Below are 57,671 nucleotides of genomic sequence, written 5' to 3'. Positions count from 1 at the left end.
CAAGATATTTTCAAATTATATCAAGAAAAGCGAAACATCCTTGTCTTGGTCAATCGACTGGAACATATAAAACTATTGGAAAAGCTACTTATTGAAAAAGAAATGACTAATATTTTTTGTCTGAGTGGAGCGAGTAAAAGAAGAGATACGAAAGAACTCCTGAAAAGAATCAGTGAGCTAGATGAGAATAGTCCCTTTGTCCTCATTTCAACAGGAAAGTATATTGGTGAGGGTTTTGATATGCCAAAGTTGGATACATTAATCTTGGCAGCTCCTTTGTCTTGGAAAAATAACCTCATACAGTATGCAGGGCGGCTTCACCGTCCCTATCAAGGCAAAACTGAGGTGAGAATAGTCGATTATCTAGATATACACGTTCCTTATCTCGAAAAAATGTACCAGAAACGTCAGATAGCCTATCGAAAAATGGCTTACCAAGTTGGAGAAAAGAAGCAAACCCAAGTATTTTATAGTGGTAGGAATTACGAGGAGAAATTTAGAGAGGATTTGCGGAACACACGTTCAACAGTCCATTTACAATTGCATTCATTCACTTCTAGTAGGATTCAGGAGTTATTGGGACTACTTCTAGGAAAACAAGTCGTTATTCAAGTTTCTAAAAGCCATAAGTTAAGCGAGTGGCTAACGGGAGTAAACAGTGACAATGTAAAGGTGAAGCTTGTACCAGAAAGGATTGGTACGACCACAGTTATCTTAGATAGTAATCTCGTTTGGTATGGCAATTTATCCCCCTTTACATATCATTCGGATGACCAAGCTAGTTTGTTGAGATTGGAAAGTCAATCGATTGCAACTGAGCTGCTTGAAAAATTTGAGAATTCAAATATTAAATAAAAAAAGTCCGAATTGTACTTGTTTAGATTTTTCTTTAAAAAAAGAATCATATTTGTAGTAAAATTTAATATTTTATATAGAAATATGATAAAATAATTAAAAATGGAGGTGCATATGGAAAAAGAAGTGTTTACTCCCGATCAAAGTCAATCTATTGTAGATGCTATATTGAAGGGATACAAGTCCTATCTTGATGAGCGAATTGAAAAGAGAAGAACAATGCATGTTTCTGCTGGTTATGCTTGGACTAAAGCTAATCATATAGATGATGCTCTTGCAACTGCAAACCTAAATTTTATTGATAAATTTGAGTTGAAACATGCGGGTCAATCTTGGGAATTTTTAGAATTTAACTCAGAAAATCAACTATTAGGACGTGTATGTTTTGTTTTAAAAGGTCTTACTCGCTTGCGACAGGTTTTTCCAACAGCAGTAAAAAGTGGAAAGGGCTATTTATTTGACTATGCTCAAATTAATACAAGTTACCTAGAAAATCTTTCAAGGAATACAGATGAAAGTACGCTTTTCCCTGTTCAAATGGAATTGTTTGATGACAATTTATTTGAACTTTTGAATCGGTCTGAACAATCTATCAATAACTTTTTCTTTATCACATATCAGGCTGATGAATTACATCACTTGACGAATATTCAGGTTATCATGCCTGATTCAAGAACTGGGAAATTGATTGAAATTCAAAATTTATCAACATTTATTTCTACAAGTAATGTCGATTTTAACGATGAAAAATATCAAGAGTTACAAGGCTTATCAGAGATTGATGATGTAGCTGATTTTGAGATTATACCACGTCTCGCTTCAGAAAAAGAAGCTTAGAAAGGCAAAAAAATGTTCAATGGTTCAAGACTGGAAGAATTACGACTTCTGAATGGCCTTACACGTGCAGATTTGGCAAGAGAGCTTGAGGTGTCCGAACAGGCTATTTGGCAATTTGAAACAGGAGTTACTCTTCCAAAAATGAAAAATAAGATAGCAATGGCTCGTTTTTTTCAGGTTGAAGTTGATTATTTTGATGTTGTTGATAAGAATGGTTCATTCTCACTAAGTCGCATTGCCTTTCGGAATGCAGACCTTGAGGCCAAAAAAACTATCCATATCCAAATGGTATATTTGGAAAAAATGAATCAAATGATAGATTATTTGGAGAACTTTGTATCCATTCCTAATCAAATAATTTACCAGTTAGTTGATAGTATTGAGCAAAAACTTCAGCAACATGAATCACTTGAATTTATTGCTGATCATGCTAGAGAGGTATTGGCAGTATCAGTTGATAATGCCAATCTCCTCTATAGTTTAGAAAAATCTGGGATATACATTTCAGAGAGATTAATCAATGGAAATGCGGATGCCTATAGTGCTTGGTCACGTAATGGTCGACCTTTTATCGTTTTGGGGCTAGGAAAATCAGCGGTGCGACGTAATTTTGATTTAGCACATGAACTAGGGCATCTACTCTTGCACAACCAAGTGGATTTTGAGGAACTGTCAAAAGAAGAATTAGAGGAAAAAGAGAAAGAAGCCAATCAATTTGCCTCCTATTTCCTGTTACCTAGGAAACAATTTTTAATGGATTTTGTGAATATTGTAGGTAAGCGTGTCAGCAATCCTGATCAATATATCTTGTTAAAAAAACGTTTTGGTGTCTCAATTCAAGCGCTTGAATATAGAGCCTACAAGCTTGGCTTACTGACTCCACAGCAAAATTCTTATTTCTATCGGCAGATTTCAAAAAAAGGATATAAAGTAGTTGAGCCACTAGATTTGGAAATTCCCTTAAAGAAACCAAGTAAAATCAGAAGTATCTTAGATGTCATCCTTTCAAACAATCTTTTAACTCTGTCAGATATTGAACGAAATCAGAGGGTATCAAAGAATTTCATCAGTCAATTATTTTCATTTGATGTGAAATTTTTTGATAAGTATTTGCTTCAATTAGATACGTTTGATAATGTAATTCCATTGTTTTCTAGAAAACAATGATGGGGAGTAGAGTAATGAACAAAACCAATTCTTACCAAATCCACCTCCCCTCCCTCATCCCTTTCGGGTTTCATTTCGCCGACAATCGTTACACCTACCGTGAGGTGTTCATGGAGGGGCAGTTTGAGGCGGTGGTGGAGGTTGATAAGGCTGGTCAGCTGTCGTCCTTTGTCTGGGATTGTGAGATGGAGGAGGTCTATACCGCCCATCTGGTGACTGCGCCAGCTGGGGCATTTGTGGAGCAGGTGAGAGAAAGCTATCAGTCCATTTTGGCTCGAGTAGAGGAGGCTTGTTGTATCGCTCTGCCATTTTCCAAGGACCAAAGCAACCGCATAGCCCAGCTCATCAAGGAGAAGTGGGGTGACCTACCTGATTATCCCTTTGCCAAGTCGCCAGAGACGGGGGCTTTTCGTCATCCTGCCAATAATAAGTGGTACGCTTTGGTAACTCAGGTCAAGCGGGGACAGCTGGATGGGAGCACTGACCAAGAGTTGGTGGAGATTGTCAATCTCAAGGTCGATGGTCGGGAAATAGCAGAGCTGCTAAGCCAGTCGGGCATCTATCCTGCCTACCATATGTCAAAGAAGACCTGGGGGTCGGTCTTGCTGGATGATACTGTGGAGGATCAGGCGATTTTGGCCCTCCTTGAGAAGAGCCGCTATCTGGTAGGACCAAAATCCTATAAGGCGGATCAAGGGCCTGATTACTGGGTTATTCCTGCCAATCCAAAGGTCTATGATATTGATACCGAGTTTGCGGAAAATAAGATAGTCTATTGGCCACAAAAATCAATCATTCAAGCTGGAGATATTGTAGCTATCTATGTGACGGCGCCTGTACAGGCCATCCGCTATGTCTGCCGTGTCTTGGGGGCGAACTTGGAAAATCGCGGGGAATCAGACATTCCAACAGAGAAGAAAGTCATGCAAGTGGAATTGATTGCCCAGCTATCTGATGCAGTCTTGCCGAGGGAGCGTATGTTGGACTTAGGTGTCAAGGCGGTACGTGGTCCTAGACGTCTCACAAAGGAGTTGATAGACGTTCTGACATCGGAAGTGATAAATATTTATTAAATTATCAGAATATTTAATAAAAATCTTTACATCTGCAAAAAAAGCGGTATAATAAGACTATTAAAATTTAAGGAGGAGTAGGTATGAAGAAAAGCTTCATTCATCAGCAAGAGGAGATTTCTTTTGTCAAAAATACATTTACACAGTATTTAAAAGATAAGTTAGAAATCGTAGAAGTGCAAGGACCGATCTTGAGTCGTGTCGGGGATGGTATGCAGGATAATTTGTCCGGTGTGGAGAATGCAGTTACCGTTAATGTGAAGCTGATACCAGATGCTACTTATGAAGTGGTTCATTCGCTTGCAAAATGGAAGCGTCATACCTTGGCTCGCTTTGGATTTCACGAAGGAGAAGGTCTTTTTGTACATATGAAAGCCTTGCGTCCAGATGAGGATTCCTTGGATCCGATTCACTCGGTGTATGTGGATCAGTGGGACTGGGAAAAGGTCATCCCTGATGGCCGTCGCAACTTGGCTTATCTGAAGGAAACGGTCGAACAAATCTATAAGGCCATTCGATTGACTGAGCTTGCAGTTGAAGCACGCTACGATATCGAATCTGTCTTACCGAAGAAGATTACCTTTATTCACACAGAAGACTTGGTGAAAAATTTCCCAGACTTGACACCAAAAGAGCGTGAAAATGTGGTTGCCAAGGAATACGGTGCGGTCTTCCTAATCGGTATCGGTGGTGAATTGGCAGATGGTAAACCACATGATGGCCGTGCCCCTGACTATGATGACTGGACAAGCCCATCTGAAGCAGGCTATAAAGGCCTTAACGGGGATATTTTGGTATGGAACGAAGCACTTGGGTCAGCTTTTGAAATCTCGTCAATGGGAATTCGTGTTGACGAGGAAGCACTCAAACGCCAAGTTGCCATTACAGGTGATGAAGACCGTTTAGAATATGACTGGCACCGTGCACTCTTGAATGGCTTGTTCCCATTGACAATCGGTGGAGGGATTGGTCAATCACGTCTGGCTATGTTCTTGCTTCGTAAGAAACATATCGGTGAAGTGCAATCTAGCGTTTGGCCACAAGATGTTCGTGACACCTTTGAAAATATTCTTTAAAAACAGGATAAAGAATCATGCAAAATGGCCTTGCCAGCGATAGGAAAATGATAAAAATGTTTGGACTTATTTTAGAAGTTCCAAACTTTTTTGTTTTCATTCTCTTTTTGAATACTTGCAATTCATTGTTGAAAACATTTACAACATGATTATCTGTGATTTTTACGCCAATCTATGATATACTTTTTTAGTTAAATTAAAATATACAGAGGATATTATGACAAAACTTAGAGAAGACATCCGTAACGTTGCTATTATTGCCCACGTTGACCACGGAAAAACAACCCTCGTTGATGAACTATTAAAACAATCCCAAACATTGGATGAGCGTACGCAATTGGATGAGCGTGCCATGGACTCAAATGATATTGAGAAAGAGCGTGGTATCACCATCCTTGCAAAAAATACTGCCGTAGCTTATAACGGTACTCGTATCAACATCATGGACACACCAGGACACGCGGACTTTGGTGGTGAGGTTGAGCGGATCATGAAAATGGTTGATGGTGTAGTCCTTGTCGTGGATGCTTATGAAGGAACCATGCCACAGACTCGTTTCGTATTGAAAAAAGCGCTTGAACAAAACTTGACACCTATCGTGGTTGTGAATAAGATTGACAAACCATCTGCTCGTCCTGAAGAAGTAGTGGATGAAGTGCTTGAACTCTTCATCGAACTTGGGGCAGACGACGATCAATTGGAATTCCCAGTTGTCTACGCGTCAGCGATTAATGGTACTTCTTCATTGTCTGACAATCCAGATGACCAAGAAGAAACAATGGCACCAATCTTTGATACCATCATCGAGCATATCCCAGCTCCAGTGGACAACTCAGATGAGCCATTGCAGTTCCAAGTTTCACTTTTGGACTACAATGAATTCGTAGGTCGTATCGGTATCGGTCGTGTCTTCCGTGGTACTGTTAAAGTTGGTGACCAAGTTACCCTTTCTAAACTAGATGGCACAACGAAAAACTTCCGCGTTACAAAACTCTTTGGTTTCTTCGGCCTTGAGCGTAAAGAAATCCAAGAAGCTAAAGCGGGTGACTTGATTGCCGTTTCTGGTATGGAAGACATCTTCGTTGGTGAAACAGTAACACCGACAGATGCAGTTGAGGCACTTCCAGTTCTTCGTATCGATGAGCCTACTCTTCAAATGACTTTCTTGGTGAACAACTCACCATTTGCGGGTCGTGAAGGGAAATGGGTAACTTCACGTAAGATTGAAGAGCGTCTCTTGGCTGAATTGCAGACAGACGTATCTCTTCGTGTAGATCCAACCAATTCACCAGATAAATGGACTGTTTCAGGTCGTGGTGAATTGCACTTGTCTATCTTGATTGAAACCATGCGTCGTGAAGGCTATGAGCTTCAAGTATCACGTCCAGAAGTTATCATCAAAGAAATCGACGGCGTGAAAATGGAGCCATTTGAGCGCGTGCAAATCGATACTCCTGAAGAATACCAAGGTTCTGTTATCCAATCCCTTTCTGAGCGTAAGGGTGATATGTTGGATATGGTTTCAACAGGTAATGGCCAAACTCGTCTTGTTTTCCTTGTACCTGCGCGTGGTTTGATTGGTTATTCTACAGAATTCCTTTCAATGACTCGTGGTTATGGTATCATGAACCATACTTTCGATCAGTATCTACCAGTTGTTCCTGGTGAAATTGGTGGTCGTCACCGTGGCGCCCTTGTCTCTATCGACCAAGGTAAGGCAACGACTTACTCTATCATGCGTATCGAAGAACGTGGTACCATCTTTGTCAACCCAGGTACTGAAGTATACGAGGGAATGATCATCGGTGAAAACTCTCGTGAAAATGATTTGACTGTGAATATCACGACTGCTAAACAAATGACCAACGTTCGTTCAGCGACGAAAGACCAAACAGCGGTTATTAAGACACCACGTATCTTGACTCTTGAAGAATCACTTGAATTCTTGAATGATGACGAGTACATGGAAGTCACACCAGAATCCATTCGTCTTCGTAAGCAAGTCTTGAACAAGGCAGAGCGTGATAAGGCTGCTAAAAAGAAAAAATTAGCGACTGAAGAAGGATAAGAAAAAGGAGAGGCATGTTTTATCTAATCTTAGCCATGTTGCTGGTGCTATTCTACATCTTTGCAGCACCAAATAGTATTCGAGGAACCATTAATCTCATGGTTGCAGTATTTGTTTTGGTAGCACTTTTTATAGCCCTCTTATTAGCTTTTTTAAAGGTTTTAGAATTCTCTTCTCATGTCTGGGTTGCCATTATCATGCTCATGATTGCATTCTGGGCTATGTGGGATATTCATCATTTAGATAAACCAAATACCAAACGTTCATCAAGAACGAAGAGAGATATCTACTAAAATTTGTGAAAACGTGAATGCCTCCTTTCGGCCACCAGCTTAATTTGCTGGTGGTTTTTTTTGCGCTATCTTGAAAAACATCAGGAACTCGTTGTATATTTTGCATTCCCCAATTTGTTCAAATCACTTAAATATATGAGTATTCTAGTGGTGGATTTCAGTCAAATGCTTATTATTAGAGCACTATTAGAACCGTCTTTGTGAAGATTGTTCGAGTAAACTCGTTTCAAAAACTCGACAAGATATTGATGTATGAGTCCCGTCTCATTTATAAACAAAATAAGACTCCGTAGTTGATTGAAGAGTCAATGATAAATAGAATGTTATACAACAATTCATTTTGAGTAATAATGCACACAAATACACATAGCTATGCGCTGATTTAGCTCAAATTAATATGAAAACGCATTCACGATTTTGTTACCGGTAACAATTTTGCTTGTAAAAAGTTTGTAAGTAAAAAGAAAACAGCGGGAAAACATGTACGCAAAAGGCGTATGAATGAAAACAGGTAATTTTTTACAAGTTTGAATTTGTTGTAAAAACATGATACAATTAAGCAAACGATTGCATTTGATATATAAATGTATGCAAAATCATTAATATTATATGTGAGAGAGATTATTTATGAAAATTATAAAAAAAATTATCACGGGGCTTATGGTTTTTCTCGTAGCTCTTGGGAGCAGCCCTTTGGAGGTGTTTGCGCTACCGAATAATGGTCTTAATGAGTGGCCAACGGGTGGTGGTAACGATGTTACAAGCACCTTGCCCCAACCACCTGCTGTGAAAAATATCGTAGACCTCAGTTCAATGTTTAACTATCCAAAGTTGGATTACGGCGGAATTCCGCGTGATTCTGGTACTGTTGTTAGTGGCTATACCGAACTTAAATCTTATGTTACTGCAACTGATTCTTCTGTTGCAGTATTGACAAGGGACTCGACTTGGCAGTCTGGGGTCATGTGGAGTTTGGACGACTACAAAGTTAGGCTGAATGAGCCGTTTCACATGGTTTCCTATGTCTATTTAGGGAACAAGGGCGATAATGATAGTGGTGCTGATGGTATTACCTTTACCATGCACAACGACAAGAAGGATGAAACATTATCAGCTTATGATAGAAAAGTTCTATCTGGTAATGAAAATAACTTTGGGATCAATGCATATGGTGCCCTGGGTAATGGCTTGGGTATTTATGGTAACAACTTTAGTGCAGCAGCGGGTCAAAATAGATATGTGTACATGCAAAAAGGAGTGACAAATGGTATTGCGCTAGAGTTTGATACATTTCTAAATGATGAGTATTTACTAAACGGTAAGCAATTTTCGGATAATGACTTATGGGACTTTGTAAACAGAACGAACCGCGATGGAGGGATTCGTCAAGGTACACTGAATTCAAGTTATGGGCATATCGCTATAAACTATCTAAATAAAATTCAGGATAACTTGGCAAATAATACAGGATTAACCTTTGATCAGGTAACCAAACATGAACAGATGCTTTCAGTTGGTTGGGATGGTGCGATCTCTCACCTAGATTATCAAAAAGGTTGGCAAGTTAGTTCAAATCCAACAAAAAAATTGGCAGATAATCAGTGGCACCGTTTGGAAGTAATATGGACGCCAAAAACAGATACAACGGGTGACTTAACCTATAAGATCTATAGAAATGGACACCAAGGGTATCAAAATATTTCTACGATTGAAAATACCTATTATGATGGTTCTGATATTCTTAGTTACACTATCTCAGACTTAAATGTAGTAAACGTATTCGCAGTAAATAGCACGGCTGACTCGGTCTATTGGGGATTCTCAGGTTCAACAGGTGGTTTCCAAAACAACCAAGCAGTACAGATGTTGCAACTGCCAGTGAATTACTATACTGCAGAGTTGAGCAAAGTGGATCAGGATAATAATCCAGTTTCTGATGCAGTTTTCCACCTTGAAAAAAAGAATGAGACAACTGGTGATTGGGAAGTCCAAGAGTTCTATAATCCGAAAAACGGTCAATATGTGAAACAACTAATGACTGGAACACAACAAGACATGGAAATTGGAGTTTATAGCGGTGTATTCCAAAGTCTTGGAAAGATTAAGTTGACTCAATTGACCTCTGGTACTTACCGTTGGAGAGAGATTGCACCACCAGCAGGGTATCAACTGGAACAAGAATATTATCCAAATGAGAATGGTTTCTTAGTTAATTATTCTGAGTCTCTAAAAGAAAATGCTTTCAACTTTACCGCGACCAATAAAAAACTGTATCAGCTGGAACTGACCAAAATAGATAGTGATACGGAGCAGCCTTTGAATGATGTGCCGTTTATTATTTCGAAAACAGAAAATGATAAGCAGTATTATTTGAAATTAAATGCTGGAGCTACAGGTTTTGAGTGGACTGAAACTGAAACAGAAGCTAAACAATTCTTGTCAGGGAAGTCCTACGTGCCAGTTGAGAATGGCCAAATAAGTGAGCAATCTGGGGATGCTGGAAAATTGATTGTTAAATATTTCCCAGATGCACCAAATCTTTCATGGAAAGAGGTTTCAGTACCAGCGGGATATGATTCTTCAGGTACGTTGACAGGAGTTTTCACAGCAAGCACAGATAATAAATATGTCTACTCGGCAAACCAGACTAACTCACGACTCTATCAAGTGAGTCTAGAGAAAAAAGCAAGCGATACCAATGCGGCATTGCCTGGAGCAGTTTTCTCCTTGGAACAAAAAGTCGGTTCAGAATGGAAGGCGGTAGGTGATAACAAAACTACAGGTGAAGATGGAAAAATCACCATTTCAAATTTAAAGGCTGGTACCTATCGTTGGAAGGAAGTTACCGCGCCTGCTGGATATAAAATCAAACAACAATATTACCCAGATGAAAATGGATTTGAGGTGAATTATCGTGAAGGTCTAGAAATTGACGGTGTAAGTCAAAATTATAAATACGATCCGACCCAGGTAACCAACGAACCTCAAGACTTTGAATTAATTCTGGAGAAACAAAGTTCCACCTTCCAACGACCACTTGAAAATGTATCGTTCACATTATATAGAAATCGTGAAGGAAATACATTCTCAAATGAGATTACCACTCTGAAAACGAACCTAGAGGGTAAAATTGTTTTTGGTAGTGATTTGATTAAAGCTGACCAAACCTACTATCTTGTAGAAAGTCAGACAGTTGATGGCTTTATTCAATTAAAGGGTTACTTTACAATCACGACTTCTAAAGCTGATGGAATCAATGTGACCTACGATAAAGCTGATACTGAAACTGATGCAAATCCATTTGAATTTACGAAAAAAGATGGTGACATCTACTCAGGACAATTGAAAATATACAACAAAAGGAAATCAATTCTTCCAACAACTGGTGGAAATGGAATTTTACAGTATATCACAATCGGTTTGAGTATGATTGCCGTAGCATTCTTATTCTTGCTTGCAAGAAAAAGAATATTGAAATGGTTTATCGTACTGTTGGTTTCAACTGCTGGTCTAATGGGGTTGAATAGTGGTACTCAGAAAGTATTGGCACAAGAAAACAATCAGGTTACTTTTGAAGTACATCGGCTTGTGTATCAACCGAGCGATACCCAATACAAATCAGGAGTAGCTGTTCCAGGTGCAGAGTTAGAGATTCTGGATGTTACGGATACATTTTATGATTTAGTCAGTAACCAACAGCTAACACCCAAAAATGCACAGGAACGATTGAGAGACAGTAGTGATGTGAAAGGAAAATCTGTAACTACTGCCGTAACGGATCAATCAGGGATTGTCAATTTTACAGTTGCAAAGATTAATAACCAGCGACCTGCGGTTTATCTCATACGAGAAACGGTAACTCCTGTTGCTGTAACAAAAATGGAATCACTAGTCGTGGTTTTGCCAATACTGGATGATGAAGGGAATGAAAAATCAGTGATTCCGCTCTATCCAAAGTCACATGGGACGTTTACTTTTGATAAAACGATTGATGAGAAACAGTCAAGTTATAGTTTCGGTGAACCGATAGATTATCGTTTATCGACGATTATTCCACAAGATATTGCAAATTTATCGTCATATGAGATCGAAGACATTTACGATAAAGGATTACAATTTATTCCTGATAGTTTAGTGATTTTTGTAGACGGGCAAGAGCAACAAGATATTACCAAGGCTGTAAACCTGTCAGAAAATCAATTTAGAGTAGTGTTTGATGTAGCCAAATTGGCGCAATTTGGTGGGAAGAAAATCGAAATAACCTACAATATGGTTATCAAGGATACGGCAGCTATTGATCAAGATTTGGTCAATACAGCAACACTGTATCCAGGAGATTTAACTCCATTGGTTGATAGAGAAAATGTCCAAACAGGAGGTTTTCGATTCATCAAACGAGCAGCTGAAGGAAAACAAAATCCTTTGGCCGAGGCAACTTTTGTTATCAAAAATCCTACTAACGATGCAGTCCTCACCTATAAGGAAGGAAAGTATCAATTCGAAAAAGTAGCTACAAATGCATCTGGAGTTGTTCGATTAACCTCAGATGATGAAGGTTATTTTGAAATAAAAGGATTGAGATATGGCGAGTACCTTGTTAGTGAGGTGCGAGCACCTTCTGGTTATGTCTTAAATGACAAACCTACCACATTTACTGTCGATGTTTCGACATACACAGACGGTCCAGTGTTATCGATAATTAACGTTAAAAAACCAAAAATTCGATTACCTGAGACTGGGGTAGTAGTGACATCAACGGCCTTTGTGGGATTGTTCATTATGGCATCATCACTTGTGATGATTAGGAGAAAAAACGACAAATAAAACGAGGAGAAATCAAATGAAGAAGTTCAAAATTTTTGCTTTGCTAGCGACACTTTTTGTAGGTGTTTTCAGCAATTTGTTTACCCCGGTCGTATCGGCTGAGGATACAAGTGGATCTGCAACCGTAACAATTCATAAAGTTAAAAACTACAACGGTACTATCACCAATACTGGTAGTGAGTTAACTTTGTCAGGTGTAGAATTCCTAGATGGTATTACTTATGATGTATATGATGTAACTGCTGCATACTATACTAAGTATAACGAAGTTTATAACTCAACAAATGCGCAAGCAGCTGATGATGCAGCTCGTGCTCATGTGCAAGGAACCGCGGGTCACAAACCTTCAGTTGTTTCAAGTGCAAAACCTTTGGCTACTAAAGTAACTGCAAATGGCGGAGCCGCAACTTTCGAGTTACCTAAAAAATCTGGTGATAGCAATGCTGTCTATGTCTTTGTTGAAAAGCCAAAAACTGGTATTACTGCTGCTGAAAAGAACTTGGTACTTAGCTTCCCAGTATATCAATTGAATGGTGATGGAACATACACTGATATTGAATTACCAACTATTCATTTGTATCCTAAAAACACTACGGAAGAGATTACTCCAGTAAAAGATATCACAAACCCTAACCCTGATGCAGCTGGACGCAACAACTATAATATCGGTCAAGATATTGAATTCAAATTGTCAACAAAAATCCCTGCTAACATTGGTGTAAAAGAAGTTGATGGTGTAACTCCACACTACAATACTTTTGGTTTAGTCGATATTCATGATACAACATTAGCTTTCGATAAAGCCGGTGTACATGAATTGAAAGTTGCTGGCACTGATATTATTCTAGAAGAAAATACAGATTATACAATTGTTGTGGGTGAACCAGTTGTAGAAGGTAAAGAAACCTTCAAAGTGAAATTGACTCAAGATGGTATTAACAAACTTGCTGAACAAGGTGGTAAGACTCTTGAATTCACTTATACAATGAAATTGAATGCTACTGCAAAAATAGACGAAAAAAATGTCAACAAAGTAACTGTTGAATATGGTCGTAAGACAGATGATTTCAATGACGTTGTGACAACACCAGGTAACGAAAAAGAAGTGTACACTGGTGGCTACCGTTTCATCAAGACTGATGTGAATAGCAAACAACCACTTGCTGGTGCTGAATTCGTTGTACGTGATGCAGATGCTACTACTGCAAAATACTTGTATATTAATGATAAAACAAAAGAAATTTCATGGGTTGATAACTATGATGATGCAACTAAATTCACAACTGGAGCTGAAGGTATTGTTGACATCAAAGGTTTGACTTATGGTACTTACTATCTTGAAGAAACGAAAGCACCAACAGACTACGTGAAATTGTCTAAACGTATTGCGTTCACTGTTGCATTTGATTCATATAAGACTACAACTACAACTCCACATAACGTTGCTAATACACCTAAAGGTTTCCTTCCTTCAACTGGTGGTACAGGTATCATTCTCTTTGTAGCTTTTGGTGCTGCAATGGTTGGGCTTGCTGGCGTATACTTTGTAGCTCGTCGTAAAGCAGCCTAGTAAAAATAGATTGGAGGTGAGAACATGGCTAGAACCAGAAAGAATATCAAGAGAAGACTAATTGATACAATCATGGTATTGATTTTGGTCTCTGGTATTGGTGTTCTCTCCTATCCATTTATTCGAAACTCATTAAATGATCTAATCAATCAGCAATTGATTCGACATTATCAGGAAGAAGCAAATCAGAAAAGCAAGGAAGAATATCAACAACAACTTTCGAAAATGGAAGAGATGAATAAGCAGTTTGCTTATCAAAATATCTCTCCAGGATTTGATCCATTTTCTGACGAAGCTAAGGAAATTGAAGAAACCAAAGTAATCTATGAAGACCATATCATAGGAGTGATTTCAATTCCTAAGATTTCTGTTAGGTTACCGGTTTTTGACCAGACGACTGAAGCTTTTTTGTCAAAGGGAGCTACTTATCTCGAGGGGACTTCTTATCCGATTGGGGGAGAGTCTACTCACTCTGTTATTTCTGGTCACCGTGGTTTGACCGAGGCTAAACTATTTACCGATTTACCAGATTTGGTAAAAGGGGATCGTTTTTATATAGAACTTGGTGAAGGTGAGATACATGCCTATCAAGTGGATGATATAAAAGTTGTAGAGCCGACCGATGTAAGTAGTTTACAAATTGTTAAGGGACAAGATTATATTACACTAGTGACTTGTACACCATATATGGTCAATAGTCATCGCTTACTGGTTAGAGGGTATCGTATTCCATATGTTCCTGAACAGATGGAAAGCGATGAGAAGGAAGCAAAAGTTGACTATTATGCTTTGATGCCGGTTCTTGTTGCAAGTATTGCACTCTTCCTTATCTTATTATTGCTATTTGGAAAATATAGAAGAAACCGTAAACATTCTCCTAAACGTTAACTGCCATAGCGGTTGAAAGCTCTATTTTCTTTAAAATATGGATAATAAAAATGATAATGTTGTAACTGATAATTGTTAATACACTATATAAACTCCTAAAAAATGTAAATAAAGTAAAGTGATCAATATCTTAGTAAAAATACTGATCACTTTATTTTTGGTAGTTTATGAAAACGATTTCACAAACTATTGCTAATATTAGGTCATTCAGTGTGAAAGGAGTGGTAACAGAAATAGTGCTAGGTGAAATGCTTATAAATTTGTGATGAAAACGTGTTAGGTAATTTGCAGTGTTTGATACGACTCTTAGGTGTTTCTAACAGGAAAATGGCCATCAAGTGCGGAACCTGTTGAAAGATAGATCTGAGATGATAATACCGATCTAGTGGTATTTTATTTCTGAACCTATCGAAAACGATTTCACAGCTTGTTTAGTTCAGATCTTCTGTAGAATCTTATTAGTAAAATGTGTGTTAATTTACTTATGAATCAAATCAGGGTTTGGTTCACTTTTCAAAGAAGCTGTACCGATAATGACAAATCGGTCCACTTTATTTTTTGAGTTCAAATGAAAACGGTTGCACAATTTCGTTTGGTTTTAGGAAGATTGTAAAGTGCTTCCTAATTGTTGGAGATAAAAGAATGTTTAAAAAGGTGACGAATGAATAAGAAACAGTTTGCTAGTAAAGTTACAAGGCTAACCATGTCAATGGTGCTTGGGGCGAGTACTATCGTTCCAAACATGCTTCCCCTGTATTCACAGACCGTCTCTGCAAATACTCAAAATACAGGTATTTTGTCAGCGAAAGATCGGGGGATTCTCTATGCCAATTCACGGACGGATTTTCGGGATGAAACCATCTATTTTTTGATTACAACTCGTTTTTATGATGGTGATTCAAGCAATAATGCCCGCACGTCTGAAGATAAGAAGGCCAATAATCCTGAAAGTGACCCATCCTGGCGTGGGGACTTTGCGGGCTTAATTGAACAGTTAGACTACATTAAAGCATTGGGATTCACGGCTATTTGGATTACCCCTGTTGTCCAAAATAATTCTGGTTATGATTATCATGGCTACCATGCTTCAAATTTTAATGCTGTGGACTATCGGTACGAATCCAATGGGGTTGATTATCAAACTCTGATTGATGCCGTGCATGCCAAGGGGATGAAAATTATTCAGGACGTTGTTTTCAACCATACTTCCAATTTTGGTGAAGAAGGCCTGAACGAACTGGGTGGAGAAAGTCTGAAAAACCAAATTTCAAGCAATGATTATCCAACTCGCAACAAAGTGGTTATGAATGGTACAGGAGATCCGCTGAATATTTACCACCATAATGGGTTTGCGGGAGGTGGTGACTGGGATAATTATGAGGCCCAGCGGAAAACGATTGCGGATGACTGTTTTGATTTGGAAACGGAAAATCCGCTGGTTTACAATTACCTCATTGATGCCTATAAGAAATACATCAATATGGGTGTGGATGGCTTCCGTGTAGATACGGTGAAACATTTATCTCGTTTGACCTTAAATACGACTTTCCTTCCTCAGTTACAAGGGGCAGCTGAAGCGAATGGGAACAATGATTTTTATATGTTCGGGGAGATTTGTACAAAAGGTCACGATGTCTGGTACCGTGATGCTCCGCCAATTTCAACCTCATTCTACACTTGGGATACGGATGCAAGTTATAAGGCAAGATGGAGCGATACCGATTTGGCGACCAACGAAAAGCTAGTCGAATCTCACTATCTTGATCATATGAATACAGGGAATCAACCGACTTCTTCCAATGCGTTTTTGAATGGTAATGATTACCATGCAACAGATTACTCTCAAAAATCAGATCTTGGTGCGATTGATTTCCAAATGCACTGGTCCTTTAACAACGCCAACCAAGCCTTCAATACGGCAAAATCGCAGGATCGTTATTTCAACGATGCGACCTGGAATGTGGTTTACGTTGATTCACATGATTATGGACCAGATAATTCTCAAACAGTTCGTTACAATGGTGGTACGGATGCTTGGGCAGAAAATCTCTCATTAATGTTTACATTCCGTGGGATTCCGACGCTTTACTATGGTAGTGAAGTAGAGTTTCAAGCTGGAAAACCAATAGATGTTGGGCCGAATGCGCCTTTGAGTGCAACAGGTCGTGCTTATTACGGAGATTACCTTGAAGGAAATGTCGATACGACTGACTTTACAGAGTTTGGAAATCTGAGTGGAAAAGTTGCTGAGACTTTACAAGCTCCTCTTTCTCAACATATCATTCGTCTCAATCGTCTCCGCCAAGCTATTCCTGCTCTTAGAAAAGGGCAATATTCTACTGATGGTATCTCAGGAAATATGGCTTTCAAGAGGCGGTATACAGATGATAAGACAGATAGTTTCGCCTTGGTAGCTATCTCAGGAAATGCAACCTTCTCAGGAATCCCAAATGGTACCTATGTAGATGCTGTGACAGGCGATACAAAAGTAGTGTCAAATGGCACTTTGACAGCTCAAGTTTCTGGTAAAGGAAACATGAAGGTCTATGTGTTGAATACAATCAAGACACCTGCCCCAGGCCGTGTCATTCCGAATGGTCAATATTTGACTGATGGTGGCGCAGTTGCACCGATTGATAATGGCCAAATTTCAGTTGTAGAACCTACAAACTTGGAAGTGAGCACATCATCCGTTACCATCAAGGAAGCAACTTCTACAAAAGTAACGGCTAAAGTAAGTCCTGTGGGTGCCTCTCCTATTGTAAAATGGACTTCAAAAAATCCAGATATTGCGACGGTTTCAAATGGTGAAATTACCGGTGTATCTGTAGGGAAAACGACAGTAACTGTAAAAACCACAAATGGCATTGAGAAAACGATTCAAGTGACGGTTGAAGAAAATCCAGACATTATCAAGCCAACCTCTATCACATTAAATAAGAAGAGTCTGACTCTATTGACCAAGGAATCGGAACAATTACAGGCTAAGGTTGAACCAGAAAACACCACTTATCCGGAGGTAGTTTGGGAAAGTTCAGATCCAACAGTGGCTAAGGTGGATGAGTCTGGAAAAGTGACTGCTCTGAAACCTGGTACAGCAATCATTACGGTAATAAGTCGGTATGGCAATCATAAGGCTCAATGTGAAGTATGTGTTGAGAAGAATACGAATGCAACAACTATTTACTTCAAAAATACGGCTAATTGGGCGACAGTAAATGCCTATGCATGGGTTTCAACCAGCAATCCAATTCAGAAAAATGCAGCTTGGCCAGGTGAATCCATGGTTGCTTTAGGAGATGGAATCTATAGTATTGAATTGTCTCCTGAGACTAATTACGACAAGATTATTTTTAATAACGGTAGCCAACAAACCAAAGATTTGACAATTGATGTGGCAAAGACTCTCTATGAGTTTGGTTCATCTTCATGGTCAAACTATGAGTCTGCTGACGTGAAGGCGGTAGAGGGTGTGACCTTGAATCAAGCAAGTTTAGAGCTTGATATTGATCAATCGAAACAATTAACAGCAACAGTTACACCAAGTGATGCGACCAATAAACGATTGACATGGACTTCTAGTCAGTCAGATATTGCGACAGTGTCATCGGATGGTCTTGTAAAAGCAATCAAGGCTGGAAAAACGGAAATAACTGTTACAACAGTGGATGGTTCACATGTGGCGACTTGTCAAGTGACGGTGAAGGAAGCGCCAGTGAAACCTGTTGTTCTTGGAGTGAAAGATCAATCTACGGATACAATTGACATCTCTGATACTGCAACATTGACATTGGAAGTAGCCAATGCGAAGACGGCTTCTTACAAGCTAGGAAATGGTTCTGCTGTCACATTCAGCAACGGACAAACCATTACAGTTGGTCAAAATTTGGCAGCAGGTAGTAGTGTAACATTGACATTGACTGCGACATCATTGGATAACCAGTCCGTTACAAAAACCTATACCATCACGAAAAAAGCGGTGGAGCTTCCAGAAGAGCCGAAAGAGGAGCCAATTGCTCAAACGACTATCTATTTCGATAATCCAGACAATTGGACAGATGTCTATGCCTATATGTATGATGCTAAAGGCAACCACCTTCTTGGAGCATGGCCGGGTACTAAGATGACGAAAGAGGCATCAGGTGCGTATGCTCTAAATGTACCTTCAACATACAGCACATTGGGTGTGAAAGTTTTATTCAGTAATAACAAGGGGGCTCAATACCCTCAATCTGTTGGTTTTGATTTTGTTGCAAAAGGAACCTATTCTAAGACTGGTTTGAAAGTGGCAGAAGAAGTTACGGTAAAAGAGGAGGTTGTTACAGAATCCATTCCATTTGAAACGAAAACGGTGGAAAACCCTGAAGTGGACAAGGGTGTGAGCAATACCCTTTCTGAAGGAAAAGCTGGTAGTAAAGAGATTACCTATAAAGTGACCTATAAAAATGGGGTTGAAGCTAGTCGTGAAAAAGTGAAGGAAGTGGTTGTAACAGAACCAACTCCAAAAGTTGTCGAAGTTGGAACCAAGGTGAGTGTAGATGAGGAAAAAATCGCTACTCGTGTGTATTTCAGCAATCCTCAGAAATGGAACAAGGTCTATGCCTATGTTTATGACCAAAAAGGTCAACCTGTTGTTGGCACTTGGCCAGGGAAAGAGATGACCAAAGATGAACTTGGCTACTATATTGAATTGTCTGCTGATTTGGTGGGGGGAAGAATTATTTTCAATAATCCTGAGACGAAGGTACAATATCCTGCGCAAAATCAAGCTGGCTTTACGATTGAGTTAGGACATTTCTATGATCAAACTGGGAACCATTATCCTGTCCTACCAGAGGACGGATATACCCGGATTCAGTTTGAAAATCCTGGTGGCTGGGATGCTGCCAATGTCTATGCATATTATGGATATCCGATTCAAAGTCCCCTTGGGGCATGGCCTGGAAAACCAATGATAAAAGGAAATGATGGTCATTTCTTTATTGACTTACCAGAAGAATATGCAGAAAAGAATGTGAAAATTCTTTTCAATAAACCAAATAGCAATGTACAATTTCCATCTGCAGTTGGTTTTGATTTCAAATTGGATGGACAATATACGAAAGATGGATTGAAATAAAGATCATATATTGTAAACAGGCTAGGCAAAAGTAGACAGTAAATAAAAAACACAGATAGATTCAAGCTGATTTTGATGAAATCCAGCCGAACTGTCTGTGTTTTATTTGTAGTTGGAAGGAGTTTGACAATGATAAAATCTATAGTTTGTTACCTAATTGACATAGACTTTCTGCCCCTATGTCTTGAAAATGGTGCTATTTCAAGGTAAAATAAAGTGTTAGAAAGTCAAAGGTAACGTATATGAAAATGATTAAACAGTTTAAAAATAAAAAAGTATTAGTTTTGGGATTGGCGAAATCTGGGGAATCAGCTGCTCGTTTATTGGATAAATTGGGTGCGATTGTGACAGTAAATGATGGAAAACCATTTGATGAAAATCCTATGGCCCAATCATTGTTGGAAGAAGGGATTCGTGTCATTTGTGGAAGTCATCCTTTGGATTTACTGGATGAAGATTTTGCGCTTGTTGTGAAAAATCCAGGTATTCGCTATGATAATCCAATGGTTGAAAAGGCTTTGCAAAAAGGAATTCCTGTGTGGACTGAGGTTGAATTGGCTTATTTGATTTCAGAGGCTCCAATTGTCGGCATTACTGGCTCTAATGGTAAAACAACTACAACCACTATGATTGCTGAAGTCTTAAATGCTGGACACAAACCTGCTAAATTATGTGGGAATATTGGCTATCCCGCTTCATCTGTGGCACAGACAGCAACTAAGGACGATACTTTAGTCATGGAGTTGTCTTCTTTCCAACTAATGGGAACAGAATCGTTCAGACCTCATATTGCAGTACTGACAAATTTGATTGCAAGCCATATTGATTACCATGGGACTTTTGAAGACTATGTGGCTGCGAAATGGATGATTCAACGTCAAATGACAGAAGAGGATTTCATTGTCGTGAACGTCAATCAAGCTGAAATCAAAGAATTGGCTCTACAAACCAAAGCCAATGTTGTGCCATTTTCAACCTTGGAAGAGGTGGATGGTGCCTATTTAGCTGATGGAAAATTGTACTTCAAGGGTGAATATGTCATGGACGCAGATCAGCTGGGTGTCCCAGGAGCTCATAATATCGAAAATGCCTTGGCTACCATTGCAGTTGCCAAGATTTTGGGAGTAACGAATCAGGCGATTCAAGAGAGTTTGTCTGCATTTGGTGGTGTGAAACACCGCCTACAGTTTGTAGGTAAAATAAATGATGTGTCATTCTATAACGATAGCAAGTCTACCAATATATTAGCAACTCAAAAAGCTCTTTCAGGCTTTGATAATCAAAAGGTAGTACTGATTGCGGGCGGTTTGGATCGTGGCAATGAATTTGATGATTTAGTACCAGATCTTGTAGGCTTGAAGAAAATGGTTATCTTAGGTCAGTCAGCACCACGTGTGCAACGGGCTGCTGAAAAAGCTGGTGTTGACTATATCTCGGCTGATGAGATTGCGGATGCTACTCGTAAGGCCTTTAAAGTTGCTGAACCAGGGGATGTTGTTCTTTTGAGCCCAGCAAATGCAAGTTGGGATATGTATCCTAATTTTGAGGTTCGTGGCGATGTATTCCTACAAACCTATGAGGAGTTAAGTAAATAAAATATGAAAAAAATTGTTTTTACAGGTGGAGGAACAGTTGGACACGTGACGCTCAATCTTCTGTTAATGCCTCGTTTCATCAAAGATGGTTGGGAAGTGCATTATATTGGGGACCGAAATGGGATTGAGTATGAGCAAATTAAAAATTCTGGCTTAGATGTCCAATTTCATTCCATCGCTACTGGGAAATTGCGTCGCTATTTCTCTTTCCAAAATATGTTGGATGTATTCAAGGTTGGGTTTGGCATTCTTCAATCCATTGCGATTATTGCCAAAATTCGTCCTCAAGCTCTATTTTCAAAAGGTGGATTTGTTTCAGTACCACCAGTTATCGCAGCAAACTTGTTAAGAGTACCGGTCTTTATCCACGAATCTGATTTGTCGATGGGACTAGCCAATAAAATTGCCTATAAGTTTGCGACGACAATGTATAGTACCTTTGAGCAACCATCAGAACTGTCAAAAGTAAAACACGTGGGGGCAGTGACCAAGGTTGGGCAGCATACGGACAAGGTTACTCCAATCCAATTACCTGAAATTCTAAGCCATTTTGACAAACAATTGCCGACTTTATTATTTGTTGGTGGTTCTGGCGGAGCCAAGGTATTTAATAATTTAATCAGCCAGCATGCTAAGACATTGACAGAAGGTTTCAATATTATTAACCTGACTGGCGATGCACGACTCAACCAATTGGACAAACATATCTATCGTGTAGATTATGTTACGGAGCTTTATCAACCCTTGATGGATTTTGCGGATGTCGTGGTGACACGTGGTGGCTCCAATACCTTATTTGAATTGATTGCAATGAAAAAATTGCACCTCATCGTTCCACTCGGCCGTCAAGCAAGTCGAGGAGATCAGATTGAAAATGCTCTCTATGCGGAGAAAAAAGGTTATTCTCGACAAATTAGTGAGGAGCAATTTACAGTTGATACCTTGTTGTCTGAGGTGGGAGCTTTGCTAGAAAACAAAGACTTTTATATCCAAAATATGGAACAATCTACTGAAATACAATCAGTTGATAGTTTTTATCACTTGTTGATGGAAGATATAGGAAGGTAGATGAGGTATGGATGAAAAAGACCCGAAAGAGTTGGTAGAAAATAAGAATTCAGAGCCATCTCCTGATTTAGAATCCTCTGTTCCAACCATGGATGCCTCAGACGATGAAAAAAGTGCCTTCTTTGAACAATGGAAAGCACGACATCAAGCTTATTTGGAAGAGCATAAAATGGAAGAAGAATCTCCAATTATTGAGCAAGAAAATAATAAGACTTCTTTTTTAAAAAAAGGTAGAAAAGCTCGAAAGTTAGAAGATAGATCAGAAGGTATCGGTGATAGTAGTCGAAAAAGGATTGAGAAGAAAAAAGCCCCACTACCGAAAGGAACGTTATTGAGGGCAGTACCTGTGCTTTTGGTTAGTTGCGTGCTGTTGTTCTTATCAATTTACTTTATGAGCCCTTATAGTAAAAATAAGGTGGTTACTGTTGAAGGAAACGATCGACTAACTGCTCAACAGGTGGAAGATTTTAGTTTGATCTCACCAAATGATTATATTGTAACGATAGCACTGAATGCTACTAACTACGCAAGTAATATAAAAAAGTCAACTCCAGAAGTTTCAGAAGCGACAATTTCATTTTATTTTCCAAATAAATTCATCATTCGTATAAAAGAACATCCTGTCGTTGGCTATTTGGAAACTGGCAATCAATATTATCGAATTTTTTCAAATGGAGAAGTTGCAAGTGAAGGACTTTCAGCGGACCAACTACCCGAAACACATTTGCTCGTCAAACTAACAGACCTCGCATCAATAAAGATACTTGCTAAACAACTGGCTAACGTGGACACGCAAATTACTTCGAAAATTCAAGAAATTAGTTTAACTCCTACTAAAGCTACATCCGATTTGTTGACCTTGAAAATGTCAGATGGAAATACTATTTTGGTACCACTTAGTGAGATTGAAACGAAGTTGCCATATTATTCAAAAATTTCATTAGAAACAGTTGAGCCATCCGTTGTTGATATGGAAGTTGGAATTTTTAGATATGTCAGTTCTAGTCAGTAAAATTATGATAAAAATTTCATAGAAAAAGCCGTTAGAGACACTTTTTTTCTGGAAGATATGATATAATAAAAGATGACTAATTGCACTATTTTATAATTTGGAATTATGTTTGTTAAAGTTGAAAGTAAGAGAGGACGGAAAGAATGGTTAAAAGCGGCTTTTTTACGGGTTTAGATATTGGTACAAGCTCCGTTAAAGTCTTGGTTGCTGAATTTACAGAAAATGAAATGAATGTTATCGGCGTAAGCAATGTAAAAAGTGCTGGCGTTAAAGATGGCATTATTGTGAATATTGAAGTGGCAGCAGGTGCAATTAAGAAAGCACTCCAACAAGCAGAGGAAAAATCAGGTATTCGAATCGATAAAGTAAATGTTGGCCTACCAGCTAATCTATTGCAAATCGAACCAACTCAAGGAATGATTCCTGTTACTACGGATTCTCAAGAAATTACTGATTTAGATGTTGAAAATGTGGTGAAATCTGCATTGACAAAGAGTATGACGCCTGAACGTGAAGTTATTTCATTTATTCCAGAGGAATTTATTGTAGATGGTTTCCAAGGGATAAAAGATCCTCGTGGCATGATGGGTATTCGTTTGGAAATGCGTGGTATGCTTTACACAGGACCTCGTACCATTCTTCATAACCTACGTAAAACAGTTGAGCGTGCAGGTGTACAGGTTGAAAACATCGTCATTTCTCCACTTGCTCTGACTCGCTCTGTTTTAAATGAGGGTGAGCGCGAGTTTGGTGCGACAGTTATTGATCTCGGTGGTGGGCAAACTACAGTTGCTGTAATGCGTAATCAAGAATTACAATATACAAATATTTACCAAGAAGGTGGCGATTACATTACCAAAGATATTTCAAAAGTTTTGACAACATCACAAAGTATTGCTGAAAACTTGAAATATAATTACGGTATAGCAAACCCACAAGATGCGAGTGACAAAGAAAAATTCTCTGTGGAAGTTATTGGTGAAAACACACCTGTTGAAGTAACAGAGCGTTACTTATCAGAAGTTATTTCAGCTCGTCTTCGTCAAATTTTTGATCGAGTTAGACAAGACTTGGAACGTACAAGAGCACTTGATTTGCCAGGAGGAGTTGTCCTGGTAGGTGGCGGTGCTATTTTACCAGGTATTGCAGAATTGGCTCAAGAAGTGCTTGGTACTAATGCAAAATTATTTGTACCAAATCAAATTGGGATTCGTAATCCTGCTTTCGCAAGCGTGATTAGTTTGGTTGAGTATGTTGGTAACCTAGAGGAAGTAGAGAAAATTGCTCAACGAGCAGTGAATGGTGAAGTAAACTTGCGTCAAAAACCTGTTGATTTCACTGCTACACGACCTAGGGTAGTTCCCACAGTTCAACCAGAGGTGATTACACCTGTAGAACCTGAAATACGCGAGGAACGACCAATACCAAGCTATGAAGAGGAACAGGAAGAGACTGAATCTACTTCAAGAGGGAACTTTACAGATCGTATCCGTGGTTTGTTTGGAAGCATGTTTGAATAAGTAAAGAAAAGGTGATAAAAACTATGGCATTTTCATTTGAAGCAGCAGCAAGTCATGGTGCTGTCATTAAAGTAATTGGTGTCGGCGGTGGCGGTGGTAACGCCATTAACCGTATGATTGAAGAAGGTGTGGCTGGAGTTGAATTTATCGCAGCCAACACAGATGTACAAGCTTTGAGTAGTTCGAAAGCAGAAACAGTTATCCAATTGGGTCCAAAATTGACTCGAGGATTGGGTGCTGGGGGTCAGCCTGAAGTTGGCCGTAAAGCCGCAGAAGAAAGTGAAGAAGTATTGACCAACGTTTTAAGTGGTGCTGATATGGTCTTCATTACTGCTGGTATGGGCGGTGGATCTGGTACAGGTGCGGCTCCAGTAATTGCACGAATTGCTAAAAATCTTGGTGCGCTAACAGTTGCAGTTGTTACACGTCCTTTTGGATTTGAAGGGAATAAACGTGGCAATTTTGCTATTGAAGGGATCGATGGCCTTCGTGAACAAGTTGACACACTGTTAATCATCTCAAATAATAATCTCCTTGAGATTGTTGATAAGAAAACTCCACTTCTAGAAGCTTTGAGTGAAGCAGATAATGTTTTACGTCAAGGTGTTCAAGGGATTACTGATCTGATTACCAACCCTGGTTTGATCAACTTGGACTTTGCTGATGTGAAGACAGTGATGGAGAACAAAGGGAATGCCTTAATGGGTATTGGTATTGGTACAGGTGAAGATCGTGTAGTGGAGGCGGCTCGTAAAGCGATTTATTCACCACTTCTTGAAACAACAATTGATGGTGCTGAAGATGTTATTGTCAACGTAACAGGTGGTTATGATATGACATTGACAGAAGCTGAAGAAGCTTCAGAAATTGTGAATCAAGCTGCCGGTCAAGGCGTGAATATTTGGTTGGGAACTTCGATTGATGAAACCATGAAGGATGAAATCCGTGTTACAGTTGTTGCAACAGGTGTTCGTCAAGAAAAGTCAGAAAGAGCAAGTCGTCCACGTGTTACTGAGCATGTTGCACCGCGTCATTCACAACGTTTTGATTTGCCAAGTAGTTCAGCCCCTTCAGTGAGTCGTGGTTTATCACAACCTGAAACTCCTAAGGGTTCTGCTTTTGGTGAGTGGGACTTGCGTCGTGAAAACTTGATTCACCCTGCGGAAACAGAAGTGACTCCTACAGTTTCTGTTGAAAAATTTACGATGGAAGCTGATGAAGATGAGTTAGATACTCCACCATTTTTCAGAAATCGTTAAAATGAACTTACAAAAAAATAGAGATGATGTATTTGCTACTGTTGAACAAGCAGTAATAGAAGCACATCGACCTAGTCAATCGGTTAATGTTATAGCTGTCACAAAATATGTTGACAGCTCTATTGTTAGAGAATTGGTAAAAACTGGTATTCAACATATTGGTGAAAATCGCGTTGATAAATTTTTAGACAAGTATCATGCCTTATCCGATATCGACTTAACATGGCACTTGATTGGAACCTTACAGAGACGGAAAGTAAAGGATGTTATTCATTTTGTCGATTACTTTCATGCTTTAGATTCTATAAAATTGGCCGAAGAAATTAATAAACGCGCAGAGAAACCGATTAAATGCTTCTTACAATTGAATATTTCAGGTGAGCAAAGTAAACATGGTTTCTCTGTAGATGAATTAGAAGAGACAATTTCACAATTAATTCCTTTTGAAAAAGTGGAAGTTGTTGGTTTAATGACAATGGCACCTTTTGATGCTGATTCAAAAGAATTAAATAAAATTTTCTCAAAAATGAAAGAGATACAAGTAACACTATCAGCAAGAAATATACCGCATATGCCTTTTAATGAATTAAGTATGGGAATGAGCGGTGATTATGTAGAAGCAATACAGAATGGGGCAACATTTGTCCGCATAGGCTCGGCATTTTTTACTGAATAGGAGAAGAAGTAGGTATGGCACTTAAAGATACATTTAAAAATTTATTTAACTATTTCGAAGTAGAAGATGCTAATGAAGTAGAAGAGCAGCATCAAGCAAATTCTATTGGAAATGAGCGGCCAGCAATGCATGTTGCTGCCACAAAACCAGTTAACAAACCTGTTGAGAGACCATCTCGAGTTGAAACACGTAGTGAATCGAGTATGGGTAATGAATCTCGCTTGCAACGTCTGCATGATCGTCAACAAGAGCTGATGGCTCATAGTGATCAAGGGAACATTAAATCAACGATTGATATTAAGTTTCCAAAGCGTTATGAAGATGCTCCAGAAATGGTTAATCTCCTACTAGACAATGCAAGTATCCTAATTGATTTCCAATATATGTCAGAACAACAGGCACGTCGTTGCTTGGATTATTTGGATGGGGCTCGATCAGTTCTTTCTGGAAATTTAAAGAAAGTTTCAAATACCATGTGGTTACTGACACCTGTTAATGTGACAGTCCATATTGAGGAACTTCGAAATACAAATGTTGGTGCGAATCAAGATTCACAATTTGACTTTGATATGAAACGGTAACATTTATGCAATTTTTGATTTTTCTTATTTTAAAAATTGTAGAAATTTATTCATATCTTTTATTGGCATATGCATTATTAAGCTGGTTTCCAAATCTTTATGCAACTCCATTAGGTCGCTTAATTCAGTGGGCAGTTGCACCACTGTTAAAGCCCTTTAGACGGCTCAATCTACAATTCAAGGGATTGGATTGGACAGTTATGGTTGCAATGATTGCACTAAACATTGGAACACGGATACTGATTCGCATCCTGCTTTTGCTAGCTTAATCATGAAAAATGATAAACAAATAATGCAACATTTTGCCAAGGAAGAAAGGGAATTCGTTGAGAAAATAATGGATATGTGTCAGCAAGTTGAAGATACATATTCCTATAGATTAACGCACTTTCTACATCCCCGACAAGATGAAATTGTAACGAAAATTGCAAATTATTATCAGTTAAAGACCTTTTCAAGTCGTGATTTTTTATCTACTGAGCACTCACGTGTGATTATTGCTCCAAATTACTATGAATTAGATCCTCAGGATTTTAGGTTAACTGCCCTTGAATTATCTTTTTCAAGAAAATTTCATACTCTATCTCATTCTCAAGTATTAGGAACTTTTCTAAATCAATTGGGGATTAAAAGAGAATACTTGGGTGATATCATTGTCAATGAAGAACAGCTGTTGGTGTTATTAGATGAAAAGTTTGGACCGATTGCTCAACAGTCTGTCACCAAAATAGCTCGCGTTCCGGTCAAGGTAGAAGAAGTTTCGTGGCTGTCGGTTCAATTAATGAATCAACAGGACTGGCGCTCTAAGGACGTACTCGTTTCCAGTTTGAGACTGGACAAGTTGGTTGCTGTTGGATTTAATATCTCACGCTCCACAGCGAATAAGTTGATTGAAGCTGGACATGCAAAGTTGGATTATCTCCAAGTTGATCAACCTAGTCGAACAGTAGAAATTGGGCAATTGATTAGTGTGAGGAAATTCGGAAGAATTCGATTAAATGAATTTTTAGGTTTTTCTAAGCAAGGGAAGGTAAAATTAAAGTTAGACATTGTTAAAACTTAGGAGGAACTATGGCACTTACAGCACTAGAATTAAAAGATAAAACCTTTGCAACAAAATTCAGAGGTTATGATGCAGATGAAGTTGATGATTTTTTGGATATTGTAACCCGTGATTATGAGGACCTAATCCGTAAAAATCATGAACAAGAGTTGGAACTGAAAAATTTACGTGAGCGATTGGCCTATTTTGATGAAATGAAAGAATCGCTAAGCAAATCAGTTCTATTGGCTCAAGATACTGCTGAAAAAGTGAAAAAAGCTGCGGATGAGCAAGCAGCAAATATCATTAAACAAGCAGATTATGATGTTGCAACTTTATTGCATGAAGCGAAAGATAAGGCGAATGAAATTCTTCGTATTTCAACCGACAACGCTAAGCGAGTAGCTGTTGAAACAGAAGAATTGAAAAATAAAACTCGTATTTTCCATCAGCGGTTAAAATCTACAATTGAAAGCCAATTATCATTGGTGAATTCTCCTGAATGGGAAGATATTTTACGCCCAACTGCATCTTATCTACAAACAAGTGATGAAGCCTTCAGAGAAGTATTGGTAAAAGTTCTTGATGAGGAAGTTCCAGAAGAAGAGAATCACTTGGACTATACTATGCAACTTTCTGAAGAAGAGATTGCTGAGTTGACACGTCAGGCATCTGCTTTTGAAAATAATGAAACAATTGCCTTGTCAATTGATGAAGAATAAATGAGAGCAAAGACACTATCAATAGAAATATTTTTAGCGAGTAGGAGACGGTGGAAGCCCTACAATCCCTTTCTTGCGATAATCCCTTTGCATGATTTTTCCTGAAAGAAGTAGGGAAAGACGTCGGTTCACGTTACGAACGCTAGAGGGATAGGGGAAACTCTATCTGAACTAAGGTGGTACCACGAACTTTCGTCCTTATTTGGCGGGAGTTTTTTTATTTTTTATGATACGATTAGAACTGGTAAACAAAGATAATTTTGATCAGGTGCTAGATCTTGATGTGGCACCTAAAGATCAGCGCCGAGTGGCGTCAGTTGAATATTCATTAGCTCAGGCATGGCTGTATCGAGATAGTGACGTCCTATTTCCATATGCTGTTAAATCTGGACAGCTAACAGTGGGATTTCTCTTGTTGTCCTATCAGCCCATGGAAAACAGTTATTATATCTGGCGTTTGCTCATTGATCAGAAGTATCAAAATCAGGGCTTTGGCAAGGAGGTCATTCGGCAAGTGTTACAACGAGCTAGGGATGATCAGCAGTGCCATAAGGTTACCGTAAATTATGTGATCGGAAATCATAAAATGCGGTACATCTTAGAAAAATTTGGCTTTCAGCCAGTCGGTTTAGATGGTCAAGAAATGAAAATGGAATTAAATGTTAAATAAAGGAGTTATGATGAAACTAAAAGAAACCCTCAATTTGGGTAAAACAGCCTTTCCTATGCGCGCAGGTTTGCCAACACGCGAACCTGAATGGCAAAAAGCTTGGGATGAAGCAAACTTGTATGCGCGACGTCAAGAATTGAATGAAGGAAAACCGTCCTTTCACCTACACGATGGTCCTCCCTACGCAAACGGAAATATCCACGTTGGGCATGCCTTAAATAAAATTTCTAAAGATATCATTGTCCGTTCTAAATCGATGTCTGGTTTCCGAGCTCCTTACGTACCTGGTTGGGATACTCATGGTCTTCCAATTGAGCAAGTCTTGGCAAAACAAGGTGTTAAACGGAAAGAAATGGACTTGGTTGAATACCTTGAAATGTGTCGTGATTATGCCTTAAGTCAGGTAGATAAGCAACGTGATGACTTCAAGCGACTTGGTGTCTCTGCTGATTGGGAAAATCCATACATCACCTTGACGAAAGACTACGAAGCAGCTCAAATTCGTGTCTTCGGTGCTATGGCAGACAAGGGATATATCTACCGCGGTGCTAAGCCTGTCTACTGGTCATGGTCATCTGAATCTGCCCTTGCAGAAGCTGAAATCGAATACCATGACATTGACTCAACATCCCTTTACTATGCTAACAAGGTCAAAGATGGCAAAGGGGTGCTGGATTCAGATAGTTATATCGTTGTTTGGACAACTACACCATTTACCGTTACAGCTTCACGTGGATTGACAATGGGTGCAGATATTGATTATGTACTTGTTCACCCAGAAGGTTCTGACCGTAAGTATGTATTGGCAGAAGCCTTGGTTGATAGTTTGGCAGCCAAATTTGGTTGGGAATCCTTCGAAGTGATTTCAAAACACAAGGGTGCTGAGTTTGAATATATTGTCACAGAACACCCATGGGATTCTGAAGTGGATGAATTGGTCATCTTGGGTGATCATGTAACGACTGATTCAGGTACTGGTATTGTCCATACGGCTCCTGGTTTTGGTGAAGATGACTATAATGTCGGAATCAAATACAATTTAGAGGTGGCCGTAACTGTCAACGAACGTGGCTTGATGATGGAAAATGCTGGTCCTGATTTTGAAGGACAATTCTATGACAAGGTTGTTCCAACTGTAAAAGAAAAACTAGGAGACTTACTTCTTGCTAGTGAAGTGATTAATCACTCTTATCCATTTGACTGGCGGACCAAGAAACCAATTATCTGGCGTGCAGTACCACAGTGGTTTGCTTCTGTTTCTAAATTCCGTCAAGAAATTTTAGATCAAATCGAAGCAACAAACTTCATTCCAGGGTGGGGTAAAACACGTCTCTACAATATGATCCGTGACCGTGGTGACTGGGTCATCTCACGTCAGCGGGCTTGGGGTGTGCCACTTCCTATCTTCTATGCAGAAGATGGTACAGCAATCATGTCTAAGGAAGTGACGGACCACGTTGCAGCTCTCTTCGAAGAGCATGGTTCAATCATCTGGTGGAAATCAGAAGCTAAAGACCTTCTTCCAGCTGGTTTCACTCATCCAGGTTCACCAAATGGCGAATTTACCAAAGAAACAGATATCATGGACGTATGGTTTGATTCTGGTTCATCTTGGAATGGTGTCATGAACGCTCGTGAAAACCTTGCCTATCCAGCAGACCTTTATCTTGAAGGATCTGACCAATACCGTGGCTGGTTTAACTCTTCCTTAATCACCTCTGTAGCAGTCAATGGTCATGCGCCATATAAAGCAGTATTATCACAAGGATTTGTCCTAGATGGTAAAGGCTTGAAGATGTCTAAATCACTTGGTAATACGATTTTACCAAGTGATGTTGAAAAACAATTTGGTGCAGAAATTTTGCGTTTGTGGGTGACTTCAGTTGATACGTCAAATGATGTCCGTGTATCAATGGAAATTCTTGGACAAGTTTCTGAAACTTACAGGAAAATTCGCAACACCCTCCGATTCTTGATTGCTAATACCTCTGATTTCAATCCTGCAAGCGATGCGGTAGCTTATGACGAGCTTCGCTCAGTTGACCAATACCTCTTGGTGAAATTCAACAAACTGGTAGCACAAATCCGTGATGCCTACGATAGCTATGATTTCATGGCCATCTACAAGTCTGTGGTAAACTTTGTCACGCTTGACTTGTCAGCCTTCTACTTGGATTTTGCCAAGGACGTGGTCTACATTGATGGTGCGAAATCCTTGTCTCGCCGCCAGATGCAAACTGTTTTCTATGACATCTTGGTGAAAATTACCAAGCTCTTGACCCCAATCTTGCCACATACCGCAGAAGAAATCTGGTCATATTTGGAACACGAACCAGAAGAGTTTGTACAATTGGCGGAAATGCCAGAGGTAGAAGCCTTTACCAATGATGCGCAGTTGTTGGCTGACTGGGAAAAGGTTATGGTCTTCCGTACTCAGGCACAAAAAGCCTTGGAAGAAGCGCGTAATGCAAAAGTGATTGGTAAGTCACTTGAAGCGCATTTGACAGCCTATGTCTCAGCTGAAACCAAGTCATTCTTGGAAGGCTTAAATGCTGACCTTGCTCAACTTTTGATTGTATCTGATTTGACAGTTACCACCGAAGCTGCTCCAGCATCTGCGGTAGTAGTTGATGATCTTGCATTTACTGTTGTACGTGCCACTGGTGAAGTTTGTGATCGTTGCCGTCGCATTGATACAAGTGTTGTAGAGCGTAGCTATGGTGCAACAATCTGTGACCACTGTGCAAGCGTAGTAGAAGAAAACTTTGCGGAAGCAGTAGCTCAAGGTTTTGAAGCATAAGTATAAAAGTCTATCTATTTTTGGATAGGCTTTTTTTCAAAAAAAAAAGAAGCCATGAGCTTCTTATTCTTCAGTAATGATTGGGATAGACATTTCAATTAGACGATCTGTATGAATCGTTTGAATGGCAGCCTGATTTATTGTTCGTTCATCAATTTTCCGGCGTAGGAAAAATTCGCGAATTTTATTGACTTCCGATGGTTGGATAGCACGATATTTATTTCTAATAAGGAGCTCGTAGTGGTGAGGAGCTTGTGTGAAAATGACATCGGTGTTTCCTGCAGAATAGGTTTCTACCAGGAAGGCATCGGTATTGGCTAATTGATTTTGCACTAATTGAGAATGACTATTCGTCGTATTGATAATCTTCATGCGAAACTTCCTCCGTCTCTTTGGCTACATTATAGCACTCTTGGATTTATTTATCTAGTCTTTTTTGAGCTAATTCTAGCTTTTTCCATTGTTCGATCCCCCATTTGTGGCTACCGCGTTTTAGTTTGTTGATGGCCTCTTCAACAGGAAACCAAGCAATGTGATTGAAATCTTCTAGTGGTGCCCCGACTTGCTTGTATCTGGTAACTTGATAGATATAAGCTGGGTTATAAAAATGAGTATCGCGATGGTTAGAGTAAAAGTATTCATCGGCTTGACCAAAATATTGTCCGATTTCAGCGGTAAAGCCTAATTCTTCTATCAATTCTCTTTCAAGTGCTGATAGATGATTTTCCCCTTCCTCGATTTCTCCGCCTGGGAGGAACCAGGCACCATTTGGGGCTTGAACCAGTACAATTTTTTCTAAATTTTCATCAGGAATGACAGCGTATACACCATAACGGTTGGTATAGTTTACACCATTCTTTTTTTCGCCAAAAATTGCACTTGTCATTTGTTTCTCCTTCAAATAGGGACTTTCTAATATTATACCATTTTAGCCTAAATTTTTCTTATATAATAGTTGGAATTTTTTGAATTTTATGTGTGAGTGAAAAAGAGCGGGGCAACCTAGCCGGATGCCTCCGCTAACATATTTTATTTTTCTTTTGGCGTTTGAGCTTTGATTTGGATGGTGCCTTTATTGGTCATGACAGCTCGTAAATCTTTCTCATTAGGATTCTCTAGATAGAAATCGGTAATGGCATCTTCAATTTGGTCTTGAATGGTCCTGCGAAGGGGACGTGCACCCATTTTAGGATCGTAACCAAGATCAACTAATTTTTCCTTTACTTTATCGGTCACATGTAGTCGAATACCATTTGTAGATAAGCGACGGTTGACGTCTTCCAGCATGAGACTGACAATTTGGAGCAGATTTTCTTTTGATAGTGGTTGGAATTCAATAATTCCATCGAAGCGGTTCATAAATTCAGGAGTGAAGAAATTACCGAGTTGACCAAGAACAGATTGTGTACGACCTTCCATAGTAGCACCAAATCCAACACTAGCTTCAACCTTGCCTGTACCAGCATTTGAAGTCATAATGATAATGGTATCTTTGAAGCTGACTGTTCGTCCTTGTCCATCTGTCAGTCGACCATCATCAAGAACCTGTAGGAACATGTGCATCACGTCTGGATGCGCCTTTTCAACTTCATCAAGGAGAATAAGTGAGTATGGATTGCGACGGACTTTCTCTGTTAGTTGGCCAGCTTCTTCATACCCCACATATCCAGGAGGGGCACCGACTAGTTTTGCAACTGCGTGTTTTTCCATATATTCAGACATATCAAATCGAATCATGCTGTCCGCTGAACCGAAGAGCTCAATGGCTAATTGTTTTGATAATTCTGTTTTACCGACGCCAGTAGGTCCTACGAATAAGAAGGAACCAATTGGACGATTTGGTGCTCCAAGTCCTACACGATTGCGACGGATTGCTTTTGCAATCTTGTCAACAGCATCGTCTTGTCCAATGACATGCGCTTTGAGATCACTTGCCAAATGTATCAATTGAGACTGTTCTTTTTCTTTCAGCTCGCCAACGGGGATATTTGTTTTTTGTTCAATGATGGCTTCGATTTCTTTTTCGGTAATGAGAGGAATATCCTCTTCACTAATCGTTGCCTTTTGCATTTCTTTATATTTAGCAATTTGGTCACGATAATAGGCAGCTTTTTCGTAATCTTCATCACGAGTTGCTTGTTCTTTACGATTTTCGGCATCAATTAACCGTTGGTCAATTTCTTTAGGATCCACGAAGTTCAAGGTTAAGTTCATTTTTGACCCAGCTTCGTCTAGCAAATCAATCGCTTTGTCAGGTAAGAATCGGTCTTGAATATAGCGGTTGGATAATACGGCCGCAGCTTCAATGGCCTCAGGGGAATATTTTACATGGTGGTAGTCTTGGTATTTATTCTGAATACCTTTTAAGATAGTGATTGTTTCTTCAACACTTGGTTCGTCAACTTTTACAGGTTGCATCCGACGTTCAAGAGCTGCATCTTTTTCAATAATGCGGTATTCATTTAAAGTAGTAGCACCGACCAGTTGCATTTCACCACGAGCGAGGGCGGGTTTTAGAATATTGCCCGCATCCATGTTTCCATCTCCTGCAGAACCAGCTCCGACAATCTCATGAATTTCATCAATGAAGAGAATAACTTCACGTCGGTTCCGAATTTCTTCCATGAGTTTTTGCATGCGTTCTTCAAATTGACCTCGGATTCCTGTTCCTTGAACAAGGCTGACAACGTCTAATCGAATGACTTCTTTGTTTTGAAGTTTATGTGGAACGTCCCCGTCTACAATTTTTTGTGCTAGTCCTTCAACGACTGCAGTTTTACCAACACCGGGCTCACCGATAAGAACGGGGTTGTTTTTAGTGCGACGGTTCAAAATTTCAATCACCCGAGTGATTTCTTGATCGCGTCCGATAACGGGGTCAATATCTCCACGTCGTGCAATCTCAGTAACATTAATCCCAAATTCTTCCAGCAATCCATTTGGTTGCGGGACTGTTTGGGTTCGACCAGCATTTGGTTGATTGAATCGACCACCACCGTTGCCTCCGCCTGCTTGAGTAGGAGGTGTTTGATCACGATTCTTACCAGCTGGGGTATTACCAGGGTAACCACCTAAATGATTGAAAAATTCACTAAATGGATCCATATTGTTTGGATTCGTTAAGTCCCCTAAGCCACGTAAAATAGCATTATTTGGATCTGTTTTCATAATTTGATAACAATTATGGCAAAGGTCAACTTGCTGTTGTTTGCCATTCATATTTGTATAGAGATGAATGGTAGCATCATTTATTTTACAGTTTGTACAGAGCATTCAATTACCTCTTTTCTAATAGTAACATTACAAAACTCTGTGAAAATTAATCTCATTTTTTCCTACTCGAATGCTAGAATATTGTGTATCGATTGAATCACATACAATTGCGCATTCAGATGAATTTCCACGAAGTAAGGTCCTTATTGAATAGTCAATAAAGGTCAGTTCTGTTTTAATTATATCAAGTTTTGGAGAAAATGCAAGAAACTGATATGCATTCTAGTATTTCTTTTTACGAAAAATTGGGGGAAGAAAATTACGTAAAAATAAGACTTTTTCACAAAATTATGGTAGAATATTCCTATATTAAGAAGAGGAGAATGAATATGGAATCACATTTGGTGAGAATTATCAATCGTCTTGAAGCCATGGCCAGTGATGGTGGTACCTTGAAACGTAATTTTGAACGTGATGGTGTTGTTGTTGCAGAAGTTGCCTACAGCTATGACGAAGAAAATGGTTCAGTATTTACCCTACGTGATGTTGCTGCTCGTGAGACGTATACGTTTGACAGCATTGACTTGATTGCAATGGAAATTTACGAACTGTTGTACTAAACACAGGATAGTTAAAAGCGCCAAGGGTGCTTTTTCTTTTGTGAATAATTAGTCTAGGTAGTTGCATATTTATTCGAAAATGTTATAATGTAGTATACGTCTTTTGAGGAGTGGAGATATGAATTTTTCTTTTTTGCCTGATTACTGGGCTTATTTTAATTATGGTGTATTAGTTACCCTTATTATCGCTGTATTTGTTGTTGCTTTTGGTAGTATTTTGGGTGTATTATTGGCTTTTGCACAACGGAGTAAATATAAATTACTTGTTTGGTTTGCTAATATTTATGTGTGGATTTTCCGTGGGACTCCAATGGTTGTACAGATTATGATTGGTTTTACCATGACTCATTTAGTTGCTCCAACTTTTCAGTTAGGTATTTTATCTGTAGATTTGTCTCGCCTGATTCCGGGGATGGTTATTCTATCAATGAACTCAGGTGCTTATGTATCTGAAATAGTACGTGCGGGGATTAATGCTGTTCCGAAGGGACAATTGGAGGCAGCCTACTCACTCGGTATCCGTCCTCGTCAAGCGATGCGCTATGTCATCATGCCTCAAGCTATCAAGAATATCCTACCTGCCTTGGGGAATGAATTTGTAACAATCGTAAAAGATAGTTCCCTTTTATCAACAATCGGCGTTGTTGAATTGTGGAATGGAGCGACTACGGTCTCTGCGTCAACTTACATTACAACGGAGCCTTTGTTATTTGCAGCCTTCTATTATTTGATTGTGACAAGTGTGTTAACGTTGGGCATCCAATACTTTGAGAAAAAAATGAATAAGGGGGGACATTGATATGGCAGAGGTTATTATTTCTATCAAGGATTTGCACAAATACTTCGGAGACAATGAAGTGTTAAAGGGTATTGATTTGGATATCCAACAGGGAGAAGTTGTTGTTATTATCGGTCCATCAGGTTCTGGAAAATCAACTTTTCTACGGACAATGAACCTTTTAGAGGTGCCTACTAAGGGAAATGTTACATTTGAAGGTGTCGATATCACTGATAAGTCAAATGATATCTTTAAGATGCGTGAAAAAATGGGGATGGTATTTCAACAATTTAATCTCTTCCCTAATATGACAGTCTTGGAAAATATTACCTTATCACCAATTAAGACAAAGGGAATGACGAAGGCTGAGGCTGAGAAGAAAGCGATGGACCTACTGGCTAAGGTTGGTTTACCAGATAAAGCGGCTGCTTATCCACAGAGTTTATCAGGTGGGCAACAACAACGTATTGCAATTGCTCGCGGATTGGCAATGGATCCAGATGTCTTGCTTTTTGACGAGCCTACGTCTGCCTTAGACCCTGAGATGGTCGGTGAGGTCTTATCGGTTATGCAGGATTTGGCTAAATCGGGAATGACCATGGTGATTGTGACTCACGAAATGGGTTTTGCAAGAGAAGTTGCTGATCGGGTTATCTTTATGGATGGGGGAGTAATCGTTGAAGATGGAACTCCTGAAGATGTGTTCGAACATACGAGAGAAGAACGGACGAAAGATTTCTTATCGAAAGTCCTATAACGATAGATACAACAGGATAACTCCGAAAACGTTCGGAGTTTTTCTATATGTTGGATTTTCAAGGAATCGTCCGTAGTCAGACGAATGGTTTTACGATATAATAGAAAAAAACTAGAGGAGATAGTGAAATGACAGTCATTGATGGTAAGGCATTAGCAGTAAAAATGCAAGCGGCTTTAGCAGAGAAAACAGCTCAATTGAAGGTAGAAAAAGGATTGACACCAGGACTTGTGGTGATTTTAGTGGGTGAAAATCCAGCTAGTCAGGTTTATGTGCGGAATAAAGAACGTTCAGCCTTAGCAGCAGGGTTTAAGAGCGAAGTTGTACGAGTACCAGATACGATTTCTGAAAAGGAGCTCTTGGCATTAATCGAACGCTATAATCAAGATTCTGAATGGCATGGTATTTTAGTCCAGTTGCCGTTACCTGCCCATATCAGTGAGGAAAAGGTTTTATTGGCAATTGATCCAGATAAGGATGTAGATGGTTTCCATCCGACTAATATGGGTAAATTCTGGTCAGGACATCCAGTTATGATTCCTTCAACACCAGCAGGGATTATGGAGATGTTCAAAGAATATCAGATCGAGCTAGAAGGAAAAACGGCTGTGGTTATCGGTCGTTCAAACATTGTTGGGAAGCCGATGGCGCAGTTACTTTTAGATGCAAATGCGACTGTCACGATTGCCCATTCTCGGACAAAAAATCTGCCAGAATTAGCTAGACAAGCTGATATTCTTGTCGTTGCCATTGGTCGTGGTCATTTTGTTACCAAGGATTTTGTCAAACCAGGGGCAGTGGTGATTGACGTTGGTATGAACCGTGATGCAAATGGCAAACTGATTGGTGATGTTAAGTATGATGAAGTAGCAGAAGTTGCAAGCTACATTACACCAGTCCCAGGAGGAGTTGGTCCAATGACCATTACCATGCTGATGGAACAGACATATGAAGCTTGTGTCAGAAGTGAAAAGAACTAGTTTCAACTTTTATAGATGAGATAGAGATACACGAATAGATCAAAAATCCCCAATCATGCACAGATGATTGAGGATTTTTTTAGGGATTTTCTACTGAAAATGTATCTGCATGGGCAAGATCACCATACGTGTACCCAAGGTTAAACCATTTTTTTCGTTGTTCGGAGGTTCCGTGGGTGAAACTATCTGGAACGGTGCGGCCATAGGCTTCTTGCTGTAGGGTATCATCGCCGACAGCATGAGCTGCATTCATGGCTTCGTCGATGTCCCCAGCATCTAGTATACCTTGACCATCTACATATTTAGCCCATGCCCCAGCATAGTAATCAGCCTGTAGTTCGAGACGAACGTTCAGTGCATTGCCTTCTTTATCTGATAATTGAGCTCGTTTTTGATGGTATGCCCCAAGAACTTCCAATTCATTTTGGACATGGTGTCCAACTTCATGGGCGATGACATAGGCCATAGCGAAGTCACCAGACGCCTTGTATTTGCTAGATAATTCTTGGTAAAATGATGTATCGATATAAATTTTACGGTCAGCTGAGCAGTAAAATGGTCCAGCTTGAGCAGATCCGATACCGCAGCCCGTTTGGGTCTGATCGGTATAGAAAACCATGGTCGGTGCTGAATAGGTTAAATCATTGGCTTCAAATTCTTGGGTCCAAAAATCTTCTGTTGAGCCTAACACCTTACTCATAAATTCAGCGTCGGCATCAGACACATTTGTACCTGTGGTGGTGACTTGACTGGACTGATAAGAATTCGTTCCAGTAGAAGGGGAGAGCAATCCACCTAAATTAGACATTCCACCGAATGCTAATAGTAGGATGAGGACTAGCAATTTTCCTTTCCACCCGAGACGTGAAAACAATAAACCTAATAGGACGTTACCTCCCGATGAACCTGACGAATAGGACGAGCCAGAACTAGATCTGCCTCGTCGGTCCTCAATATTGGAACTTTTTCGTAAATTATCTAATTTCATATATTCTCCCTAGAAACTCTCCACATCGTTTCTTCCATTCTTTCATGAACTATTATATAGTAAAATACTGAAAATAACACGTGAAAGCGTTTGGAATTTATGGGTTAGGTTCTGTATAATAGTGCAAAATTTGGTATAATAGTATGATACTGACAGAAGGAGTGGGCATGGTTGAATATTTATCGGTTAGTCATCTAACGAAGTATTTGAAATTAAAATTTGACCGAGATCCGTACTTGGAGAGGGTCTATTTGACAGGTCAGGTGTCTAACTTCCGCAAACGACCTTCCCATCAATATTTTTCGCTCAAGGATGATAAGGCGGTCATTCAAGCGACCATGTGGGCAGGTGTTTATAAACAGTTGGGCTTTGAACTTGAAGAGGGCATGAAAATCAACGCTGTCGGACGTGTCCAGCTTTATGAACCGAGTGGTTCTTATTCCATTGTCATTGAGAAAGCTGAGCCAGATGGCATTGGTGCTTTAGCAATAAAGTTTGAACAACTCAAACAAGCTCTGACACAGGAAGGTTTATTTAAAGAAGAATTCAAACAGACCCTCCCTCGGTTTACCAAGAAAATTGGGGTCATTACTAGTCCGAGCGGAGCTGTAATTCAGGATATTATTACGACAGTCAGCAGGCGATTTCCTGGAGTGGAAATACTTCTCTATCCTACAAAGGTTCAAGGAGAAGGAGCCGCTCAAGAGGTTGTTGCCAATATACAAAAAGCCAATGAACGGAATGATTTGGATGTCTTGATAGTTGGTCGTGGCGGTGGCTCAATTGAGGATCTCTGGGCATTTAATGAGGAAGTAGTCGTTCGGGCAATTTTTGAATCCCGTATTCCTATTATTTCTAGTGTCGGTCATGAAACCGATACAACATTGGCAGATTTTGTAGCAGATAAACGAGCTGCTACCCCAACAGCTGCCGCAGAATTAGCAACACCTGTGACCAAGGCAGACTTGCTGGGCTATCTCAATCAGCAGGAAAATAGAGCCTATCAGGCCATGGGCAATCGATTGAAATTCTTAAGAGGTCAGCTTGAAAAAATTAGCCAGTCAGTCATGTTTCGTCAGCCTGAACGCTTGTATGATGGTTATTTACAAAAATTAGACCGCTTGACCAATCAATTGCAGACATGGATGAAAGAACTCTATAGCCAGCAGAAACAGGCTAGTCTCTTGCTAAATCAGCGGCTATTAGGGATGCAACTTGGTCGTAAAGTAGAGAGCTTCAAAGAGAGAATCATCCAGCAGGAACGGCTCTTGAAAAACAATATGACGAACATCTATAACCATAAACTGGCTAAGGCGGATAAATTGATTGAGGCCTTGACCATGCTGGATACTAGCCGTATTGTGGCTCGAGGCTATGCGATGGTTCTACAAGATGGGCGAGTCATAGATAGTGTAGAAAACGTACAAATGGGTGAGAATCTAACCATTCAAATGAAGAATGGTCAACTTGATGTGGAGGTAAAGCATGTCCAAACAGACGAAAACATTTGAAGAAAATTTAGCTGAATTAGAAGGAATCGTAACCAAATTGGAACGAGGAGATGTGGCTTTGGAAGAAGCACTTGCTGAGTTTCAAAAAGGAATGGTCCTATCGAAAGACCTACAAAAGACGTTAGCAGAAGCGGAAAAGACCTTGGTTAAGGTCATGCAGGCGGATGGTAGTGAAGCGGAGCTTGGTTGATGGTAGCTAACAAATTGCATATCCTAGAGGAAACCATGGCTGACTTTTACCAGCCTCAAGTGGCAGAACGGCTCAACCAATCGGTCCTTTACTCGCTACAAGCTGGTGGCAAACGGATTCGCCCCCTGCTCTTGTTGACTGTGTTGGAGTCTTTTGGGATAGAGTTGCAGCCTGCTCATTATCAAGTGGCAGCATGTGTAGAGTTGATTCATACTGGGAGTTTAATTCATGATGATTTGCCTGCTATGGACGATGATGATTTCCGTCGTGGACGTTTGACCAATCACAGGGCTTATGATGAAGCAACTGCAATTTTAGCTGGTGATAGTCTCTTTTTAGATCCTTTTGGATTTTTGGCTCAAGTTCATTTACCTGCTGAGACAATCGTTGCTCTCGTGAGAGAGCTTTCTAAGGCATCTGGGACCTTTGGAATGGTTGCTGGCCAAGTGTTGGATATGGCTGGTGAAGGCCAGTCTCTGTCCTTGGAGCAATTACAAACCATTCATGCCAATAAAACTGGGAAATTATTGACCTTTCCTTTTGTAGCAGCTGGTTTGATTGCTGGTCAGACAGACACAGTTATCCACCATTTGCAAAATGCTGGTCAGCTTGTCGGTCTAGCCTTTCAAGTCCGGGATGATATTTTGGATGTGACAGCCACTTTTGAGGAAATCGGAAAAACACCCCAAAAAGATTTATTGGCTGAGAAATCTACCTACCCTGCCCTAATGGGCTTGGAAGCCTCAAAAGTTTTTCTAGAAGACACCCTGAATCAAGCAATCAGCGAGCTAGATCAAGTGGCTAAACTAGTCCCATTTTCAACAAAAGAAATCAAAGAAATCATAGAAAGTTTACGAATGAATGGCTAAGGAAAGAGTAGATGTATTAGCTTATAAACAGGGGCTTTTCGAAACGAGAGAGCAGGCCAAACGTGGTGTTATGGCTGGACTGGTTGTATCGGTCATCAATGGTGAACGGTACGATAAACCCGGTGAGAAGATTGATGAGGGAATCGAACTTAAACTAAAGGGGGAAAAACTCAAGTATGTCAGTCGCGGTGGTCTCAAATTGGAGAAAGCCTTGCAGGTTTTCCAATTAACGGTTGAGGGGCAAACAACGATTGATATTGGGGCATCAACAGGTGGATTTACGGATGTTATGTTGCAGGCTGGTGCTAAGCAGGTCTATGCAGTAGATGTCGGTACCAATCAACTCGCTTGGAAATTGCGTCAGGACGAGCGCGTGATTAGTATGGAACAGTACAATTTCCGCTATGCTGAGTTAACTGATTTTGAAGTGGGCCAACCTAGTTTTGCTTCGATTGATGTCAGCTTTATTTCACTGAGTCTGATTTTGCCAGCTCTCCATCGTATATTAGTGGATGGTGGTCAGGTTGTAGCCTTGGTCAAACCACAATTTGAGGCGGGGCGTGAGCAGATTGGGAAGAATGGGATTGTCAAGGACAAATCAGTTCACCTGAAAGTGTTGGAAGATGTTACAGCAATGGCTGTCGAAAATGGCTATTCAGTTAAGGCACTTAGTTTCTCACCAGTTCAAGGTGGTCATGGGAATATCGAATTCCTGGCTCACCTAGAGAAATCCATTCAACCAAGTACGATTGCCAAAGAGGAATTAACAAAAGTAGTTTATCAAGCACACGAGGAATTTAAAAAGGATGAATAAACGAGAACGATTAGAAGTCATTAAAGATTTGGTAGTTCGCTTTCCGATTGATACACAGGAAGAAATTGTTGACCGACTTGAAGCTATGGGCGTTCATGCCACACAGGCAACGGTCTCTCGTGATATTAAGGAATTGGGCATTATTAAGGTACCTGCTAAAGATAAGGGCTATATTTATGGCTTATCAAAGGGTAGTGGGCAAAAGAATAAGACATCAAACCTATTAAAGTATGATTCCATGGGGCAGATGCTAAATTTGGTCTTGGTTCCTGGTAGTACTACAGTTTTCAAGCGCCAAATTTTGGAGCAGTTCGAAGAATATATTTTTAGTATCATTGCAGATGATGATAGCATTTTAATCATTTTGAAGGACAGTGATATGATGCCTCAAATAGTTCAATCCATTAGAAGTTGGTAGACCATGTTACTAGAGGTTTCGATAAAAAATTTCGCGATTATTGAGCATGTTTCATTGAATTTTGAAACAGGGATGACCATCTTGTCTGGTGAAACGGGTGCTGGGAAGTCCATTATTATTGATGCAATGAATTTGATGCTGGGTGCGCGTGCAACGACAGATGTGATTCGACATGGAGCTCCGAAAGCTGAAATTGAAGGGTTGTTTTCGTTTGAAAATAGAAGAGCAGTGAAGCAGATTTTGACTGACCAAGGGATTGAGGTGGCAGACGAGTTGATTATTCGCCGCGAAATCCTTCAAAATGGGCGTTCCGTTAGCCGTGTAAATGGGCAAATGGTAAACCTATCTGTTTTGAAGCAAATTGGCCAACATTTAGTAGATATCCATGGTCAGCATGACCAAGAAGAACTCATGAAAGCCCAATACCATATTCAACTGCTGGATAGTTTCGGGGATGATGAGTTTTGGAACTTAAAAGAAGACTATCAAACACAATTTGAAGCCTATCGTCAACTGAGAAAGAGAGTTGCTGAGAAGCGTAAGAACGAGGAAGAGCATAAGGCTCGGATTGAAATGCTGGAGTACCAAATTGCCGAAATCGAGGCGGCTAATTTAACGGTAGGTGAAGATAGACAACTTCAACAGGAGAGGGATAAGCTATTGAACCACAAACAGATTGCGGATACCTTGGCTAATTCCTATGCTCTTTTGGATAATGAAGAATTTTCTAGCTTAAATAATCTACGTTCGGCTATGAGCGATTTACAAAGTTTGGAAGAATTTGATCCGGAATATAAATTGCTCTCTACAAGTTTGACGGAAGCCTATTATGTTGTGGAAGATGTGGCAAAACGGTTAAGCGATATTGTTGAAGCTTTGGATTTTGATGGCAACCGACTCCTACAACTGGAGAGCCGTCTGGACTTGCTCAACACGATTACCAAAAAATATGGTGGAACAGTTGATGATGTTTTAGCCTATTTTGATAAAATCACAGAAGAATACAATCTCTTGACGGGAAATACTGTTTCTGATGAAGATCTTGAAAATCACGTCAGGTTATTGGAAAAAGATGTGATTTCCTTGGCCAACCAATTAAGTTCAGCCAGACATGATTTGGCTCAACAATTAGAGTCTGTTATTCGTCAAGAATTGCAGGACCTTTATATGGATAAAGCCCAATTTCAGGTTCGCTTTACGAAAGGGAAGTTTAATAGCGAAGGAAATGAAGCTATAGAATTTTATATTTCTACAAACCCCGGTGAAGATTTTAAACCCCTGGTTAGAGTGGCATCAGGTGGTGAGCTGTCTCGATTGATGTTGGCTATCAAATCAGCCTTTGCTCGAAAAGAAGGCAAAACCTCCATTATTTTTGATGAGGTTGATACAGGTGTTTCCGGTCGTGTGGCACAGGCTATTGCCCAAAAAATCCATAAAATTGGGCAATTTGGGCAAGTGTTGGCTATTTCGCATTTACCACAAGTTATTGCTATTGCTGATTACCAATTCTACATTGAAAAAGTATCGGATGACCATTCTACGGTCTCAAGTGTTCGCTTACTCAGTCCTGAAGAACGAATTGAAGAAATTGCGAAGATGTTGGCAGGAGATAGGGTAACAGATGCTGCAAGAGAGCAGGCAAAGCAACTACTAAATAAGTAATGGATGGAAAAAAATATATCTGAATGTATTCGCTTTTAGAGCAATACAAATGACTATATTTTCATTTATGTTTTCATTAACATAATAGGGGCTGGATGGGAATTCCAGTCTCTTTTTGGAGAAGGAAGTTATGGATCAGACACAAATTGTACAAAACGTCGCAAAATATGTTGAAGAAAAAATGACCGGGGAAGGTAGTGGCCATGATTGGTGGCACATTGTCCGAGTTCGAAATATGGCTGAGCGAATAGCAGAAGCGGAAGGTGGAAATCTATTTATCTGTCAGATAGCGGCCTTGGTACATGACTTAGCTGATGATAAATTAGTTGATGATGAGAAACAAGCATTGGAAGACATTCGTCAGCTACTAGCTCATCAAGGTTGTTCCGAGTCTGATATTGAAGCGATTATGGATATTATTCAAAATATGTCCTTTAAAGGTGGCAAAGCTCATCAGAGGCCCCTTAGTTTAGAAGGTAAGATTGTACAAGATGCTGACCGCTTGGATGCGATAGGTGCAATAGGAATTTCTCGGACAATGGCTTACTCTGGCAATAAGAATCGGGTGATTCATAATCCAAATTTGAAGGTGCGTGAGGATATGACGGTAGAAGAATATCGTTCTACTAATGACTCTGCTATTACCCATTTTTATGAAAAACTACTGAAGTTAAAAGACTTGATGAATACAGAGACGGGGAAAAACCTAGCTCAAGGCCGCCATGATTTTCTGGAACTGTATTTGCAACAATTTTATCAGGAGTGGGATGGAAAACGTTAACTTGTTGATAGGTTGAGAATGACATTTTGGCGTTATAAAATACAAAAAAATGAATAAAAACGCTTTACAAAGATATAAAAATGTAATAAAATATGTGTAAAAGATACTTGAGTCAATTTTTATCTAAAATGAGATGGAGTTTCATTAGAGGAATCTTAACAAAATGGAGTTTCTTCCTCTTAAAACTGAGCGTGCAAAAGGCAATTATGCCATGAATATAAAACAGATAGAAGGTGAACTGGATGAAACGATTGGAACTTTTCTTTGTACTCTTACTCAGTGTAAGTTTGTTTTTACCGTTCGCTAGTGCTGTGGACACAGCCAATTTAACAGTAGTTCAAATAACTGGTTGGAAGTTTTTTAGCCAATATCCAATTGTGACAATTCTTACGGTCATTCTATTTTTGCTTCTAACCTTTCAGCTTATCCATTCAAAAATAATCAATTCTTTGTTGACTCTCTTTCTTGGAATTCTTGTTATCTATCTTTACAGTATTCCTTTAGGAGAGTTTGCTCAGTTGTCAAAAGAGTTGTTACAACAATTGCCAGTTGGTTATTATGCAAGTGCTTTGCTGGTATTTGTGATGGGAGCATTAACGATTCATAAAACATTTTTCCGCTAGATATCTTGTGATTTTTCATGATATGACGACTAAAAACACTCTTTATTCGAGTATTTAGTCGTCATTTTCGTTTCCTCCTAGTTCATTTTTACTACAAGATTTGATATAATAGAAACAATAATTTGATGAGAAATGTAGGAAAAGATTATGTCAACAGTCAAGATTGTAACGGATTCGAGCACCACTATTGAACCGCAACTGGTGGAAGAATTAGGGATTACGGTAGTGCCATTATCTGTCATGATAGATGGAGTTTTGTACTCAGATAGCAATTTGAAAGAAGGCGAATTTCTTAACTTGATGAGAAATTCAAAAAATTTGCCCAAGACCAGTCAGCCACCGGTTGGTTTATTTGCAGAGACGTTTTCAGACTTGGCAAAAGATGGTAGTCAGATTATTGCAATTGTTTTGTCACATGCATTATCCGGTACTGTTGAAGCAGCTCGTCAAGGAGGAGTTCTTTCAGGAGTAGATGTGACAGTTGTCGACTCAACGTTTACTGACCAAGCCGCTAAGTTCCAAGTTGTTGAAGCAGCTCGTCTTGCAAAAGAGGGGGCCAGTAAAGAAGAGATTCTTGCAGCTATTGAAAGAGTGCGGACAAAAACTGAGCTCTATATTGGTGTCTCCACTCTTGAAAACTTGGTAAAAGGTGGTAGGATTGGTCGTGTTACAGGACTAATCAGTTCATTGCTTAACATTCGTGTGATTATGGAAATGAAGAACCATCAGCTAGAGCCTGTTGTTAAGGGACGTGGAGCAAAAACGTTTAAAAAATGGCTCGATGAGTTTATCAATAAGATTGCGAATCAGAAAATAGCTGAAATTGGTATTTCCTATGCAGGTGGCCCAGAGTTTGCTAATGAAATGAAAGAAAAATTACAGCCCTACGTTCAAGCTCCCATTTCAGTTTTAGAAACAGGTTCTATCATTCAGACCCATACAGGGGAAGATGCTTGGGCCATTCTAGTGCACTATGAATAATCGAAAAATTATTCAGGCCCTTGTTTTCTTTTTTCTGAGTTTATTGCTTTCTATTTTTCTCGCAAATTTGGTAATTCCAAAGGCTAGTTCAAAGTTGACTGCAGAAGATAGTACAAAAGTCGAACAACCATCCCTTTACTATCTTGCCTTAGGTGATTCGTTGACAGAAGGAGTTGGCGATACAACTGGTCAGGGAGGTTTTGCTACTTTACTAGCAAACTCATTTACAAATGAGTTTGGTTATCAGGTGACCTACCGAAATTTTGGGATTTCAGGCAATACTAGTAACCAGATTTACAAGCGAATGAAAGAGGATGCAGATTTAGCAGAAGCATTAAAAGACGCAGATGTGATGACCCTTACAGTTGGTGGCAATGATTTGCGGAAAGTTATATTAAAAAATATTACCAATTTGGATGTCTCAACTTTTGATAAACCAGCAACAGAATATGGGAAACGGCTTGAACAGATTATTCGTCGTGCTCGTGAAAACAATCCCAACCTTCCTATTTATGTTATCGGAATCTATAATCCCTTCTATCTGAATTTTCCGGAACTGACAGATATGCAATTGGTTGTGGATAAATGGAATCAAGAAACAGAATCACGAACTCGGAAATTCTCAGGGGTTTACTTTGTGCCTATCAATGATTTATTGTATAAGGGCTTAGAAGGGGAACAAGGAGTTAGTGTGAATACTTCTAAGATAGCAAATAATTTACTATATGGGGAAGACAGTTTTCACCCTAATAACACGGGATATGAAATTATAAAGCAAGCAGTAATGGAGAAAATTCGTGCCACAAAAGAAGAATGGAAAAATAAATAGTTGGAAATGGCTTTTTTTAATCCTACTTGCTATGGTTTTAGGAACTAGTATTGTTGTAATCAGTCGTTTGGAGAGTAAGCGTGAGGATTTAACAAAGTTAGTTCCAACAAATAGTGAAGATGCAAAGGTTGGTCGTTTTGAGACCAATAAGGAGCAGTTAAATGCAACCATTGCTGAGTATTTGAAAGAGTATCAAACAGACACCTTTCAATACAAGGTTTACTTGACAAGTCAGTTAGCGATTTTTGAAGGCGATTATCAGCTTCTGGGGATGGATATTCCTTTGTATATCTACTTTTTTCCCAGTCGTTTAGAAGATGGTAGTATTTCTTTAGCCGTTCAAGAAATTTCAGCAGGTACCCTTTCCTTACCAAAAGGAGAAGTGTTAACCTATCTTCAAAAAAATTACAAACTACCAGATATTGTAAAAATAGATGCTGAAAACGCGACGATTCAGATTCAACTACCTGCTATTGAGAATAAATTTGGACTTTATGGAAAAGTGAATACGATTGATTTATACAATGACCAGATCGTTATTGATATCTATAGAAAAGTGCAAAGATGATAGAAAAAACTTGACCAAATGCCCAAAATTAGGTACTATATTAAGGTGAGTAAAAACTCGAAAACAATTGGAGGACTTAGCAAATGGCTAATAAACAAGATTTGATTGCAAAAGTTGCAGAAGCAACTTCATTGACTAAAAAAGATTCAGCAGCAGCTGTTGATGCTGTTTTTGGAGCAGTAGCTGACTACCTTGCAGCTGGTGAAAAAGTACAATTGATCGGTTTCGGTAACTTTGAAGTTCGTGAGCGTTCAGCACGTAAAGGTCGCAACCCACAAACAGGTAAAGAAATCGAAATCGCAGCTTCAAAAGTTCCAGCATTCAAAGCTGGTAAAGCTCTTAAAGACGCTGTGAAATAATAAAAAGGTCCAGTGGACCTTTTTATCTTTTGCTTGAAAACCGGAGAGCAAAACTGGGGATAGACTGTTTTATCCCTCGCCTAGAAATAAAAGAGCGAGGAATAACGTGAAAAAGCCTATTGTATCAACGTTTCTGCGTTGTGCAGTAGGCTTTTTTCTGTGTTTTGGGGCTCCCAGAGTCAGGGAAGTGACTCTGGGAGGTTGGAAATGAAGCAAAAGCGTTTTGCGTTAAAGAGTCAGTGGAGTGACTCTGGGAGGTTGGAGATGACGCAAAAGACATTTGCGTCAAAGAAGGGCAAAATTTTAGTAGTTTTCTATATTACACATTCTCGTTTTAAGACAACAAAAAATCAGCCTTGGCGGGCTGATTCTTTTTGGAGATTTATGAAAAATTTTAGGATACACTTATAGTATACATGAATTTTCAGATTCTTCATCGGTCTGCAGACCTATTTTGTTAAAAAATAAACATGTGCTATAATAGAAAAAATAAAAAAGGGAGATTTTTTATGACAATCCGTAAAGCCAGACAATCTGATATTCCAGTTTTAAATGAATTGCTTCAAGATATTTTACAGGTGCATCACCAGGCACGACCAGATATTTTTAAAAGTGCAGGTCAAAAATTTTCTGAGGATGAATTAGTAGCACTTTTGGAAAATCCAGATAAGCCTATTTTTGTCTTTGAGCTAGACGGTCAAGTGGTTGGGCATTTGTTTTGTGAATTATCTACCGCAACAGGCGATGTTTTAGAACCAGTTAAAACCTTGTTTATTGATGATTTGTGTGTAGCCAATTCGGCGCGTGGTCAAAAAATTGGTGAGCAACTGTATGAATTTGCTCTTTCCTATGCTAAGGAGCAGGGGTGCCACAATCTTACCTTGGATGTATGGGCTGACAATGCAGGAGCTGTCCGTTTTTATGAACGCCAAGGAATGAAACCACAAAAGTTCCGTATGGAGCAAATAATAAATTAAAAAAGAGGGATTCCCTCTTTTTAATGTTCTCTCATTTTTGCTAATAAGTTTTGAGCAGTTTCTAGGTTGCTGTGCTTTTCTTTCCGCAGGAGTTGGGCTAGTTGGTCTACTTCATGCTCTTCGGCACCAGCAAGTAGCGCTAGGGATTTTGCCTGAAGCTTCATGTGACCAGCCTGAATCCCTGAAGTAACAAGTGCGCGCAGGGCAGCAAAGTTCTGACAGAGACCGACAGAAGCGATGATAGAAGCTAATTGGCGTGCCTTTGGTTGTTGGAGAAGGTCAAAAGCAACTGTTACCTTTGGATTGAGCCCAATCGAGCCACCGACAGAAGCAATTGGGAGGGGTAAAGTGATTGAGCCGACCAAGTGCTCGCCATCAATGGACCAAGTAGAAAGCCCCTTGTATTGTCCATCACGGCTGGCATAAGCATGGGCCCCGGCTTCGACTGCCCGCCAGTCATTTCCTGTAGCGATAACGACAGCATCTATACCATTAAAAATCCCTTTGTTATGTGTCGCAGCACGATAAGGGTCCACTTGCGCCAGTTTGCTTGCCAGGGCTATTTTTTGAGCAGTTTCTTGAGCAATGGCAGAGCTGGTAGCCAGACTAGAGATGGCAATATGACATTGGGCGGTGACCAGTGACTCCGTTGCATAGTTGGAGAGGATTCCCATCAAAGCCTGTCCCTTGCTGAGCTCTTCTAAATCATCCTTAATCGCTTCTAACATGTTATTGAGGATATTAGCTCCCATGGCTTCTTGTACATCAACCTGAAGATAGACAATCAAAAACTCATCTTTACTTTCTACTGTTAATTCACGCGCTCCACCGCCTCGTTTAACAATGGAAGGGTGTGCTTGATTGGCAGTTTCTAAAATACTCTCCTTCTGGTCAAGAATCGCCTGTGTCGCTCTGCTATGGTCCGAAATAGCGTAGAGAGCAACTTGTCCAATCATGATACGGTTATGAATAGTCGTTGTAAAACCGCCAGATTTAGCGATGATTTTGGCTCCGAAAGACGAAGCTGCAACCACAGAAGGTTCTTCAGTGACCATGGGTACTGAATGAGTCTGTCCATCCACTAGAAGTTCTGGGAGTACAGAAAAAGGTAAGGAAAATGTTCCTAGATGATTTTCTGCCATCTTTCCCGCAATTGCTTCTGGCAGGTTTTCGTCTTTGTATAGAATGTCTAAGCTATCTTCTGATAGGGAACGATTCTGATGGAGAATATCAATGCGCTCTTGGCGTGATTTTTTATAAAAACCGGAAAAAGTTGACATAGGTTCCTCTTTCTACAAGAAAGCGCCCCTTGGTGAGAGCCAAAGGGCGCCATTTTGGCTTCTATAGTCATTTGAATTAGCTTTGATACATCGTCACTTTCGGCTTGCCGTACTCTACGAAAGTGACTTGTTTCTCAAGTCTTATTTCCAACCTAGAACAGCCTTTAGGCTGTTCTAGCTACCTGCACCTCAGTTCCTTGTCTGAAAGCTAATTCATTTGACTATATTTACGATAGATACGTTTGTGGTTTTCCACTTTGATAAGGGCAAAGGGACTTTGGTCTGCTGGTAGGTCAAGAGATGTTCCGTTTTCATCAAGAGACACTTCTTCAAAGAAGACTTGTTCGTATTCCTTAACGCTGAGTTTTGTACGCTCATTGAGTTGTTCTAAACGATTCTCTTCTAAGTAGTTCTGGTAACCCTCAACAAGGGATCCGCTAAAGATCTCACAGACAGCACCGCTACCATAACTATAAAAGAGGATTTGATCCCCTGCCTCTAACGCTCTGCTATTTTCCAAAAGGGAAAGAAGAGAGAGGAAAATAGAGCCAGTGTAGATGTTGCCGACGACTTTATTATAGACGATAGCTTCCTGGAAACGTTCTGTCAAGCGACTAAGAGTTTCTTCATCCTGAGCAATAGCTTGCAATCCTTTAAGGCCTTGCTTGGAGAATGGAATATGTAAGCACATGGCAGCAAAGTCTTTAAGTGTTTTGCCTGTTTTTTGTTGATAATAGTCGAAAGTTGTTGTCAAGCAATCGGTATATTGTTCAGTTGAAAATTTACCATCAACACGTGGGTATTTGTCATAGTTTGGACGCCAAAAGTCATAGATATCGCGTGTCTGACAAACGTTATCGTTGTTGAGAACCAAGGTACGTGGATTTGCGGTTACCAACATGGCAACGGCTCCGGCACCTTGGGTAGGTTCGCCACCTGATGCAACTCCGTATTTGGCAACATCACTGGCGATAACCAAGACTTTAGATTCTGGAAATTGAGAGATGTGGCTTTTAGCGAGGCTCAGGCCAGCAGTTGCACCGTAACAAGCCTCTTTCATCTCGATGGAACGAGCAAAAGGTTGGATGCCGAGTAATCCATGAATGGTAACAGCTGCTGCCTTACTTTGATCTACGCTAGATTCTGTACCGACAATTACCATATCAATGGTTTGTTTATCTTCTTCCGTTAGAATGGCTTCAGCAGCCTTTGCACCAAGACTGATAATATCTTGAGTAACAGGAGTTACAGCCATTTCTGATTGAAGAAGACCAATTTTAAATTTATTGGGATCAACATTGCGGGCTTGGGCCAAATCTGCCAAATCTAAAACATAATCGGGTGCCGCAAAGCCGATTTTATCAATACCGATGTTCATAATGTTTCCTTTGTTAATGGTTAGGTTAGTTTGTCTGAGCATTGGAAATGATGAGGGAAATTCCTTGTCCCCCTCCAATGCAGAGTGAACAGAGTCCGAGCTCTTTATTTTGCTTGATTAATTCATGGATTAGGGTAACCAAAATCCGACTACCACTTGCTCCAATTGGATGACCTAGTGCGATTGCTCCACCATTGACATTGACTTTTGCAGGATCAATGCCGAGTTGTTTGACAACTGGAATTGATTGGGCTGCAAATGCCTCGTTGAGTTCGAATAGATCGATATCCTCGATTGTTTTATTTAGTTTTTGTAGAGCTTTTTGGCTAGCAGTAATAGGTCCAAGCCCCATCAATGCAGGATCTAAACCGCTAGTTGCGTATGCTTCGATATAAGCAAGCGGCTGAATATTTAGCTCTCTTGCTTTCTCATCAGACATGAGTACCAAGACAGCACAGCCGTCGTTGATACCTGATGCATTCGCTGCGGTGACGGTCCCATCTTTTTTGAAAGCTGGACGGAGTGTTGCCAGTTTTTCAATAGGTGTCAGACGGGGATACTCATCAGTGTCAAAAAGTATTTCACCTTTTCGATTGTTCAGTCTAATTGGAACAATTTCTTCAGTGAAACGCCCTTCAGCGATAGCTTTTGCAGCCTTTTCTTGGCTGGTGCGGGCAAATGCATCTTGCTCTTTTCGACTGACATGATAGCGTTCGGCAACATTTTCAGCGGTAATACCCATGTGATAGTCATTGAAGGCATCAGTCAAACCATCCGTTAACATGGAATCTTCCAAGGTAATATGACCAAACTTACTCCCAAAACGACTTGATTTGGATAAGTAGGCCGCCTGACTCATGATTTCGATACCACCAGCAACAACGACGTCGTTATCGCCAAGAAGGATGGATTGAGCCGCAAGAAGGACTGATTTGAGTCCAGAGCCACAGACCTTATTGACCACATAAGCAGAAGTAGTCTCTGGAATACCCGCGCGTAAAGCAATTTGGCGGGCAATATTTTGTCCGTGACCAGCAGAAAGGACGTTGCCAAAAATAACTTCATCCACAACGTCAGCTGGTATTTGTTTGTTTTGTAAAGCCGCTTCGAGAACCTGTGCGCCAAGTTCAGCAATGTTTATATCTTTTAGACTGCCTCCAAAACTGCCGATTGCAGATCGAAAGGCAGACACGATAGCTACTTTCTTCATGAATTCTCCTTGAAATCTAATCAGAACAGTCGTGCTCAGCCTAACTATTATATCACTTTTTTTCATAAATCCTAAGAAGAAAGCTAGGTCTGCAGACTGAATTTTCAAGAAAGAAAAATGTAAGCGTAAACAGATTGTGGAAAAACTAGCATTTTCTGACCAATTCGTGTAAAATAGAGAAGTACAAGAGGGTAACCTCAAAATTTAAAGGAGAATCCATATAATGGTAAAATTGGTTTTTGCTCGCCATGGTGAGTCTGAATGGAACAAAGCTAACCTTTTCACTGGTTGGGCTGATGTTGATTTGTCTGAAAAAGGTACACAACAAGCAATTGATGCTGGTAAATTAATCAAAGAAGCAGGTATCGAATTTGACCTTGCTTACACATCTGTTTTGAAACGTGCTATCAAGACTACAAACTTGGCTCTTGAAGCTGCAGATCAATTGTGGGTACCAGTTGAAAAATCATGGCGTTTGAACGAACGTCACTACGGTGGTTTGACTGGCTTGAACAAAGCTGAAGCAGCTGCTGAATTTGGTGATGAACAAGTTCACATCTGGCGTCGTTCTTATGATACTTTGCCACCAGAAATGGCTAAAGATCATGAGTATTCAGCACACACTGACCGTCGCTATGCACACCTTGATGATTCAGTTATTCCAGATGCAGAAAACTTGAAAGTAACGCTTGAGCGTGCCCTTCCATTCTGGGAAGATAAAATTGCTCCAGCATTGAAAGACGGTAAAAACGTATTCGTAGGTGCACACGGTAACTCAATCCGTGCCCTTGTAAAACACATCAAACAATTGTCTGATGACGAAATCATGGATGTGGAAATTCCAAACTTCCCACCACTTGTATTCGAATTGGATGAAAACTTGAACATTGTGAAAGAGTACTACTTGGAAGCATAATTCATTTAAGGCCTGAGTTCGCTCAGGCTTTTTTAGTTTTGAATATCGGATTTTTCATAGAGAGTATGGTATACTGGTGGTATTAAAAGGTAGGAGGAGTTTATTATGGCAAGTAAAAAAATGCTACATGCATGTTTGCGTGTTGAGAACTTAGAAGCATCTCAAAAATTCTATGAAGAGGGATTTGGTTTTAAGGAAACCCGTCGCAAGGACTATCCAGAGCACAAGTTTACTTTGGTTTACTTAGCACTTGATGGAGATGACTTTGAGATTGAATTGACCTACAATTATGATCATGGTCCCTATATCGTGGGGGATGGCTTCTCGCATCTAGCTCTTTCTTCGGATGACTTGGAAGGGGACAATGAGAAACACAAAGCATTGGGCTATCCAACGACAGACATCAAGGGCCTGCCAGGAAGTCCAGGTCGTTATTATTTTGTTACTGATCCTGATGGATACCGTGTAGAGGTTATTCGAGCGGATTAATCAAGAAATACCTAAAGAATCAGCACCGATTGTTAACATTTTGATGAGAAAGGGGCTGATTTTTTTTTGCTTTGATTGGGGTTACAAGTTGACAAGAAACAAATTATATTATAGTATAGATTTAGGTGTATATGAAAGAGGAATCTCGTATGAAGAAATTATTACTGATATTAACCAATCTACTGTTGGTTGGTATGATTTGTTTTTTTAGTCTAATGATTTACCATCGTGTTCAAGAAAATCAGGTAACTCAGTTCATCGAAAGTCAAGAACGCGTCTTTTTAAAAAGTGGGCAATCAAACTTAAGAACAGGAAATGTGGGCTCCACTCATGTTGTTGCTTCCATTCCAACTGATGATGCTGGCAAGAAAATTGGTTTAGTTGAGAATAAAATGGTAGAATATGTTCATCAAAAGTTAGGGGAAGCCAAGCCCACTGGTAATATTAATCGAATATTTTTAGTCAGCAGTCACTTAGGTAAAACAAATTTTAGAAAAGTTCGTTCTGTTGTTATAAAAGGAGAAAAATATCATCTTTCTAGAATGGACATTAAGAAAGATGAGGAAGAAACAGCTGGTGAATTGCTTTTGACTGAAGATCAACAATTATTTACCTTGAGTCGTATATTTTCTGATCCAATTGTGGCAAAAAAAATTATTGTAGCTAAATTAATTGAGAAATTAGATCAAGAAAACCTATCAGAGAGTGATAAAAATGCACTTATTAGTCAATTTGAAGCAACAGATTTAGATGCATTCGTTTTTTCATATGAAAATAGTCACTTAACACTGGCTTTACCGTCTAATACAATTTTAACGACTATTGATATTCCAGTAGCCGATTTATTTCCCGTTATTATTGGGGAGTATTTGACAGACGCAGATCAGGCTAGTTTTGAACAATATAAGCAAGAACTTCAGCGAATCGAGAATAACAAGTCGACTCACCAAATATCATTGACATTTGATGATGGTCCTAATCCGTCCACGACACCATTGGTATTGGATTTGCTGAAGAAATACAATGCGAAGGCTACCTTCTTTGTCCTTGGTCAGAATATTGAGGGAAATGAGTGGATTTTACAACGGATGAAAGATGAAGGTCACGAGATTGCAAACCATTCTTGGAGCCATCCGAATTTAACCAATCTTTCTCCAGATGCCATTCATCAAGAAATCGAAAAAACGCAAGTTGCTATAGAAAAAGCCGTAGGTCAGCGTCCAGTTTTAGTCCGTCCACCTTATGGAGCTGTGAATAAGAAAGTGGCTAGTGCAATGAATCTCCCTTCAATCTATTGGAATGTGGATACCAAAGACTGGTCTTCACATAATCCACAGGCGATTTTAAACCAAGTCAGGACGAATGCTTGTCCAGGTTGCTTTATTTTGATGCATGATATTCACAAGGAAACTGTTAAGAGCTTGGATTCGGTATTGCAATTTCTAACTTCTCAGGGGTACAGTATGGTTACCGTTTCAGAAAGTTTAGGAAATAATTTGAATCCACAATTTGTTTATTACAACCAGCACTCGGCAGCTCCCCCAGCTCAGTAATAACTATATAAAAAAGACCAGAAGCATGATTGTTGAACTTCTGTTCTTTTTTATTGAAATCGTGCAGACCAGGGGGGATGTAACTGTGAGATAAAAAATCTTCATAGTAAGCGCCCCATAACAAGGTACCTATCCAATCATTCACTCCTCCAGTATACTGTAATAAAAAAACTGGAGGATTTTTTTATGTCACAACCCATTGTCCCATTGAC

At 39.7% G+C, this 57,671-nt stretch carries 49 protein-coding genes and 1 pseudogene (1 of these 50 running past the window's edge); 43 read left to right on the top strand and 7 right to left on the bottom strand.

Annotation, left to right across the window (positions count from 1 at the left end; translation table 11 throughout):
- From K6V43_RS02895 to ileS, 23 genes and pseudogenes are all read left to right on the top strand, one after another.
- On the top strand, positions 1 to 855 hold the final stretch of the coding sequence (locus K6V43_RS02895; RefSeq protein ID WP_222381552.1) for a TOTE conflict system archaeo-eukaryotic primase domain-containing protein. Its footprint begins 1,854 nt before the window's first position; 855 of the gene's 2,709 nt are visible here — the last part of the coding sequence; its start codon lies off the left edge, out of view; the stop codon is at positions 853 to 855.
- Positions 856 to 969: 114 nt separating this feature from the next.
- Entirely contained in the window at positions 970 to 1,692 is a 723-nt protein-coding gene (locus K6V43_RS02890) for a spr1630 family ClpXP-sensitive toxin (RefSeq protein WP_024391052.1), read from the top strand.
- Between the two features lie 12 nt (positions 1,693 to 1,704).
- Positions 1,705 to 2,859, top strand: coding sequence for a spr1629 family repressor/antitoxin (locus K6V43_RS02885; protein WP_222381549.1), 1,155 nt, complete (start codon positions 1,705 to 1,707; stop codon positions 2,857 to 2,859).
- Between the two features lie 14 nt (positions 2,860 to 2,873).
- Entirely contained in the window at positions 2,874 to 3,932 is a 1,059-nt protein-coding gene (locus tag K6V43_RS02880) for an MmcQ/YjbR family DNA-binding protein (RefSeq protein ID WP_222381547.1), read from the top strand.
- An 83-nt stretch (positions 3,933 to 4,015) separates the two neighbouring features.
- Complete coding sequence (gene asnA, locus K6V43_RS02875) at positions 4,016 to 5,008, top strand: aspartate--ammonia ligase (RefSeq protein WP_024403481.1); 993 nt, start codon at positions 4,016 to 4,018, stop codon at positions 5,006 to 5,008.
- Between the two features lie 217 nt (positions 5,009 to 5,225).
- A complete protein-coding gene (gene typA / locus K6V43_RS02870) occupies positions 5,226 to 7,076 on the top strand; it encodes a translational GTPase TypA (RefSeq protein WP_024403480.1) in 1,851 nt (616 codons plus the stop codon).
- Positions 7,077 to 7,090: 14 nt separating this feature from the next.
- Entirely contained in the window at positions 7,091 to 7,369 is a 279-nt protein-coding gene (locus tag K6V43_RS02865; protein ID WP_024403479.1) for a DUF3165 family protein, read from the top strand.
- A 627-nt stretch (positions 7,370 to 7,996) separates the two neighbouring features.
- A complete protein-coding gene (locus K6V43_RS02860; RefSeq protein WP_222381545.1) occupies positions 7,997 to 12,193 on the top strand; it encodes a SpaH/EbpB family LPXTG-anchored major pilin in 4,197 nt (1,398 codons plus the stop codon).
- 16 nt (positions 12,194 to 12,209) lie between these two features.
- Positions 12,210 to 13,763, top strand: a complete 1,554-nt coding sequence (locus tag K6V43_RS02855) for a SpaH/EbpB family LPXTG-anchored major pilin (RefSeq protein WP_222381543.1) — start codon at positions 12,210 to 12,212, stop codon at positions 13,761 to 13,763.
- Between the two features lie 24 nt (positions 13,764 to 13,787).
- Entirely contained in the window at positions 13,788 to 14,651 is an 864-nt protein-coding gene (locus K6V43_RS02850; protein ID WP_222381541.1) for a class C sortase, read from the top strand.
- Between the two features lie 661 nt (positions 14,652 to 15,312).
- Positions 15,313 to 19,770 carry a starch-binding protein gene (locus K6V43_RS02845; protein WP_222381538.1) on the top strand — a complete coding sequence of 1,486 codons (4,458 nt, stop codon included), beginning with the start codon at positions 15,313 to 15,315 and terminating at the stop codon, positions 19,768 to 19,770.
- Between the two features lie 242 nt (positions 19,771 to 20,012).
- The gene (murD, locus tag K6V43_RS02840; RefSeq protein WP_222381536.1) at positions 20,013 to 21,365 is read left to right on the top strand and encodes a UDP-N-acetylmuramoyl-L-alanine--D-glutamate ligase; all 1,353 of its coding nucleotides are present in this window, start codon (positions 20,013 to 20,015) and stop codon (positions 21,363 to 21,365) included.
- Between the two features lie 3 nt (positions 21,366 to 21,368).
- Positions 21,369 to 22,433, top strand: coding sequence for a UDP-N-acetylglucosamine--N-acetylmuramyl-(pentapeptide) pyrophosphoryl-undecaprenol N-acetylglucosamine transferase (locus K6V43_RS02835; RefSeq protein ID WP_222381535.1), 1,065 nt, complete (start codon positions 21,369 to 21,371; stop codon positions 22,431 to 22,433).
- Between the two features lie 7 nt (positions 22,434 to 22,440).
- Positions 22,441 to 23,445, top strand: coding sequence for a cell division protein FtsQ/DivIB (locus K6V43_RS02830; RefSeq protein ID WP_172007297.1), 1,005 nt, complete (start codon positions 22,441 to 22,443; stop codon positions 23,443 to 23,445).
- Between the two features lie 143 nt (positions 23,446 to 23,588).
- The gene (ftsA, locus tag K6V43_RS02825) at positions 23,589 to 24,965 is read left to right on the top strand and encodes a cell division protein FtsA (protein WP_222381534.1); all 1,377 of its coding nucleotides are present in this window, start codon (positions 23,589 to 23,591) and stop codon (positions 24,963 to 24,965) included.
- A gap of 23 nt (positions 24,966 to 24,988) precedes the next feature.
- Positions 24,989 to 26,015 (top strand): annotated as a pseudogene (ftsZ, locus tag K6V43_RS02820) (cell division protein FtsZ); the annotation flags it as partial.
- Positions 26,016 to 26,225: 210 nt separating this feature from the next.
- Positions 26,226 to 26,900, top strand: coding sequence for a YggS family pyridoxal phosphate-dependent enzyme (locus tag K6V43_RS02815; protein ID WP_024403470.1), 675 nt, complete (start codon positions 26,226 to 26,228; stop codon positions 26,898 to 26,900).
- A 14-nt stretch (positions 26,901 to 26,914) separates the two neighbouring features.
- Positions 26,915 to 27,481 (top strand): cell division protein SepF, encoded by a 567-nt coding sequence (sepF, locus tag K6V43_RS02810; RefSeq protein WP_024403469.1) that lies wholly within the window; start codon positions 26,915 to 26,917, stop codon positions 27,479 to 27,481.
- Positions 27,482 to 27,486: 5 nt separating this feature from the next.
- Positions 27,487 to 27,750: a YggT family protein gene (locus tag K6V43_RS02805; RefSeq protein ID WP_222381533.1), complete on the top strand. Its 264-nt coding sequence runs from the start codon at positions 27,487 to 27,489 to the stop codon at positions 27,748 to 27,750.
- A 2-nt stretch (positions 27,751 to 27,752) separates the two neighbouring features.
- A complete protein-coding gene (locus K6V43_RS02800; RefSeq protein WP_222381532.1) occupies positions 27,753 to 28,544 on the top strand; it encodes a YlmH/Sll1252 family protein in 792 nt (263 codons plus the stop codon).
- An 8-nt stretch (positions 28,545 to 28,552) separates the two neighbouring features.
- Positions 28,553 to 29,245, top strand: coding sequence for a DivIVA domain-containing protein (locus K6V43_RS02795; protein WP_172007300.1), 693 nt, complete (start codon positions 28,553 to 28,555; stop codon positions 29,243 to 29,245).
- 226 nt (positions 29,246 to 29,471) lie between these two features.
- Positions 29,472 to 29,915: a GNAT family N-acetyltransferase gene (locus K6V43_RS02790; RefSeq protein WP_222381530.1), complete on the top strand. Its 444-nt coding sequence runs from the start codon at positions 29,472 to 29,474 to the stop codon at positions 29,913 to 29,915.
- A gap of 10 nt (positions 29,916 to 29,925) precedes the next feature.
- Positions 29,926 to 32,715, top strand: a complete 2,790-nt coding sequence (gene ileS / locus K6V43_RS02785; protein WP_222381528.1) for an isoleucine--tRNA ligase — start codon at positions 29,926 to 29,928, stop codon at positions 32,713 to 32,715.
- Between the two features lie 63 nt (positions 32,716 to 32,778).
- Here the strand turns inward: ileS and K6V43_RS02780 are convergent, their stop codons facing one another.
- The 3 genes from K6V43_RS02780 to K6V43_RS02770 form a co-directional block, all read right to left on the bottom strand.
- Positions 32,779 to 33,087, bottom strand: coding sequence for a DUF1827 family protein (locus tag K6V43_RS02780; RefSeq protein ID WP_222381526.1), 309 nt, complete (start codon positions 33,085 to 33,087; stop codon positions 32,779 to 32,781).
- A 46-nt stretch (positions 33,088 to 33,133) separates the two neighbouring features.
- Positions 33,134 to 33,601 carry an NUDIX hydrolase gene (locus K6V43_RS02775; RefSeq protein ID WP_222381524.1) on the bottom strand — a complete coding sequence of 156 codons (468 nt, stop codon included), beginning with the start codon at positions 33,599 to 33,601 and terminating at the stop codon, positions 33,134 to 33,136.
- A gap of 143 nt (positions 33,602 to 33,744) precedes the next feature.
- The gene (locus K6V43_RS02770) at positions 33,745 to 35,988 is read right to left on the bottom strand and encodes an ATP-dependent Clp protease ATP-binding subunit (protein ID WP_024396911.1); all 2,244 of its coding nucleotides are present in this window, start codon (positions 35,986 to 35,988) and stop codon (positions 33,745 to 33,747) included.
- Between the two features lie 329 nt (positions 35,989 to 36,317).
- Between K6V43_RS02770 and K6V43_RS02765 the strand changes: the two genes are divergently transcribed.
- From K6V43_RS02765 to K6V43_RS02750, 4 genes are all read left to right on the top strand, one after another.
- Positions 36,318 to 36,548 carry a DUF1797 family protein gene (locus K6V43_RS02765; RefSeq protein WP_024392448.1) on the top strand — a complete coding sequence of 77 codons (231 nt, stop codon included), beginning with the start codon at positions 36,318 to 36,320 and terminating at the stop codon, positions 36,546 to 36,548.
- Between the two features lie 118 nt (positions 36,549 to 36,666).
- A complete protein-coding gene (locus tag K6V43_RS02760; RefSeq protein WP_222381522.1) occupies positions 36,667 to 37,347 on the top strand; it encodes an amino acid ABC transporter permease in 681 nt (226 codons plus the stop codon).
- A 1-nt stretch (position 37,348) separates the two neighbouring features.
- Positions 37,349 to 38,083, top strand: a complete 735-nt coding sequence (locus tag K6V43_RS02755; protein WP_024392450.1) for an amino acid ABC transporter ATP-binding protein — start codon at positions 37,349 to 37,351, stop codon at positions 38,081 to 38,083.
- A 128-nt stretch (positions 38,084 to 38,211) separates the two neighbouring features.
- A complete protein-coding gene (locus tag K6V43_RS02750) occupies positions 38,212 to 39,063 on the top strand; it encodes a bifunctional methylenetetrahydrofolate dehydrogenase/methenyltetrahydrofolate cyclohydrolase (protein WP_222381521.1) in 852 nt (283 codons plus the stop codon).
- Positions 39,064 to 39,142: 79 nt separating this feature from the next.
- On the opposite strand, the gene ypfJ is transcribed toward K6V43_RS02750, so the two are convergent.
- Positions 39,143 to 40,051 carry a KPN_02809 family neutral zinc metallopeptidase gene (gene ypfJ / locus K6V43_RS02745; RefSeq protein WP_024403952.1) on the bottom strand — a complete coding sequence of 303 codons (909 nt, stop codon included), beginning with the start codon at positions 40,049 to 40,051 and terminating at the stop codon, positions 39,143 to 39,145.
- Positions 40,052 to 40,218: 167 nt separating this feature from the next.
- Between ypfJ and xseA the strand changes: the two genes are divergently transcribed.
- The 13 genes from xseA to K6V43_RS02680 all read left to right on the top strand — a co-directional run bounded on the left by xseA (position 40,219) and on the right by K6V43_RS02680 (position 50,633).
- Positions 40,219 to 41,562, top strand: coding sequence for an exodeoxyribonuclease VII large subunit (gene xseA / locus K6V43_RS02740; RefSeq protein WP_222381563.1), 1,344 nt, complete (start codon positions 40,219 to 40,221; stop codon positions 41,560 to 41,562).
- Positions 41,537 to 41,752 carry an exodeoxyribonuclease VII small subunit gene (locus K6V43_RS02735; RefSeq protein WP_024392454.1) on the top strand — a complete coding sequence of 72 codons (216 nt, stop codon included), beginning with the start codon at positions 41,537 to 41,539 and terminating at the stop codon, positions 41,750 to 41,752. The genes xseA and K6V43_RS02735 overlap by 26 nt, the downstream gene beginning before the upstream one ends.
- A complete protein-coding gene (locus K6V43_RS02730; RefSeq protein WP_222381520.1) occupies positions 41,752 to 42,621 on the top strand; it encodes a polyprenyl synthetase family protein in 870 nt (289 codons plus the stop codon). Before K6V43_RS02735 ends, K6V43_RS02730 begins: the two co-directional genes overlap by 1 nt.
- A complete protein-coding gene (locus tag K6V43_RS02725) occupies positions 42,614 to 43,435 on the top strand; it encodes a TlyA family RNA methyltransferase (RefSeq protein ID WP_172018219.1) in 822 nt (273 codons plus the stop codon). The genes K6V43_RS02730 and K6V43_RS02725 overlap by 8 nt, the downstream gene beginning before the upstream one ends.
- Positions 43,428 to 43,853 (top strand): arginine repressor, encoded by a 426-nt coding sequence (locus tag K6V43_RS02720; protein ID WP_172018216.1) that lies wholly within the window; start codon positions 43,428 to 43,430, stop codon positions 43,851 to 43,853. Before K6V43_RS02725 ends, K6V43_RS02720 begins: the two co-directional genes overlap by 8 nt.
- Before the next feature lie 3 nt (positions 43,854 to 43,856).
- Entirely contained in the window at positions 43,857 to 45,515 is a 1,659-nt protein-coding gene (gene recN, locus K6V43_RS02715) for a DNA repair protein RecN (RefSeq protein WP_222381519.1), read from the top strand.
- A 130-nt stretch (positions 45,516 to 45,645) separates the two neighbouring features.
- A complete protein-coding gene (locus K6V43_RS02710; protein ID WP_222381518.1) occupies positions 45,646 to 46,296 on the top strand; it encodes an HD domain-containing protein in 651 nt (216 codons plus the stop codon).
- A gap of 242 nt (positions 46,297 to 46,538) precedes the next feature.
- Positions 46,539 to 46,919, top strand: a complete 381-nt coding sequence (locus tag K6V43_RS02705; protein ID WP_222381517.1) for a hypothetical protein — start codon at positions 46,539 to 46,541, stop codon at positions 46,917 to 46,919.
- Between the two features lie 147 nt (positions 46,920 to 47,066).
- The gene (locus K6V43_RS02700; RefSeq protein WP_024403959.1) at positions 47,067 to 47,900 is read left to right on the top strand and encodes a DegV family protein; all 834 of its coding nucleotides are present in this window, start codon (positions 47,067 to 47,069) and stop codon (positions 47,898 to 47,900) included.
- Complete coding sequence (locus K6V43_RS02695) at positions 47,893 to 48,729, top strand: SGNH/GDSL hydrolase family protein (RefSeq protein ID WP_172039217.1); 837 nt, start codon at positions 47,893 to 47,895, stop codon at positions 48,727 to 48,729. The genes K6V43_RS02700 and K6V43_RS02695 overlap by 8 nt, the downstream gene beginning before the upstream one ends.
- A complete protein-coding gene (locus K6V43_RS02690) occupies positions 48,698 to 49,297 on the top strand; it encodes a YpmS family protein (protein ID WP_105127087.1) in 600 nt (199 codons plus the stop codon). The genes K6V43_RS02695 and K6V43_RS02690 overlap by 32 nt, the downstream gene beginning before the upstream one ends.
- An 83-nt stretch (positions 49,298 to 49,380) precedes the next feature.
- Positions 49,381 to 49,656: an HU family DNA-binding protein gene (locus K6V43_RS02685; RefSeq protein WP_024385016.1), complete on the top strand. Its 276-nt coding sequence runs from the start codon at positions 49,381 to 49,383 to the stop codon at positions 49,654 to 49,656.
- A gap of 509 nt (positions 49,657 to 50,165) precedes the next feature.
- Positions 50,166 to 50,633, top strand: coding sequence for a GNAT family N-acetyltransferase (locus tag K6V43_RS02680; RefSeq protein ID WP_222381516.1), 468 nt, complete (start codon positions 50,166 to 50,168; stop codon positions 50,631 to 50,633).
- Between the two features lie 20 nt (positions 50,634 to 50,653).
- Here K6V43_RS02680 and K6V43_RS02675 read toward each other — a convergent pair whose 3' ends face one another.
- The 3 genes from K6V43_RS02675 to K6V43_RS02665 form a co-directional block, all read right to left on the bottom strand.
- A complete protein-coding gene (locus tag K6V43_RS02675; protein WP_222381515.1) occupies positions 50,654 to 51,913 on the bottom strand; it encodes a hydroxymethylglutaryl-CoA reductase, degradative in 1,260 nt (419 codons plus the stop codon).
- Positions 51,914 to 52,121: 208 nt separating this feature from the next.
- Entirely contained in the window at positions 52,122 to 53,291 is a 1,170-nt protein-coding gene (locus K6V43_RS02670; protein ID WP_222381514.1) for a hydroxymethylglutaryl-CoA synthase, read from the bottom strand.
- Positions 53,292 to 53,316: 25 nt separating this feature from the next.
- Positions 53,317 to 54,501: an acetyl-CoA C-acetyltransferase gene (locus K6V43_RS02665; RefSeq protein ID WP_222381513.1), complete on the bottom strand. Its 1,185-nt coding sequence runs from the start codon at positions 54,499 to 54,501 to the stop codon at positions 53,317 to 53,319.
- Positions 54,502 to 54,724: 223 nt separating this feature from the next.
- Here K6V43_RS02665 and K6V43_RS02660 point away from each other — a divergent pair, with 223 nt between their 5' ends.
- The 3 genes from K6V43_RS02660 to K6V43_RS02650 all read left to right on the top strand — a co-directional run bounded on the left by K6V43_RS02660 (position 54,725) and on the right by K6V43_RS02650 (position 57,459).
- A complete protein-coding gene (locus K6V43_RS02660) occupies positions 54,725 to 55,417 on the top strand; it encodes a phosphoglycerate mutase (RefSeq protein ID WP_024403706.1) in 693 nt (230 codons plus the stop codon).
- 105 nt (positions 55,418 to 55,522) lie between these two features.
- A complete protein-coding gene (gene gloA, locus K6V43_RS02655) occupies positions 55,523 to 55,906 on the top strand; it encodes a lactoylglutathione lyase (RefSeq protein WP_222381512.1) in 384 nt (127 codons plus the stop codon).
- Between the two features lie 149 nt (positions 55,907 to 56,055).
- On the top strand, positions 56,056 to 57,459 hold the full coding sequence (locus K6V43_RS02650; protein ID WP_222381510.1) for a polysaccharide deacetylase family protein: 1,404 nt from the start codon (positions 56,056 to 56,058) through the stop codon (positions 57,457 to 57,459).
- The last annotated feature ends 212 nt before the right edge of the window (positions 57,460 to 57,671 follow it).

The sequence above is a fragment of the Streptococcus suis genome, from assembly GCF_019794615.1.
Classification (GTDB): Bacteria; Bacillota; Bacilli; order Lactobacillales; family Streptococcaceae; genus Streptococcus; species Streptococcus suis_AI.
Note: the sequence above shows the minus strand (reverse complement) of the source record. Positions and strands in the feature narration are given on the sequence as shown.

Coding starts and splice junctions, on each gene's coding strand:
- K6V43_RS02890 (WP_024391052.1), top strand. CDS start 970: ATGGAAAAAGAAGTGTTTACTCCCGATCAAAGTCAATCTATTGTAGAT.
- K6V43_RS02885 (WP_222381549.1), top strand. CDS start 1,705: ATGTTCAATGGTTCAAGACTGGAAGAATTACGACTTCTGAATGGCCTT.
- K6V43_RS02880 (WP_222381547.1), top strand. CDS start 2,874: ATGAACAAAACCAATTCTTACCAAATCCACCTCCCCTCCCTCATCCCT.
- asnA (WP_024403481.1), top strand. CDS start 4,016: ATGAAGAAAAGCTTCATTCATCAGCAAGAGGAGATTTCTTTTGTCAAA.
- typA (WP_024403480.1), top strand. CDS start 5,226: ATGACAAAACTTAGAGAAGACATCCGTAACGTTGCTATTATTGCCCAC.
- K6V43_RS02865 (WP_024403479.1), top strand. CDS start 7,091: ATGTTTTATCTAATCTTAGCCATGTTGCTGGTGCTATTCTACATCTTT.
- K6V43_RS02860 (WP_222381545.1), top strand. CDS start 7,997: ATGAAAATTATAAAAAAAATTATCACGGGGCTTATGGTTTTTCTCGTA.
- K6V43_RS02855 (WP_222381543.1), top strand. CDS start 12,210: ATGAAGAAGTTCAAAATTTTTGCTTTGCTAGCGACACTTTTTGTAGGT.
- K6V43_RS02850 (WP_222381541.1), top strand. CDS start 13,788: ATGGCTAGAACCAGAAAGAATATCAAGAGAAGACTAATTGATACAATC.
- K6V43_RS02845 (WP_222381538.1), top strand. CDS start 15,313: ATGAATAAGAAACAGTTTGCTAGTAAAGTTACAAGGCTAACCATGTCA.
- murD (WP_222381536.1), top strand. CDS start 20,013: ATGAAAATGATTAAACAGTTTAAAAATAAAAAAGTATTAGTTTTGGGA.
- K6V43_RS02835 (WP_222381535.1), top strand. CDS start 21,369: ATGAAAAAAATTGTTTTTACAGGTGGAGGAACAGTTGGACACGTGACG.
- K6V43_RS02830 (WP_172007297.1), top strand. CDS start 22,441: ATGGATGAAAAAGACCCGAAAGAGTTGGTAGAAAATAAGAATTCAGAG.
- ftsA (WP_222381534.1), top strand. CDS start 23,589: ATGGTTAAAAGCGGCTTTTTTACGGGTTTAGATATTGGTACAAGCTCC.
- K6V43_RS02815 (WP_024403470.1), top strand. CDS start 26,226: ATGAACTTACAAAAAAATAGAGATGATGTATTTGCTACTGTTGAACAA.
- sepF (WP_024403469.1), top strand. CDS start 26,915: ATGGCACTTAAAGATACATTTAAAAATTTATTTAACTATTTCGAAGTA.
- K6V43_RS02805 (WP_222381533.1), top strand. CDS start 27,487: ATGCAATTTTTGATTTTTCTTATTTTAAAAATTGTAGAAATTTATTCA.
- K6V43_RS02800 (WP_222381532.1), top strand. CDS start 27,753: ATGAAAAATGATAAACAAATAATGCAACATTTTGCCAAGGAAGAAAGG.
- K6V43_RS02795 (WP_172007300.1), top strand. CDS start 28,553: ATGGCACTTACAGCACTAGAATTAAAAGATAAAACCTTTGCAACAAAA.
- K6V43_RS02790 (WP_222381530.1), top strand. CDS start 29,472: ATGATACGATTAGAACTGGTAAACAAAGATAATTTTGATCAGGTGCTA.
- ileS (WP_222381528.1), top strand. CDS start 29,926: ATGAAACTAAAAGAAACCCTCAATTTGGGTAAAACAGCCTTTCCTATG.
- K6V43_RS02780 (WP_222381526.1), bottom strand. CDS start 33,087: ATGAAGATTATCAATACGACGAATAGTCATTCTCAATTAGTGCAAAAT.
- K6V43_RS02775 (WP_222381524.1), bottom strand. CDS start 33,601: ATGACAAGTGCAATTTTTGGCGAAAAAAAGAATGGTGTAAACTATACC.
- K6V43_RS02770 (WP_024396911.1), bottom strand. CDS start 35,988: ATGCTCTGTACAAACTGTAAAATAAATGATGCTACCATTCATCTCTAT.
- K6V43_RS02765 (WP_024392448.1), top strand. CDS start 36,318: ATGGAATCACATTTGGTGAGAATTATCAATCGTCTTGAAGCCATGGCC.
- K6V43_RS02760 (WP_222381522.1), top strand. CDS start 36,667: ATGAATTTTTCTTTTTTGCCTGATTACTGGGCTTATTTTAATTATGGT.
- K6V43_RS02755 (WP_024392450.1), top strand. CDS start 37,349: ATGGCAGAGGTTATTATTTCTATCAAGGATTTGCACAAATACTTCGGA.
- K6V43_RS02750 (WP_222381521.1), top strand. CDS start 38,212: ATGACAGTCATTGATGGTAAGGCATTAGCAGTAAAAATGCAAGCGGCT.
- ypfJ (WP_024403952.1), bottom strand. CDS start 40,051: ATGAAATTAGATAATTTACGAAAAAGTTCCAATATTGAGGACCGACGA.
- xseA (WP_222381563.1), top strand. CDS start 40,219: ATGGTTGAATATTTATCGGTTAGTCATCTAACGAAGTATTTGAAATTA.
- K6V43_RS02735 (WP_024392454.1), top strand. CDS start 41,537: ATGTCCAAACAGACGAAAACATTTGAAGAAAATTTAGCTGAATTAGAA.
- K6V43_RS02730 (WP_222381520.1), top strand. CDS start 41,752: ATGGTAGCTAACAAATTGCATATCCTAGAGGAAACCATGGCTGACTTT.
- K6V43_RS02725 (WP_172018219.1), top strand. CDS start 42,614: ATGGCTAAGGAAAGAGTAGATGTATTAGCTTATAAACAGGGGCTTTTC.
- K6V43_RS02720 (WP_172018216.1), top strand. CDS start 43,428: ATGAATAAACGAGAACGATTAGAAGTCATTAAAGATTTGGTAGTTCGC.
- recN (WP_222381519.1), top strand. CDS start 43,857: ATGTTACTAGAGGTTTCGATAAAAAATTTCGCGATTATTGAGCATGTT.
- K6V43_RS02710 (WP_222381518.1), top strand. CDS start 45,646: ATGGATCAGACACAAATTGTACAAAACGTCGCAAAATATGTTGAAGAA.
- K6V43_RS02705 (WP_222381517.1), top strand. CDS start 46,539: ATGAAACGATTGGAACTTTTCTTTGTACTCTTACTCAGTGTAAGTTTG.
- K6V43_RS02700 (WP_024403959.1), top strand. CDS start 47,067: ATGTCAACAGTCAAGATTGTAACGGATTCGAGCACCACTATTGAACCG.
- K6V43_RS02695 (WP_172039217.1), top strand. CDS start 47,893: ATGAATAATCGAAAAATTATTCAGGCCCTTGTTTTCTTTTTTCTGAGT.
- K6V43_RS02685 (WP_024385016.1), top strand. CDS start 49,381: ATGGCTAATAAACAAGATTTGATTGCAAAAGTTGCAGAAGCAACTTCA.
- K6V43_RS02680 (WP_222381516.1), top strand. CDS start 50,166: ATGACAATCCGTAAAGCCAGACAATCTGATATTCCAGTTTTAAATGAA.
- K6V43_RS02675 (WP_222381515.1), bottom strand. CDS start 51,913: ATGTCAACTTTTTCCGGTTTTTATAAAAAATCACGCCAAGAGCGCATT.
- K6V43_RS02670 (WP_222381514.1), bottom strand. CDS start 53,291: ATGAACATCGGTATTGATAAAATCGGCTTTGCGGCACCCGATTATGTT.
- K6V43_RS02665 (WP_222381513.1), bottom strand. CDS start 54,501: ATGAAGAAAGTAGCTATCGTGTCTGCCTTTCGATCTGCAATCGGCAGT.
- K6V43_RS02660 (WP_024403706.1), top strand. CDS start 54,725: ATGGTAAAATTGGTTTTTGCTCGCCATGGTGAGTCTGAATGGAACAAA.
- gloA (WP_222381512.1), top strand. CDS start 55,523: ATGGCAAGTAAAAAAATGCTACATGCATGTTTGCGTGTTGAGAACTTA.
- K6V43_RS02650 (WP_222381510.1), top strand. CDS start 56,056: ATGAAGAAATTATTACTGATATTAACCAATCTACTGTTGGTTGGTATG.